Source organism: Thiorhodococcus minor (assembly GCF_010820565.1).
GTDB classification, from domain to species: domain Bacteria; phylum Pseudomonadota; class Gammaproteobacteria; order Chromatiales; family Chromatiaceae; genus Thiorhodococcus; species Thiorhodococcus minor.
Genome location: NZ_JAAIJQ010000023.1, coordinates 1 through 57671, shown reverse-complemented (window position 1 = coordinate 57671; position 57671 = coordinate 1). Strand labels below are relative to the sequence as shown.

Here is a 57671-nt window from a genome sequence, read left to right as displayed (position 1 = left end):
CCGCTGCCGTCGCCGAAGCTCCAGGCATAGCTGCTGATGCTGCCGTCAGGGTCGCGTGAGCCGGCGCTGCTGAAGGCGATGTCGGCGCCGGGCGCGCCGCTGTAGGGGCCATTGGCGTCGGCGATCGGCTGCTGGTTTTCGTCGCCGGGCGCCTTGGGCGCGCAGTCGGAGGGTGCCCTGTAGACGTCGCGCTCGGCGGTCTGGCCGTCCGACTGGAGGGCGCGCACGCGACAAGGGACAGGACGTGGCCTCTCTTCGCGGATGGACCAGGAGCCGTCTCTGCCTTCGGTCTCATCTGAGCCGAGACGCTGAGAGGCATCATAGGCGTTGACCAGGGTCACGCGCGATCGGGAGCTGCCTGATCCGCTGACCCGTAATCGTCGCTCCTCGCGATCCCAGGACGCGCGCTCGATGCTGAGTCGGGTGCTCGACCCTTCGTGCTCATCATCATCGTCGTCTGCACTGGCTGGGCATGGCGCCAGCATGACGGCCGTCGCCAGGGCGGCAAGGGCCAATGGGAGCCGCGCCCTGGGTCGGCTCGGTCGCGTGGGCGGTCCGCCTGGGATGCGGCGGTCTTCGGTTGCGGTCATCTCTGTCTCCTGTCGATCTCTCGATGCGCCGGGAGTCCCGTGCGCGTGCCGCGCTCGCGGCCGATCGCGGTTCGCGCGGCGATGGGCGAGCCGCTAGGGAGGGCGCGCCAGCTTGGGACGCTAACCCCTGCCGCCTTAAGAAAACCTTAAGGCGGCAGCTGAATTTGGAGTGAGACTGCCTCTTGGATGGAGGCCTTTCGCGCAGCGCGGGCACTGCCCGCCTCGGATCAGGCCAACCGTCGGAATCTGACTTCGACGAGCAATCCTGTAGCGCCTGTCTCGGCGCCCAGCAGCTCGATGTCGAGGCCATAGATGTCGCAGATGCGGCGGACGATGGACAGGCCGAGTCCAGCGCCAGGCGCGGTCTGTCCAGCCGCGCGATAGAAGCGGTCGAAGACCCGCGCGCGATCCTTGGCGGAGATGCCAGGGCCGGAGTCCTCGACGCTGAGGAAGGCATGCTCGCGCCTTGCCTTGATGCTGACCCTGACCTGTCCGCCGGGGGGCGTGAACTTGATGGCATTGTCCAGCAGGTTGGCGACGAGGACGGCGAGCGGCGCCGGTGGAAGCTCCACCAGGACGGGGTCGTCAGGCGGACACTTGGCGGCGAGCGTCACGCCTCGGGTGTCGGCCATGACCGACTTGTCTTCGATTGCCTCGCCGGCCACGGCGGCGAGCGAGCAGCTCTCCGCGCCGCCGTCACCGACAGAGTGGTGCAGGCGCGAGAGGACGAGCAGTTGAGAGATCAGGTGACTCGCGCGGTCGATCCCTTGAGTCAGGAGATCCAGCGCCTGGTCACGCTCTTGTGCCCGCTTGCTGCGCCGCGCGATCTGCGCGTGGGCGCGGATGATGGTGAAGGGTGTGCGCAGCTCATGGGAGGCATCGGCGGCGAAGTGGCGCTCCGCCGCCAAGGCGCGATCCAGACGCTTCATGAGTCCGTTCAGCGCCAAGGTCAGGGGGCGGATCTCGATGGGGCTGCGGCTCGGGTCGATGGGGTCGAGCTGCTCCGCCGAGCGATGCGACACCTGGCTCGTCAGGCGCCCGAGTGGGCGCAGTCCGTCAGTGACCGCGAGCCAGATCAGCAGGACGGCGAGCGGCATGGACCAGAGAATCGGACGCAGCGCGTGCACCGTGAGGTACTGGATCAGCTCATGGCGGATGGCGTAGCTCTGGCCGACGAAGACGATCTCGTCCGTGCGGCCGGTCGGCAGCCCGAAGACACGCCAGTGCGTGTCGGCAATCCGGTGATCGGAGAAGCCCGGCGCATGGGCGAGCGGCTCGGGTGGCGCCGCTCCGAAGGTACTGATCAGCTTGCCTTGCCGCCACAGCTGGAAGCTGATCATGGACTCATAGGGATGTCCGATGGGCGTCAGCGCCTGAGGCTGACTCGCCGCGTCCGGCAAGCTGCCTTCGCGGGTGAGCTGGAGCAGGACATGGGCGGTCTGGGCGAGCTGGGCGTCCATCAGCTCGCCGACCTCGTGCTCCGAGCGGTCAAGGGACACGGCGGCGACGGCGATCCAGATGGTCGCCCAGACGACGAACAGGGAGAGCAGTAGACGGTGCCGGATGGATCTCATTGGCTGGGCTCCGAGATCAGCTTGTAGCCGACGCCGCGCACGGTCAGGATGCGCGCCTTGCCGAGCTTGGCCCGCAAATTGTGGATGTGGACCTCCATCGCATTGCTCTCCAGGCCGTCTTCCCAACCATAGCTCGCGGCGAGCAGGCGCGTCCTGGGGACCACATGATCGGCCTGCGCGATCAGCGTCTCCAGCAGGCCGTACTCCTTGGGAGAGAGCTCCAGGACACTGCCCGCGAGCGTCACCCGGTGGTTGCGGGTGTCCAGCTCCAGGGCGCCGGCGCGCAAAATCGCGGCCGCATGACCGCAGCTGCGGCGTGACAGGGCGCGGATGCGGGCCGTCAGCTCGTCCAGATCGAAGGGCTTGGCGAGGTAGTCGTCCGCCCCGGCGTCGAGCCCTGCCACCTTGTCCGCGACCGTATCGCGTGCCGTGAGAATGAGGACGGGCAGCTCGAGGCCCTTGGCTCGAAGGTCTCGCAGCAGGGCAAGCCCGTCCCGGCCCGGCAGGCCCAGATCCAGGATGGCGACGTCGAAGTGCTCCACGCGCAGCGCATGCTCCGCGAGCGCCGCGGTGCCGACCCAGTCGGCGGCGTAGCCGTCCTGGGCGAGCCCGGTCTTGAGTGCCGGGCCGAGCAGGGGGTCGTCCTCGACGATCAGGATGCGCATGGTCTCGGCATGATGCCCCGAGTATCCGCGGATTGCTTGCTCCGATGCTCTGAGGCGATTTCCAAGGGGCTTCGCCGCAAAAAGCGAGCTTGACGGCGGAAGGCCGCAGACCCAGGCGGGGCGGGGAACGGATGAGGCGCGCCCCCGCAGACCTTGGCGGTCCGTTGGGATGCGACGACTCGCTGCCTGGGCAAGCATAGCGTGGGAGCGCCGCCCCGGTGGGACGAGGCCGGCTCCTACGCAGCGAGCGTCTCGCCCGCCGCGAGCGACTGAGATCCAAGCTGTGGAGCCCGCCAGCGATTTCGCTTTGCATTTCCCCAGCATTCGCGTATTGTGCATCCCAGATTCAGCGCCATCCGGTCGGCGCGCCCCGTCTCTCGGTTGATATCCCTCATACAGGCTCACCCGTTCAGATACTTCCCTCACTGCCTAGACCGGCCCAGCAAATCCTGGGTAGGCCGACCCAGGAGCATTTATGTCCTTTGCTGAGCTCGGCCTGTCGGCCGAACTGCTGCGCGCGGTCGATGCGCAGGGCTACACCCAGCCCACCCCCATTCAAGCCCAGGCGATTCCCGCCGTTCTCTCCGGCCGCGACGTGCTCGCCGGCGCCCAAACGGGTACTGGCAAGACGGCCGCCTTCACCCTTCCCATGCTGCAACATCTGACCCAGTCCAAGACACCTGGCCGCCTGCCGCGTGCATTGGTACTGACCCCGACGCGCGAGCTCGCCGCCCAGGTTGGCGAGAGCGTGCGCACCTATGGTCAGCACCTGCCGCTGCGCGCCTTGCAGATCTTCGGTGGTGTGGGCATGGGCCAGCAGACGACGCAGCTGCGCCGCGGCGTCGACATCTTGGTCGCGACTCCGGGCCGACTGCTGGATCACGTGGGTCAAGGCAATCTGGATCTCTCCAAGATCGAGCTGCTCGTCCTCGACGAAGCGGACCGCATGCTGGATATGGGCTTCATTCACGACATCCGCCGCGTGCTGCGGCTGCTGCCGGGCGAGCGCCAGAACCTGCTGTTCTCCGCGACCTATTCGCGTGAGATCGAGCAGCTCGCGACCGGTCTGCTGCGCAATCCGCAGCGCATCGAGGTGGCGCGCCGCAACACGGCCGCCGAGACGGTCTCGCAGCTGGCGTATCCCATTGCGCGCGAGCACAAGCGTGCCCTGCTCTCGCACCTGATTCGCACGGGCGGCTGGGACCAGGTCCTGGTGTTCACCCGCACCAAGCATGGCGCGAATCGGCTCGCGCAGCAGCTCGAGCGCGACGGCATCACTGCCGCCGCCATCCACGGCAACAAGAGCCAGGGTGCGCGCACCCGAGCCCTCGCCGACTTCAAGAGTGGCGCTGTGCGCACTCTGGTCGCGACCGACATTGCCGCTCGCGGGCTGGATATCGACCGTTTGCCCTATGTGGTGAACTTCGAGCTGCCCAATGTCGCCGAGGACTATGTGCACCGCATCGGCCGCACCGGTCGCGCGGGTGCGGAAGGAGCGGCCGTCTCCCTGGTCAGCCCGGATGAGCGTGGCTTGCTCGCCGGGATCGAGCGTCTACTCGGTCGGAGGGTCCAGAGCCAGCCGATCGTGGGCTTCTCGGATCTACCCGCGACCGCGGCCGGCGAGGCTAGTGAGGCCGAGCATGACCGCAGGCGGCAGGCACCGGCTGGACGAAAGCACCACCCACGCCCCCGCGTGGAAGGCCGCGACTCCGGCCGCGGCGACGCGAAGCCGCACGCCCGGCCGCGCGGACGCAAGGCCTCTGGTGGGCGATCCAGGCCTCGGGCGACGGTTTGACCGCTAATCGCGACCTGAGGTCAGTGCAAAGCCTGCCTCGGCATCGGCGCCCGATGCGCAGACATGCGTCTGTGCCGAGAGCCGCCGCTTGGCCGGCGGCGCCATATGACAGACTCCGCGGCTTGGCCTAGGCCGATCCGCAGCTCCTTCAGCCGACGCGCGCATCGGTTGGCTGCAGGCAACTACTTTTGATGCGCAGACCCTTGAGAGAATACGAGACTAATGAATATCTATGTTGGCAACCTGGCTTACGCCGTGACCCAGGACGATCTACGCGAAGCATTCGCCACTTATGGCCAGGTTGAGAGCGCCAATCTGATCACGGATAAGTTCACTGGCGACTCCAAAGGCTTTGGGTTCGTCGAGATGCCGAACAACTCCGAAGCCGATGCCGCCATCAAGGCCCTGAACGAGACCCCGCTGAAGGGTCGTCCGCTTCGCGTCAACCAGGCCAAGCCTCGCACCGAGCGCCCCTCGCGCGGTGGCGGCGGCTCGCGCTGGTAAGCTGGTCGCTGGCAGCGATCCGCTGCCGGCTTCCACACCGGGTCGCCTGATCCGGGAAAACGACGAGCGAAAGCGAGGCTCGCCAGCGGATGCTGGTGGGTTTCGCTTTCGCTCGTTGTCGTTTCCGCAAGCGCACTGGTTACGCCGACGCTCGATCGCCCGCTATTCCTGCGCGCCCTTGGGTGGCGGGGTCCAGCCGCGCTCCGTGCGATCATGCAATTGGAGTCTGTCCGTCTCCATGAGCGCCGCCAAGGTCTCCCGATGCTCGCGTGCCCGCGCGAGGAGGGCCCTGTTCTTGGCGACATCCGGGTGCTCGTCCCAAAGCTCGTAGAGCTGATCCAGTCCCGCCTCGTCGTGCCGCCGGAAGGCGCGCGCCATCTTCTCCACCTTGAAGGGGTGCATCCCCAACTGCTTGAGTGCTTCCGCGCCCAAGCGCAGCGAGGCGTCGAAGACCTCCCGTAGCGCGACATCCGCCCCCGCCTTGCGCAGCAGGTAGAGGTGATTCACGTCGAAGGCCCGCGCGAGCACCTTGACCGAGGGGTAGCGCCGCTTCACGTACTCGACCAGCTGCACCGCGCGGTCGCGGTCGTCGATAGCCACGATCAGCAGCTGCGCCTCCTCGATTCCCGCGGCCCGCAGTAGGTCCGGCCGGGTCGCGTCGCCGAAGAAGCTCTTGATGCCGAAGCGATGCTGTGTCTCGATCTGTGCCGCCTCATGGTCCAGCACCACGGTGCGGATTCCGCTGGCGATCAGCAGTCGGTTGACGATCTGACCGAAGCGTCCGATGCCGGCGATGATGACCGGCCCTTGCTCGTCGATCTCGTCCGCGTCCGTCGGCTCGACGCCTGATCTGTGTGGCTGGATCAAGCGGTCGTAGATGACGAAGAGGGCCGGTGTCAGCAGCATCGACAGGGCGACGACCAGTGAGAGGAGCTTGGCGTCCGCCGCGGCGATGACGCTGTTGCTCAGGCTGAAGTTGAGCAGCACGAAGCCGAACTCGCCGGCCTGCGCGAGTCCCAGCGTGAAGAGCCAGCGGTCCGTGGTCTTGAGGCGGAACAGCCGAGCCAGTCCGAAGAGGATGCAGCCCTTGAGAAAGATGACCCCAATGGTCAGCCCCAGCACCGTGGTGAAGTCGCCGAACAGGATCTCGAAGTCGATTCCTGCGCCCACGGTGATGAAGAAGAGTCCGAGCAGCAGGCCCTTGAAGGGCTCGATGTCGGATTCCAGCTCGTGGCGGAACTCGCTGTTGGCCAGGATGACCCCGGCGATGAAGGTGCCGAGCGCGGGCGAGAGGTCCACCAGTGTCATCAGCAGGGCGATGGCGACGACCAGCAGCAAGACCGCGGCGGTGAAGATCTCGCGCAGCCTGGACTCGGCGACGAAGCGCAGCAGGGGGCGCGAGAGAAAGTGTCCGCCGAGCAGGACGGACGCAATGGCGCCCAGCACCACGAGCCCGTGGGCCCAGCCGGGCAGTCCGGCCACCAGGCTCAGCTCGGCGGCGTGGACTAGGGTGTCGGCGTCCGTGGCCTCAGGCGCGTGTACCAGCGCCTCGGCGTCGATCAGCATCAGCTCAGGGCTGGCCAGGAGCGGCAGCACGGCGAGCAGGGGGACCAGGGCGATGTCCTGAAAGAGCAGGACGGAGAAGCTGGACCGCCCGCCCTGGGTGCTGGTCAGTCCCTTTTCGGTCAGGGTCTGCATGACGATGGCGGTGGAGGACAGGGAGAAGATGAGTCCCACGGCCAGTGCGAGTCGCCAGTCGGCGCCAAGGGTCAGGGCCGCGAGCGCAATGAGCGCGGCGGAGAGCGTGACCTGAAGTCCGCCCATCCCGAGCAGGCGCGTGCGCATGGCCCAGAGGGTGCTCGGGTCCAGCTCCAGGCCGATCAGGAAGAGCATCATGACGACGCCGAGCTCGGCGAAATGCTGGATCTCAGAGGTCTCGCTGCCGACCAGACCCAGGGCGGGGCCGATGACGATGCCGGCGATCAGATAGCCCAGGACGGATCCCAGCCCCAAGCGCTTGGCGATGGGCACGGCGATGACGGCCGCGCAGAGATAAACGAAGAGCTGGAAGAGCATGCCGTCCATGCGCTACTCCTTGCGGATCAGGTTGGCCAGCTCGCCGTTGAGCTTGGGGAGCTTCTGGGCACGGCTGATGTCGAGGCGGTCGTCGCGCAACGCCTTGAGGAGATCGCTCCATTCCTGGATGTGCCTGTCGAGCCGGCCCTCCTCCAGTGCGGTGCGGGCGCTGAAGAGCGCGAACGGCGGCAGGTAGACCATGCCACAGAGATGAGCGGTCTGCTCGAGCGGGTTGAGCAGCTCGCGGATGCTGAAGTGGTGAAAGCCCTCGGCGCGGTAGGCCAGCTCGGGTCCGCCCGCCGTCAGGGCACTGAAGAAGAGCTTGCCGTGCAGCGCGGTCCCCTCGGTGCCATAGGCGAAGCCATGCTCCAGCACCAGATCTTGCCACTCCTTGAGGATGGCCGGCGTCGAGTACCAGTAGAGGGGGTGCAGAAAGATGATGACCTCGTGCTCGAGCAGCCGCGCCTGCTCGCGATCGACATCGATGCCATAGTCCGGGTACTCGCCGTAGAGGTCCAGCAGGGTGACGCCTGGGGTCCGCCCCGCGGCTTCGGCGAGGTGGCGGTTGACCTCGGAGCGGTCTGGCGAGGGGTGGGCATAGAGCACGAGAATGGGGCGTATCCAGTCGTGCTGGCGTGGGGTGTCGGTTCTCTGGGGCTCGAGTGACAAGGTCTTTCTCCAAGACCGGCTAACGCCGGATCAGGGCGCATGGCTGGGGAAAACCCTGGCGCGGAAGGCGCTGACGCTTGGGCAGTGGGAAACGACCCTTCCATGGGGTGCGTCCAAACCGCAATAGATTGTGGCGATTCGGCTCGAAAAACAGGGTCCAGATAGGCTCTGACAGGGCTCGTCGGCCAGCTCCCGATCCCGGATGCTCTCAGTGCCTGCTCGCCGGGGTCAATCGGCGCCGGTGCAGGGTGGGGCCGGGGAGCAAGGGGACGGGGTCGCCCGCCACCCAGGCCTCGTAGTCTCCGCGCCGCATCGAGGTGAAGGGATGCGGGCTCGGTCCGCCAGGCAGCTGCAAGATGCCCTCCGACTCCGCGCCTGGTGCGACGACCAGCCGCTGCGAGGCACCGAAGGTGGGCGTCGCAACGCGCGGCACATAGGCATCGCCGGGAACCTCGCGCGGCGGCAGATCGATGTAGCGCCCGAGCCAGCGCGGCAGCGCCTGGGACAACGGGTGGCCGATCGCCGTGGTGTTGCGCTCGCCCCAGGTGCGAGCCGCCCACTGGCCGGGCTCGCCCCAGGCGGCCAAGGTGCGCTGGAGGCAGGCGCGCTCGAGCCCCGCCCAGCTTTCGTATCCAGGCGGCACCCAGGGCGGTCTGGCCTCGAGGATCGCCCAGACGGCGACCTCTGTGCGGGGCAGCTGGGTGATGGCGAGCGGGTCGGAGAGCCCTGGAACTGCGGCCCCGAGTGCGCTCAATAGGGTGAGCCTGACCTCGGCGCGCCAGTCGTGCACCAGGCGGTAGGCGACGGAGTGGGTGGCGGCCTCGCCTGTCCAGTCCGCGAGCAGGCCTTGGAGTCTGTCACGCTCGGGGATGCGCGGCTCGGTCTCGATGAGCGCCCGCAGCCGCGCGTACCACAAGGCCATGAGCTGGGAGCTGGTATCGAGCTGGATCGCGAATAGGGTCTGCTCGTCATGCCTGTCCTGCGCGTTGAGCAGATCGCGAATGCGGCGTGCACGGACCCCGAGTGCATAGCCGCCGTCGCCGATCAAGCCCTGCTCGGCGAGATCGACGACGCGCGCATTGGCCGTCCACAGCCGTGTCTCTCGGCCGGGGGCGATCCTTGGGACGGCGTCGGCGTCGAGCCAGCCGTGCCAGCCAGCTTCGCCATTCGCCCAGCTGCGGTGTCTGGGTCCGTTCAAGCCGATGCGGCGTGGGATGCGCCCCATGAGGGTCCAGCCGATCGCGCCGTCGGTGTCGGCGACGATCAGATTCTGGGCGGGGACGCCAATCTGCGGCGCGAGGTCCAGTGCCTGCCCGACATCGGTTGCCTCGGCCAGATCCGTTAGACGCAGGTTCAAGGCCTCCGGATCCTGGGCGACCCAACGCAGGGCGATCGGCCGGCCTCTGTGGTCGTGGCCCACGACGGGGCCCCAGATGGACTCCGTGATCGCGAAGGGGACGGAAGGGTTTCCGGCGACCGCGATGGTTGCTTGCCTGTGTATCAGCCGTTTCCAGCCGTTTGGGGTGCGGTAGCGCTCCGGATCGCTCGGGTCGAGCTCCAGCACCAGGTGATCCAGCCAGTCGCCATAGCTGTTGGTGAGGCCCCAGGCGATGTGGCCGTTGCTCCCGACGACCAGCGCCGGTGCCCCTGGAAGCGAGACGCCGACGGCGTCCAGCGGCCGCTCGCCGCCGCGAATCATGCGGATGGGGTACCAGGTGGTCGGCACGCGCAGCCCGAGATGCATGTCGTTGGCCAGGATCGCCCTGCCATCGGACGTCAGGCCGCCGGCGACCGCGAAGGCGTTGCTGCCGACCTGGGCCGCGTCGTCCTGAGCTGGGCCGCTCTGAATGGCGGCCTGCGTTTGGTCTTGGCTGGCCTGACGCACGGGTCCGCGCGCGGAGATGTGCGCCAGCGGCCAATCACCGGCCTCGCCTTCGACCGGCGCCTCCCAAGGGCCTGGCGAGGCCGTGAGCAGTGCGAAGACCTCGGGCGTCAGACTGCGAGACGCCGTGTCGAGAACGCGCTCGCGCATGTTGCGCTCGTCCTGGAGGTCGCGAAACATCGCCAGCCCGACGGCATAGGTGTCGACAGGGCGCCATGGCTCTGGCCTCTGGCGCAGGAGGATGTATTCCCAGGGTCTTGCGCGGAGGCTCGCGAGCCCCGCATTCACGCCCGTTGAGTAGGCGCTCAGGATGCGCCGCTCGAGGGCTGTTGTCTGCTCCAAAGCGGCCCGGGCCGTCCCCGCCAGTTGGTGTCGGAGCGCGCCCTCATCGACCGGCACGCCGCTCGGGCCGATGAGCGCAGCCAGGTTGCCCATCCCGACACGCCTGAGCAGGTCCATCTGAAAGAAACGATCCTGCCCGTGCGCATAGCCGATTCCATAGGCGATGTCGGTCTTGGATCCGCCTCTCACCGTCACCCGGCCCTCCGCGTCGCGCTCCAGGACGGTCTCGGCAATGAGACCTTCGACAGCCTCCTCTCCGTCGAGCGGGGGCAGGCTGGCGCCGATCCAGAGTAGAAGGCCGGCGAGGGTCAAGCTGGCGAGCAGTGCGACGCCAAGCAGGGCGCGCAGGGCGTTGCGACGCCATGAGCGGCGAGTCCGGGCTGCCGCTGTGGCCGACTCTGGATCTCTGCTGTCTCGCATGGGCGGCTTCTATCCAACGTGGCGGTAGGGTTATCTTGCGCCCTTGAGGGGGAATTCGCAGGCCGCGACGCCCGAAACGCGACGACTCGACGACCGCGGCCAAGCACTCATCCTAGATTCGGCAATTTGAACCGCAAAGGCGCGAAGGACAGGAAGAAAAACAGAGGCTTGCATCGCTGCGTCGCTTCACCCTCTGAGTGAGCATCGCTTCGCAGGCAAGGTGTTGAAATCCTTTGCGCTCTCTGTGCCCTTTGCGGTTCAACTGCTCTTCTTAGGCTTATGGCTCGGGACGCAATGGACCATCGTACAAAGGCAGACCTCATGGCGCAGCTCGCGTCCCTGGACCATGCCGGCATGCCGCCGGAGCAGGCCTTTCGCACCCTTGCCGAAGGCGCGTCACCCAGCCAGCGCAAGCCGCTGGCGACGGCCGCTGCCCTGGCCGGCCGTGGCCGCAGCCTGGGCGTCATCGGTCGGCAAACCGGCCTCTTCGATCGGGTCGATACCGAGATCCTTCAGGCGGCCTCGGTCGCCGGTAGGATGGAGCAGGCCTATCGGCGTCTCGCCGAGCGCCATGACAAGGCGGATCTCAGGCGCCGCAAGGTCCGCGGAAAGCTGATGCTGCCGGCGTTCGTCTTGATCGTGGCGGCCTTCGTGCGCCCGGTTCAGGGCTTGATTCTGGGCGAGCTTGGTCCTTTCGACTACCTGGGAGCCGTGCTCGCCCCGCTTCTGGTGGTCGCCATGGTGATCTTCTTGGCCCCGCGTCTGTTGGGGGTGGCCAAGTCGGCCGGGGGGAGGCGCTCGTTGGATGCGCTTGCGCTGCGCCTTCCCCTGCTCGGTCGTCTGGAGATCCTTCGCAATCGCTCGCGCTATCTCGACGCGCTGGCCCTGCTGATCGAGTCCGGCGTGCCGGCGCTGAAGGCGCTTAGCATCGCGGCGGGAACCGTCCCGAGCCAGAAGGCGCGTGTCGCGCTGGACGGTCTGCGTCTGGCTGTGGAGTCGGGACATCCCCTGCACCGCGCATTCGCGGACTGTCCGTTGATCGACGCCCGCTCGACCCGGCTGCTCGCTGCGGGCGAGGCCTCCGGCTCGCTCGGCGACATGCTGACCCGCATCGCGGCCATGACAAGGACTGACCTCGAGGGACTCGAGGATGCCCTGGCGACCTGGGTGCCGAGGATCGCCTATCTGGGCGTCGCCGCCTGGATCCTGAGTGGGGTCAGTCCGACGGCCTTTGCGCCCAGTGTGCCTGGCGATCTCTAAGCCGGGCGCGGCCGCTGTGCCGACGCCGAGCCGCGTCATCAGCTCGCGCGCGAGCGACTGCGCCCATTCAAGCCCCCGCGCGCTGGGGCTGCGCGGTCATTTCGATGCGCCTTGACACTGGCTTGGCCCCTGCCTAGCCTGCCGATTCGAGGCTGCCTTGGCCGTCGTCTGGCGGGTGCAGGGACAGTTGGATTTTCCATCCCTCATCCGTGCTCGATACCGCCGCACGGTCAGGACTTGCTGTGGTGACTCGCGAATGAACGGTCTCAGCGCGCTTTTCAAACAGAGCTTCGCCCATGGTGTGCATCCGGCCGAGAACAAGGAGCGCACCGAGGGGCTGCCGATCCAGCGCATGCCCTTCGTCGACCGCTATGTGATCCCCCTGCATCAGAATCTCGGCGTGCCGGCCAAGGCGATCGTCACCGAGGGACAGCGGGTGCAGCGCGGGGAGCGCATCGCCGAGCCCGGAGGCTTCGTCTCCACGGCCTTGCACAGCCCAGTGACCGGCTGGGTGCGGAGCATGGGTCCGCATCGCTTCGTCGACGGGCGCTTCGCGCAGGCCATCGAGATTGCCGCCGACCCCTATGCGACCCAGCGTCTGGCGCCCAAGCCGCCGATCGACTGGGCGGCTCTATCGATGGAGGCATTCATCGGCGAGGTCCAGCAGGCGGGCATCGTCGGTCTTGGCGGCGCCGCCTTTCCTGCCCACGTCAAGCTGTCCATGCCAGACGGGCAGCGCATTCGGCACCTGCTGATCAATGGGGCTGAATGCGAGCCCTTTCTGACCAACGATCATCGCCTCATGCTGGAGCGGCCGGAGACCCTGATCCGGGGCATCGAGCTGATGCGCCGGAAGCTGGGTGCGGACGATGCGACCATCGGTGTCGAGCTGAACAAGGCGGACGCCATCGAGGTCCTGCGCCAGCACTTGAGCGACGATCTGCCGATCCGGGTCGTCCCCCTGCAGGTCAAGTATCCCCAGGGCGCCGAGAAGATGCTCATCAAGGCCATCTACGACAGGGAGGTGCCCTCGGGACTCCTGCCGCGGGACCTGGAGATCCTGGTCAACAACGTCGGCACCGTCGTGGCGATCGCCGACTACTTCGAGCTGGGACAGCCGCTCATCGAGCGCCTGGTGACCGTCTCGGGTCCCGGCGTCGCCTATCCGGCCAATCTCATCGTGCCGCTCGGCACACCTGTGCGCGAGGTGCTGCGCTTCTGCGGCGGTCTCAAGGAGGAGACGCGCGAGGTGCTCATGGGCGGTCCCATGATGGGTGCGCCCATCGCCAGCCTGGATGCCCCCATGCTTAAGGGCAGCTCCGGGCTGCTGGCCTTCACCGCAGAGGAGACGGCCCGCCCCAAGGAGTATCCCTGCATCCGCTGCGGCCGCTGTGTCGAGGCCTGCCCCTACTTCCTGAATCCGTCGCGCCTGGCCCGCCTCGCCAAGGCCCGGCTCTACGAGGAGATGAAGGCCTATCAGGTGATGGAGTGCGTGGAGTGCGGCTCCTGTACCTTCTCATGCCCCTCGGGGATTCCCATCGTTCAGCTTATCCGCAGCGCGAAGGGCGACATTCGGCACGGCAAGATCAAGGCGCATTGAGGCCATCGGCTGCGGTTGCTGGTCCAGTCGCTGAGGCTCAGCCAGGCATTGATTCGCGGCCTGAGAGTAGGGCGTTGGACGAGGACATGAAGTCCATCCTTGCCTGATGGTCTTGCGTCTCCGGCGATCGCGATGCCGGGCGCAATTCGGCTCGGATGCGCTACTGGTCATCGAAGTCGCGGTGCTGTTTTCTGGATGAGGTCCCCAAGGTCTCTTCCTCGCTTGCCTTCGGAGCTCGGCTCCCCGGGGTTTCTCACGTGGCGCGCGAGCCAACTTGACAATAATTATTTTGTTAAATATTTTGGCAAAATATTCATTGCCAGTGTGCTCTTGCAGTCATGTCCACATTTCCTCGTCCCAACCTCGAAAACGCTTTCTGGAGAGATCTGAAGTCCGGCAGCCATTTGCTGATCCCTGGGCCACGGCGTATCGGTAAGACCACGCTGCTCAAGCAGGCGCTGGCTGAGCCTGTGGTCGGCTTCTTCCCAGTCTATGTCTTTGTCGAGTCGGTCGACTCTGTCGATGAGCTGTACCGAAAGCTCTTATCTGCGCTCTTGGATCAGGAGTTCGTGAGTCGACTCAGTCGGGCCTCCCAACGCTTCTCAGGCTGGGTCAAGCAGATTCGAATCGAGGAGATCGGCTCCAAAGTCCGTTTTGGCGCCTCCGGGCCGGTGGATCACTTCGGCGAGTTTGTCCAGTTCTGCCGAAGTCTGGAACTTGATGGACGTATCGTCTTGATGGTCGACGAGCTTCCGCAAGCAGTGGAAAACACGCTGGGAGAAAGATCTGAACAGGAGCGGCGCGAAGCGATACGCATGCTCCAGACCCTCCGCGACTGCCGGCATGATCCCGCTCTCACGGAGCGCGTCCAGTTCGTCTTTGCCGGCTCCATCGGACTGGAGAATGTCGCGGCTTCTCTCGGCGCAAGCAAGCACATCAATGATCTCAAGAGCCTGCGCATCCCTCCGCTCACTCCAAGCGAGGCACGTGCTTTCTTGGGCCAGGAGTTAACGCGGCTTGGCCTTGAGGATCTGCCTCAAGAGGCTCAGGAGCATTTGCTCGGGCGTGTCGGCTGGGACTGGTTGATACCCATCTTTATCAGACGCCTCGCGGAGGAGCTGTCACCCGCTTCTGTCACTCCCGATGCAGTCGAGCAGGCCTTCACTGCACTGCTAACTCACCAAAATCTATTCGAGCACTGGTATAGCCGCTTACGAATGACTCTGGACTCCAGAGAGCTTCAGTTCGTCAAGGCCGTGCTCGGCTACGCGGCAGACCCGCGGAACAACGGTATCCACAGTCGTTCCTTGAGCAACCTCGCCGTGGAGCATGGCGTCTTGGAGCGCCAGGTCGACCTTGTCGGCATCCTCAAGCACGACGGCTACCTCAACAACCAGGAGGATCCCGCATGCTACCGCTTCAACTCTCCGGTGATTCGCGAATGGTGGTGGCGCAACGTCGCCAATTAGGGGTGGAGAAGCGATGGGGGAGACACTGAGTGGAATCTACAATCCGCAGGCGATACCGGAGTCGGAGTTCCTCGCGCGCTATTCGGTCCGTTTGGAGCTAACCGACAAGCTCCTGCGCATGATCCTTGGCAGTGGACCGGAAGACGAGCCAGCGCACGCGATCATTCAGGGGCAAAGGGGGCAGGGCAAGACCAGCCTACTGCGCCGCATCCAGATCTCGCTCCGGGACAATCAGGAGACGCGCGATTGGCTGGTCCCGCTGCTCTTCAAAGAAGAGCTTTACGGTGTCACCAGCCTTTGCCGGCTGTGGGAGGAAGCGGCCAGCCACCTGAGCGACAGACCGGGATTCGAAGGACTACCAGATGCCATGGAGGCAGCATGGGAAACACCACATTACGAGAAGGACTGCCACCTCATTCTGGATCAAGCCCTGGCGAGCCAAGGCCTGCGACTGGTATTGCTCATCGATAATGTCGGCGACCTGTTCGGCAAGCTGAAGCGCCAAGAGCAACAGCGTCTGCGAGAGATTCTGCATACCACCAAACGCATCCAGATCATCGGGGCATCCACCCTGATGCTGGAGCAGCACTATGATCACGGTGCCCCCTTCTACCAGTTTTTTCGGGAATTCAATCTCAATGGGCTTTCCTCTGACGAGACCCTAACCCTATTGAGACACCTGGGCACACCGGAGCAGCAGGCGCGACTAGAAGAGATCATTGCACAGGCTCCAGGTCGCATCGAGACGCTGCGACGCCTCATCGCCGGTGTTCCGCGGACGCTGGTATTGCTCTTTGAGATCTTGCTCGACCGAGACGGAAGCGCGTTCCGCGACCTGGAGCAGTTGCTCGACCGAGTAACGCCGCTCTACAAGCACCGAATGGACGATCTGCCCCCGCAGCAGCAGGCCATTGTGGATGCGGTTGCTCTTGGGTGGGATGCCCTTTCCACCGGGGAAATCGCCCGCGCGACTCGCCTTCCCAGTAAACAGGTTGCTGCACAGCTCAAGCAGTTAGAGCGCGCCAACGTCATTCACCGCGAGCCTACTAGCACCAAAAACAATCTCTATCGGCTCGCGGAGCGCTTCTTCAACATCTGGTACCTGATGCGGCATGGTCGGCGCGGCGACCGGCGCCGAGCGCTTTGGCTGGTGCGGTTTCTGGAGATCTGGTGCACGCCGGAAGATTTACGGGAACGTGCGTTCGGCCACCTCGGCATGCTTGTCGACGGTTGCCTCACTCCCGAGCAGGCCTGGCTCATGACCGAGGCTTTGCGCGGTGCCGGCTTGGACCTAGCTACAGAAGATCGGCTGGCAAAGGCCACTCGGGACTACCTACCGGAAGGCCAACGAGATCAAGTCGTGGCATCCGTCACTGAGTTGGTCGAGCAAATCGAGAAAGATGTCCCCGCGGATTTTGGCCCGTTCTTCGACAGAGAACGAATGGCGAAAATGAGCAATTCCGATGCACTCGACTACGTTACGCGAGGGGTGGCAATTCTTGGTGGGCTCTTGTCGCTGCAAGAAGAGGGGGCCACCGATCAGATTCTCGATCACATTTCGTGCGAGGAGCTTGGCGCAGCCTCGGCTCGCCTGAGCCTGTTCGATAATGGTGCGCCACCCGAGGGGCTCGATCGTTATCCTGCGCTTGTCGAGCTGTGGCGGCGCATGAGGCTACAAGCGACAAGACTGCGCGACTTTGTAGAAGATATGCGTCTGATCAAAACAAAAGCGCCAGGGAGGGACTTGGGGCTTTTGCTAGCTATAGTGCAAGTCTATACAGAGGCGTTTCCCAACGCCTTCAAGACCCTTGAAGCCGTACTCCCAAGCCTAGATCTCGACCGAGAGACACCCAACGTCGCGCTTCTTCTAGTCCTCTTGCTTGCGGCCGAGCAAACCTCCTACGTCCGGCGGTTGTTCGAAGACGAAGCTTTCGGCAAGTACCGATTCAAAGATCGATTCAAACCGCATTACTTCGCGCTTCTCTCGGAACTGGGCGAATCCAGAGCTGACGACCTCAAGCGGATGGGGCCTGAGCTTGCTCAGACCGTCGAGGAGATACGTGCAAAGATCCTCGAGGAGCGCGAGTCCCTCGACGGACATCGAGAGCTGGATCAATCACACGGTCTTGGGAGCTCCCCTGAAGGAGCACAGAATAGCTCGAGTTAGCGCGCATCCAGAACGCCTGTTTCCGATCTCCTGACACGGCTCGATATAGCCCGATAGCCTCCCGTCCGAGAATTGTCCCGATCAGTCGTCCGACTGTGATGTCGGCCAAATCTTCCCGGGCGGCGCCAATCGTCTTGTGTCGGCACTGCGACATAAGCTTCGATGGGCGTATTCAGTGCAGAAAGTCGGTTGGTAGGCAAGGAGCGCGCCATCCGAGGCGGGCAACCTTTCGGCGGATTGAGCAGCTCGGGAATCTGACGAGGATACCCAAACGTTGGGTCAGAGAGCGCCGAGATTTCCTGACGCGATCTTACTCGCGCCGTCATCTGACGTTTGGCAATGCCGCGCACCTCCGCAGCCGCATCCGGATTCGATATGTCTGCCGTCCGGGTCGGCGCGCTTGAGCCAGCGTTGGAAGACGACCCAGGTGCCGCAGAGTGCGGCGAGTCCGAGGATGGCGATGAGGTGCGTCAGCATGGCTCAGGCCGCGCTGAAGAGTCCGGCGAAGCCCATGAAGGCCATGGAGAGGATGCCGGCGATGATGAGGTTGATGGCGGTGCCGCGCAGCAGGCGCGGCACGGGTGCGAGCTCGGCCTCCTCGCGCAGCCCGGCCATGAGCACCAGGGCCAGGGTGAAGCCCAGGCCCGCGCCCAGGGCGTAGATCATGCCTTCCGCCAGCCCGTAGCCCTTGTTGGTCGCGAAGATGGCCAGACCCAGGATGGCGCAGTTGGTGGTGATGAGCGGCAGGAAGATGCCGAGCGCGCGGAAGAGCCCTGGGCTGACGCGCTTGATGACCATCTCGATGAACTGCACCGTGCTGGCGATGACGACGATGAAGCTGATGAGGCGCAGATAGGGCGCGTAGATGAGCACATAGGTGTTCAGCAGCCAGGCGCAGAAGGCCGTGATCAGCATGACGAAGAGGGTCGCCAGCCCCAGCCGGAAGGCGGTGTCCAGGCGCCCCGAGACCCCGAGGAAGGGACAGAGGCCGAGGAAGTAGGCCAGCACGAAGTTGTTGACCAGCAGGGCGCTGATGAAGATCCAGACCAGCTCGTTCACGACCCCTCGACCTCCATCTCGGCGAGGCGCTCGGCCAGCTTTTGGCGGCGCTCGGCCAGCCAGCTGAAGAAGAGCAGCAGCAGGCCGAGGGTCAGAAAGCCGCCGGGTGGCAGGATCATGATGACCCAGGGCTCGAAGTTGGGGCCGAAGAGGTCGACGCCGAAGAGGGCGCCCTCGCCGAGGATCTCGCGCACGCTGCCGAGCGCGACCAGGGCGAAGAGGAAGCCGGTCGCCATCCCCAGGGCATCCATGAGCGCCAGCCGCGCCGGCTGACGCGAGGCGAAGGCCTCCTGGCGGCCGAGGATCAGACAGTTCGCCACGATCAGCGGAATGAAGGCGCCCAGCTCCTTGTGAATGGCCGGGACCAGCGCCTGCAGGCTGTAGTCGGTCACGGTCACGAAGGTCGCGATGATGATGATGAAGCTCGAGATGCGGACCTGCCGCGGGATCCAGCGCTTGAGCAAGGCGACCAGCAGGCTGGACGCCACAAGCACGAAGAAGGTGGCGAGCCCCATGGCCATGCCGTTCACGGCCGAGTTGGTGACGGCCAGCATGGGGCACATGCCAAGCACCTGGGCGAAGACCGGGTTTTCGCGCCAGAGGCCTTTGAAGAATTCTTGGTAGGCGTCGGGTTGCGTCTTGGGCATGGGGTCAGCCTCCAGCTTCCAGCGGCCAGCTTCCAGCCGGTTGCTGCGGGTCGGTATTCGGGGCAGCGCTCGGCGCTGCTGCTTCGTGCGGGGTCGTCGCACTGACTTCGGGCTCCGGAACGGCACGGCGCTTGGCTGGAGGCTGGCCGCTGGCGGCTGGCAGCTTAGAAAGCCACCGCCGGTTGCCCTCGTTGAGGATCCGCACCACCGCCTTGGACGAGATGGTCGCGCCCGTGATGGCGTCGACCTCGTTCGGCGCGGTCGAGGTGCCCTTCTTGACGGCGAGGATCTCCGGGTCGATCGCCAGGCGCTCGAATTCGCCGACGAACTCCAGATCCTTGTAGATCTTGTCGCCCAGGCCGGGCGTCTCGCGGCTCTCCAGGATCTCCATCCCCGTCACCAGGCGCTCGCTCGGCACATAGCCATAGAGCAGGCGAATGGTGTCCTGAAAGCCGGGGCCGGCACTCGGGATGGCGTAGCCGACCAGCTCGCCTGCTGCGTCATAGCCGCCGAAGACCGCCTCTTCCTCGGGGTCCTCCGTGTCCTTCGGCGTTAGCCCGCCGTCCACATAGACCAGGCGCTGGATGTGGTCGATCTCGGGCAGCACCTTGAAGACGGCCTCGCGCAGCACCTTGGCCTGATAGGCCGTGATGGTCGGCAGGGTCGCCTCGTAGACCGAGACGATGATGAGCCCGGAGAGCAGGCCGGCGATGCTCAGGGTCGCGACCAGGCGGGTCGAGCTGGGCTCGGAGTTGGCGCAGCCCGGCGTCTTCAGGGCTTTCTCCGATCCGCCGCTCATTCCTGTCCACCCTGGGGCGATTTGAGTCCCTTGCCGAAGACGCGGGGCTGGGTATAGCGGTCGATCAAAGGGGTTGCAGCATTCATGAGCAGGATGGCGTACATCACACCCTCGGGGAAGCCGCCGAAGACCCGGATCAGCACCACCAATAGGCCGATGCCGATGCCGAAGATCCAGGCGCCCCTGGGCGTCAGTGGCGAGCTGACCGGGTCGGTCGCCATGTAGAAGGCGCCGATGAGTAGACCGCCGGAGAAGATGGAGAAGAGCGGCCCCGGATAGCGCTCGGCGTCGATCAGGAAGAGCAGGCTGGAGAAGGCCGCGACGGCCGCCAGGATGGACACCGGGATGCGCCAATCGAGGTCGCGCCGGAAGGCGAGGAAGAGCCCGCCCAGGATCAACAGCAGTCCGCTGGTCTCGCCGATGCAGCCGGAGGTCTTGCCGATCATCAGATCCCAGAGCGCGGTCGATTCTTGCTGGAACTTCATGAGGCCCAGGGGCGTTGCCGAGGTGACGCCGTCATAGTCGACGTGCATCAAGGGCGCGGCCAGATTGGACGCCGGGACCTGAAAGAAGTCCGCCGAGCCGGTCTGCGCGCTCCAGGTCGTCATGGCGACCGGGAAGGCCGCGAGCAGGAAGGCGCGGCCGACCAGGGCCGGATTGAAGAGGTTGTAGCCCAGCCCGCCCCAGATGATCTTGCCCAGCCCGATGCTGACGACGCCGCCGAGGAAGGCCATCCAGAGCGGCAGCGCGGGCGGCAGCGTCAGCCCGAGCAGGAGCCCGGTGACCAGGGCGCTGCCGTTGCCCAGCTGATCGCGGCGCTCGTCCGCCGGCAGGAAGGCCCATTCGGTCAGGACCGCGCCGCCGATGCAGGCGAGCAGTACCAGCAGGGCGCCGAGTCCGAACATCCAGATGCCGGCAAGGGTTGCCGGGGCGAGCGCGATGAGCACGTCGCGCATCGCCATGGACGTCGTGAGCGGCTGCTTCAGCAGCGGCCCAGGCTGGACGAGGAGCTTGGGGTCGCGGTGTTTCAAGTCGGGGGTACCATCGGGTGTCGGGTGTCAGGTGTCAGGTGTCAGTGGTCAGTGGTCAGTGGTCAGTGGTCAGTGGTCAGTGGTCAGGTCCGGGCTGGCACTCTCCATGCCTTGCTTGCTCAGTCAGGAGCTTGCCCGGCGGCGATTCATGGCCATGGCGCTGATCTCGCTGACGCTGCGGTCTGTCCACAGGCGGCGCTGCCACTCCGTGTAGTCTAAAGGCTCGCGTGTCACGAGCGTGATGAATCGTTCCGCGTCCACCTCTCCAAGAGCGGCGATCAACGCCTCGATACCCTGAAGCCGTAGCTCTGTGTCAGTCGTTGTGCTCATTGATCACCTCGATCATGCCAAGCGGGGTTGCGGCTTTGATTTCTGTTCGAAGCGCTAGCTTTCTTAGGAGCCGATCGTCGCTAGTGACGAAATAGTCCGCGCTGCCTTCAACTGCCGAAGCAACGTGCAAGGCGTCTTTTGTCTTGATGCCGTGAGCAACAAGATCGTTCGCCAGCGCGAGTAGCCTGGGTGTTTCAGACACGTCGACCACTGCGCGCTTTCTCCACATCGCGATAGCAGTGCGCCTTTCTGGAAATGGATTCCGATCGTTTTCGAGGTCGATGATGTATGACCAAACCAGCTCGATCCTCCAGCCGCGATCTCTGCTTGGAGATGCAGTTTTGCCTCGGCTTCGAGCCGGATTCTGATCTGACTCTGAACGTCGAAGGGCCGATTGAAGGCGCAGACGTCGAGGTAGATACGCATGGCAGTCCTAGTCGCGATAGGCGTCTTGACCGCCAAGACCGCGATGATATCCGGCCAGCGTCATGAGTCGCGCGTGGATGTCTTCGCGCAGCTCTTGCTGGAAGGCTGCGCGCAGCTCGGCGATCTGCTGCTCGTAGCGGGCCGCTTGCTCGGCCAGCTCGGCCTGGTGCGCGGCGGCGACGGATGCCTCGGCGGCCTCCTGCACGCGCGCCGTGAAGGGCGTGACCAGGCCCGACAGCTCCTGCAGCACGCGCCAGGACGCCTTGCGCTCCTCGCAGATTCGGGCCAGCTCGGGCGCGACGGCGTAGCGGACCGGGTCCCGTTCCGGGCGCTCGATAGTGACGAACGGGGTCTGTCCCTGACGCTGGCCGGGCTGGAGGGCCAGATAGGCCGGCAGCCGGATGGGCTTGGGCGCATCTTCGGTGAGCGGCGCTAGGTAACCGGCGAAGCGTGACTCGGTCGCTGCCCAATCGGCGGGTGTGATCGGGCCGCCCGCGGTGCTGGGCCAGGTCGCCTGGGGGGCTGGATTGCCGTCCAGGTCGAGCCGCGAGCCGAAGACGCCTTCGGCCTGCGGGTCGTAGATGAAGAGCGGCAGGGTGCGGGTCTCTAGGGCTAGGCGCGCTTGCTCCAGTGTCCGGTCCGTGGCGAAGCCGTGTCGATTCGGGCTGGGTGCGTGCAGATGGATCAGGGCGGGGCCGGGCGAGGCCAAGGCGCCTTTTAGACTGCGCAGCAGATGCTCGGGCGCCCCGATCGAGGTTTGGGCGATGAAGGCATGGCGCTGGCTCAGCGCAAGCTGCGCGAGCTGGATGGCGGGGTCCGGGAGCGCTCTGGGCAGCGCGTCGATTCCAGCGCGGTCGGCGAGCCCCAGGTCCAGCTCGGAGAGCACCAGCACCTTGACGGGCAGTCCGCTGCCGAGCAGCCAGACCAGCTGGGAGAGGCCGCGCCCGGCGAGCATGCGGCTGCTGCCCACAAGCAGCAGGGCCGGGCAGCTCGCGCGCTCCTCCTCGCCGAGGTCGCTCCAGCTCAGTGCGTCCAGCTCCGGCCAGAGGCGTCTGGCGTCGGCCGGCTTGCTCAGCTCCAGGCCCGCCTTGCGCAGCAGGGCCACGCTTTCGGTCGCCTGGCGCAGCTGCGCCTCCAAGAGGCCGGCGGCGAGCTGCGGGCCGTCACCTGTCGGGTCGACGCTGACCGGGATGCGATAGGCGTTCTGCGGAAAGGCTCCGGCGAGGCCGTCGGCGTCCTCGGGCGAGAGCACCAAGCTGACGGCGGCGCGTCCGAGTCCCTGACGGCCCTGGGTGAGGCGCTCCTCGAAGTCCGCGAGCTGGCGCGCCAGCTCGACGAGGCGCTTGAGGCGCTCCGCGTCCAGGGCGCTCCCCATCCGATCCTGGGCCTGGCCGATGAAGGTGCCGAGGTCGGTCTGGCGCGTCTCGATGCCGGCGAGTCCGCGCGCGAGGCCGTCGAGGTCGTTGGCCGGCAGTGCGTCGGCGAGCGTGTCGCGGATGAGCGCGGCGATGCGCTCGCGTGTCTCCGCGACCTGGGCGATGAGCCTTGCGTGGGCGGGGGCCTTATCCGCCTCTGCGACGGCGAGGGCGAGCCTCAGTGCCAGGCGTGCGCCCGAGCCGGACTCCACGCCGTCTCCGCCGATCATGCTGCCGGCCGTGCGCCGGCTCAAGAGACTTGCGGCCAGGGCGCCCATGTCCGCGTCGGCCGCGAGCGCGATGGTCTCGGCATCAGTGTCCGGGATCTGCTCCCAGGCGCGGCGGATGGTCCTGGCGTGCGCGACATCCTCCCGGCGCTGATGGCCCATGCTGAGGGCACCGGGCTCGCAGACGCGGGCGCAGATGCCGCAGCCCTTGCAGGCGGCGGGCTCTACGGAGAGGAAGAGCAGCCGCCCGCTGCCGCGCGTCCGGGATTCGGGGCCGCGGAGCAAGGCGTCGGTCACGGCGACGGGCAGGCTGCCGATGGCCTCCCTCAGGCGTGCGGCGGCGTCAGTCACGGCCTGCTTGCGCTCGGCCGGCAGCGGCATCTTGGCCTCGAGCCACGACAGTGCGTCGTCCAGAAGCCCGCCGAGCGAGCCGGTGGACGCGTCCTCCGCGGCGCAGTTTTGCGCGATGCGCTCGGCCAGCTTGCCGGCGAGCGGCTGCAGGGCGGTCGCCTTGGTCGCCCCAATCAGGGTGTCCAGCAGGCGGCGAGGTGTTGCGGCCAGGGCGCCGATGGCATTGTCCGGGCAGCTCGTCCAGCACTGGCCGCAGCCGGTGCAGAGGGTCGCATCCAGGGTCGGGATGACGCTGCGCTGCACACCGAGGTCGCGGAAGGCCGAGCTCAGTGGGGGGATGGCGCCGAGGGCGAAATAGGGATCCGGCGTCAGCTCATGGGGGCGGCCGGTGCGGTAGAGCACGCCGACCTGGTCCCAGAAGCGCGGCAGGCTGTCGTAGGCGTCGTCACTGTGTCCGAGCGCCCGGGCCACGGCGGGTGCCTGGTCGTCGACCGGCGCCGAAGGCTGCGCCGCGTCCGGGAGCTGGCGATAGTCGACGCGGCGCACGCCATTCAGGCCGGCGGCGAACTCGGCCGCCTTGGTGTCTGGCTTGGTGTCTGGGGACTCCGCCTGCTGCGCGTCCCAGATCGCTTGAAGGCGGCGCGTCGAGCTATCCAGCCAGCCGCGGTCGAGGAGGACGCCGCAGATGGCGCCGAGGAGCGCGGCATCCAGGTCGCCCGATGGTGGCGTCAGGGTGTAGAGGGCGGTCTTGTGCTGCCGCAGCGCCTGCTGCAGCGCGGGATCCAGGCTCGGCCAGAGGATGCCGTCCTCGGCCGCGCCGAGGATGAGCAGGGCGCCTTCCGGGCTAATGTCGAGTAGCGGGTCAGAGCCCTGTGCGGCGGCGTCGAGCGTGAGCACCGAGAGGTCGACCGGCGGCACGCCGCCTGGATCGCGCAGCGCATCGGGTCCAGTCGTGAGGCGGTCGATGCAGTAAGAGCCCCAAGGCTGGGCCGCGAGCGCGGGTCGGCTGCGCAGGCGCCCGCCGAAGAGGGCGAAAAGGAGCGCGCCGGCCTCGGCGGCCAGGCCTTCCCCTCGCTGGCCGGAGCGGCGGTGGATGGCCAGCGTGAGTGCGCGCGAGGGGCGCAGGTCTGGCTCGGCCTGGGTGGCGCGCAGACCGAGCTGCGCCAGGCCCGGGTGATCCCGTTTCACGCGGTCGAGCAGGATCTGACGTTTCGGATAGGGGCTCGATGCGGGGGCGAAGTCGAGGCCGAGATAGCGCGGGATCGGCTGGTCGCGCTTGGCGGCCAGGCAGAGTGCGACCAGGTCGGCGCCACGCAGCGGCAGGCCGCCAAGCCCGTAGATGACGGCATCGGCGCGGAGCAGGCGCAGGTCTGAAAGCTCACGCGTTGGCGCGCCGGCCGCGCGGTGCAAGGCGGCACGCAGCTCGCGCAGCAAGGGCGGATCCTGGTCGAGCGGGCCATCGAGCCGTTCGAGCACCAGGACGCGCTGACCTGGCTTGAGATGGCCGAGCAGTGCATCCGCCGGGAAGGGGCTCAGCCGGCGAATGCCCAGTACGCCGACCTTGACGCGCTCGTGCTGGCGCACCCAGTCGGCGGCGGCCTCCGCCGTTTCGATGGCGCCGCCGAGCGCCAGGAGCACCAGGCTTGCGTCCTCGATGCGGTGGGCGGAGACGCCGGCATGGCGGCGTCCGGTCTCTCGGCCGAGATCCGCCATCGCTTGCTCGATGGCGTCCGCGATCTCGGTCGCGAAGACGGCCTTGGACGCCGCGGACAGGCCCCAGATCTCCGGTGCCTGCGGCGAGCCGAGCAGCACGGGGCGCTCCGGGTCTTGGCGGCGCGGCAGGCGTCTGCGCTGCTCGCCGAAGACCAGGCGCTGCACGGCGTTGGGTGATGCGATGGCATCGCCGGGCTTGCCGACGAAGCGGGCGATCATCTCAGGCGCGGCGAGCCGCACGTCCTGCATCGCGAGCGCGGTCTGCTCGGCGTCCATCGCGACGATGCCAGGGACCAAGGTCTGTTCGGATACCTGGCGCGCGATGAGGCTGAAGTCGACCGCCTCCTGCGCATTGGCGGCGACCAGCACGAAGCAGCCCGTGCCGCAGGCCAGGTGCAGGGCCTCGTGCCCGCTTCCCCTGACCTGGGCGGGGCCGGGCAGGGCGCGATTGGCCAGATGCAGGACCAGAGGGGCGCCGAATCCGGCGGCGGACCGCAGCTGGTCGAGGGCTGCGGCGAGATCGGCGGAGGATAGGAAGACCGTCGCCCGCGCCCCGCCCAGGGCCGCGCCGAGCGCGCTCGCGACGGCGCCCCGCGCCCCTTCCGCGCCCAATGTTCCCAGCGCGCTGCCGAGCTGGTTGCGGCAATGGCGGCGCTGCTCGCCACGCCAGGCGAAGTCGGCCGTGTCGGCCGGAAAGGAGGCGCCCAGACCGGCGACCTCGCTGATGGCGGCCTCCGTGACCGCGACCGCGGTGTTGCCGTCGAGGGCCGTCGGCTCCCCGGCATAGGGGCCAGAGACGCGGGCAGGGGCGCCGAGCACGCGGCTCAGCAGGCGCAAGGCGCTGTTCGAGAAGCTGGCCATCAGAAGGCTTCTCCTACCGGGCTCGACAATCTGCTCGTCGCACTGAACCGATCCATGAGCGCTACAGCAATCACACGCAGGTCAGCAATCACACGCAGGTCTTCAATTCGGGCTCTGAACATTACCATTCTCTTGCACGGCATGGCGCCTGCACCAGCGCCATCTGGATGTCATCGAGTCAGCTGCCCTGCGAGGCGCGGCCAGTCGACTCTTGGAACTGCTTGCCGACGATCCACTGAATCGCGCCGGTCGGACAGCGGAAGGTGGCGTCCGGACGCGCGGGTGCGCCGGATGCGTAATCGATGCTCGGCCGATTGTCCTCCATCCGGATCAGGCCTGGCGCGGCATCCGCGGCGCAGCGGCCGCAGGCGTCGCAGGCCGCCGTGCAGAGGGACAAGGCCATGTCGCCGGCCAGCGGCGTGCTGCATTGGACGAAGAGGTGATGCGTCTCCGAGACCAGCTCGAAGAGGTCACGGGGACAGGCGTCGACACAGTCGCCGCAGGCCGTGCAGGTGACCGGGTCCACCACCGGCAGGCCGTTCGCGCTCATCTCGATGGCGTCGAAATCGCACGAGCGCATGCAATCCGCCAGCCCGAGACAGCCCCAGGAGCAGCCCTTGCCGCCGCCGGAGACGACCGAGGCCGCCCGGCAGCTCTCGAACCCCTGATACTCGGCGATCTGGTGGGCCTGCGCCTTGCCGCCGGCACAGTGGAGTCGCGCGACGCGGCGCTCGCGGGCGCCCGGATCGACGTCCAGCAGCGCGGCGACCGCGTCGATGATGTCGGGGCTCGCGACCGTGCACTGGCCCGGCGAGCTCTGCCCGTCCACCAGCTTCTCCGCGAAGGCGCGGCAGCCCGGCTCGCCGCAGGCGCCGCAGTTGGAGCCGGGCAGCAAGACCTCAGTCGCGTCGATGCGAGGGTCCTCCGCGACCTTCAGATAGCGGTAGGCAATCGCGAGGACGAGCGCGAAGGAAAAGCCGAGCCCGGTCATGATGGCTGGGGCGATGATGTAGTTGTTCATGCTGGAGTGCTTCGGCTCAGACTCGGTCGTCGGGCCCCAGGTTGGTGCGAACGGCTAGCCCCTGTGACCTGGCGTCTGGAGCTTTGCAGCTTATGCGATTGCGGTATCTCGGTTTCTGATCCAGGCAGCTAGGCCGTTGCCTGAAGCTTGATCGAGTCGAGGTAGAGGGTGTCCGGGCAGATATCCTGCTCGTGCGGCCAGGCGACGGTGCCGTCTGCCACCCTGGCTTGTTGGAAGTAGTGGCGGTCACGCAGCTCGCTGAAGACGCCGAAGCCCAATAGATGCGTGCAATCGTAAACCCCCTGCTCCCCATTGGTGAACTGGATGTGCAGCTTGTAATCGGGGCAGGCAGAGACCGCCTTCACTCTCGGGTTCATAAACCATTACCTCAGTGGCTCGATCTTGTAAGGCTGTTGTCCGGATGCAGCCAACTGCCAGTTTGCGACGAACTCATCGCGATGAATCTCTATCCACGCCTGCAGAAGTTTCATCTTGGATGCGGGGATGCCTCCGTCGAGTACGTCCCCCTCAGGGATGGCGACGATCACCTCGTCATCCTGGTACTTGACGTGGATGTGCGGTTTCTTGTGCTGCCGGTTGTCCATGAAATACATGTAGACGATCAGTCCGTAGAACATTGATATCGCAGGCATCGGTCAACGTCTCGTCAGGGCTCGGCTGCAAGCGGTGCTGTCGACTCAGCCAGCCGGGACATACGACAAGAGATCGCTCAAGCGCACTACGAGCTGCCCGAAGCCGCGGTCGACGTAGATGCCGATCTGAGCGATACAGGAGTAGGCGATCGCGAACTGCGCGACGGCGTAGCCGGCCAGGGTGAACTGGCTGAGGCTGAAGAGGCCGATCCCGAACTGGGAGATGTTGATGATCCCGGCGCCGAACTGGCCGATCGAGATGAAGCCCACCGCGGGCACGGGCACCTTGTTCGGGCGGAACTTGAAGGAGATGTGCAGCAGCGGCAGGCCCAGGACCCTCGCCTCGGACTTGTACTCGAAGCCCCAGCCGTCCCATTTGGCGCGCGCCGGATAGGGCGCGCCGCAGGATGGGCAGCTGAAGGCGTTCTCGCTGACCTCGTGCTGGCACTCTCGGCAGGGTTTCATCTTGGTCTCAACCCTCGAGATAGACCGCGGAGGTGTCAAATGCCTCCTCCGGTGTTCCAAACCAGGTGCCGTTGTCGAAGAAGCTCGGCTCGTACTTGTCTTGGCTATAGGTATAGAAGGCCATGCTCCAACGACCCTCTTCGCCGAAGTGGCGCAAGCGGCACAGATGTACCGGAGTGTTGCGCAGTCGCTCTCGGTATTCCTCCGCAGTTATACCGAGGGCCTCGGAATCGAAGTCGGGGGCGACGAAAGGCTCGACGTAGGCGTCGATATAGCAGAAGCAGCCGCGAAAGCGGACGTCGATTCGGTTGAATTTACCGCTGTAGTGCTTATCCGCGTGCTCGACGATCCGCTGGCGGATCTCGGGCTGGAGCGCCGGAGGGATCTTAACGCCTCCGGATTGTGGGTCGAAGGTCCAGACCTGTCTTGGCATCATCGTTCCTAGCAGTCTTTGGAGGGACGCCGCATGATCAATGGGCGTGCAGCGGGGTCACCCGTTCAATACGTGCCAGCTGAATCTCCTACAGCCTTTATCATAAGCGCAGCGGAACGGACGGGCGAGAGTGGCGTCGATCGGTTAGGGGCCGTCGGCGTCGAGACTGCCGGTTAGCTTTACAGCCGCACATTCACCGGCACCGTGTGGAAGTCCAGCTTCATGTCCTCCGGGCTCATGCCGCAGGCGAGCCCGACCAGCTCCGGGAGGTAGAGCACGGGGAGCTGGAAGGGCTTGCCGGCGGCGGCGAGCGCCTTGGGCTGGACGCCGTCCAAGTTCTTGAAGCACAGGGGGCAGGAGGTCACCATGAGGTCGACTTCCTGCTTTTGGGCGCCCTCGAGGACGACGCCAGTCATGGTCTTGGAGAGGTCCGGGTTGGGCCAGGCGACATGGTAGCCGCAGCAGTTGTTGCGGCTCTCGTAGTCGAGGCACTCGGCGCCCAGGACCTGCAGGATGTCTTCCAGCGAGGTGGGATTGTGCGACGACTCGTACTCCTGGATGTCGGCCGGGTTGCGGGTGTGGCAGCCGTAGAAGGAGGCGACGCGCAGTCCATGTAAGGGATGCGTGACGCGCTCGCCGAGCTTGGTGAGGCCGACGTCGTGGGCGAGGATGTAGAGCGTGTGGGTCAGCTCGACCTCGCCGCTGTACTGGATGCCGTCCTCGGCCAGGATGGCGTTGACCTGGTCGAAGAGCCGGGCGTCTTCGGCAAGCCGTTTCTTGCAGTTGGCGATGACGTTGAAGCAGGTCGAGCAGGGCGTGAAGAAGGGCAGCCCCATGCGCTCGGCGCAGGCCATGTTGCGGGCGTTGATGGCCAGGGATGCCAGCTCCGAGCGTTCCTCGATGACGCCGGCGCCGCAGCAGACGGCGTCCGCGATCAGCTCCAGGGAGACGTCGACCTTGTCGAAGACCTGCTGCAGGATGTCGAAGAAGCGGGCGTCGGCGCCCTGGAAGCAGCAGCCGGAGTAGAAGGCGTAGCGCCGGCGGCCATTCTCGTTGTCTGGGGGCTGGGTCATTGCTTGTCCTCTTCCTCCTCGATCTGGCGCACGCGCTCGAAGATCTTCGCCGCCCCGTCCTGGCCGGGCAGGGTGCAGACGCGCCGGGTCGGCTCGATGCCGTGCTTGGTCAGGGCGGCCTCGGCGGACTCGATGGCGTCCCAGCCCTTGGTGCCGAAGACGACCACGGGCAGCATCGGCTTGTTCACCTGACCGAAGCGCTCGATGTCCGCGACATAGGCCTTGGCGCGGCGCGAGCCGGGCGTGTCGCGGATGCCGTCTTCCATGGTGAGCTTGCGGGCACGGCGGACGGTGTCGGCGGGGCGGGTGTCCTTGGGGCAGACCTTGATGCAGCGCCGGCATTGGACGCAGGACCAGAGCCCCTGGTCGATGGCGGCCTGATCGCGGATGCCGCGGAAGTCGTCGCGGACGTCGATGGAGAAGCGGTAGGCCTTGGCGATGGTGACCGGGCCGGCGTAGCTGGCGTCGGCCTTGAGCGAGGAGCAGGCCGAATAACAGGCGCCGCAGAGGATGCAGTCGGTCAGGTGGTCGAAGCGGTTCAGCTCGTCCTGCGACATGAGGGATTCCTGCTCGAGCGCCTCCGGGATGCGCTCCGGATTCTCGATCAGGTAGGGATGCATCTTGGCGAGCTTGTCGATGATGGGGTCGATGTCCACCACCAGGTCGCGCAGCACGGGGAGATTCGCCATGGGCGTGATGGTGACCGAGCCCTTGCCGAAGTCCTTGAGGATGGGCAGGAGCTGGGTGCTGCAGGCGAGGACCGAATTGCCGTTGACCCGCACCGTGCAGGAGCCGCAGATGGCGGAGCGGCAGAAGGCGCGAAAGGTCAGCGTGCTGTCCTGCTCGTCCTTGATCTTGCGCAAGGCCGCGAGCACCGTCATGCCGGTCTCGACATTGAGCTTGAAGTTGTCGAAATAGGGCGAGGCGTCCTGGCCCGGCATGAACCGCTGGACCCGGATGTTGGCGAGCAGGCGCTCGCGCTTGGGAGTGATCTTTCCTGGAGTCATGCGTATTGCCCCTTGACTGATATCAGCCACTCGGCGGAGTGCATCGGCCAGTTCGTGAGTGTGTCCGGAGTGTCGCCGTGCTCGTGATACATTTTGGGATATCCCAGTCCAAAAATGACTGCGCTCGGCGACAGCCTTTTCGCCCCGATTCGCCCTGCGTCCGTGGCGCTACGTCGACCTCTCGCACGCTCGAGGCCGGCTTCGCACCACTCCCTCAAATGGCTTGACGGCGTGTCGGATGCGCTTGCATATGGCCTACGCGGCTCCGGGATCTCGTGGACCTGTGGTCTACGGCGACCCCTTCGCCACTTCGGCCATACGCCCGCGCCGACGCCTATCGGCGACTACGCGCCTTCGCTTCGCTCTCCCTGACGCGCAACGAGTGTCAGGGCAGTCGCATCAGGTTTTTCTAATATTCGAGGCCTTGGAGGCTGTCTTTTGTGGCCTGATTTTCGGCGCCTCGAGCAGCAGCTTGGTGAGCTAGCGCTGGTCCCAGCCGGCTTTCAGTCGCTTGCTCTGGATGCCGAGCTGGGTGCCGTCGTGCTGCACGCGTGTCAGGGCGATGCGCCGAATCAGCGCGAGATTCTCGCGCGCATCGGGATCGCGCACCCGCGAGGCGTCCTCGTTGAAGGAGACATCCAGGCTCCAATGCAGCTGATTCTCCACGCCCTAGTGTCCACGCACCGCCCGCGCGAAGGTTTCGACATCGGTGCCGATGCTGCCGATATAGAAGCGCGTCTCGCGCGTGGTCTTGCCATTGATCGTGCGCTCGGACTCCACCATCCCGATCATGCTCATGGCCTCCCACAGGGCGCTGCGCGGCACGCCCGAGAGGTCGCCGAGGGTGCGGTAGCGACGGATCTCACGCCGTCCATGCCCCTGCTCGGTGGTCTCCAGAAACTGGGACTCGACATCCGCATACTCACGCGCATCGGCCTCGATGAAGGCCTCCTCGACCTCGGCGGCCAAGGTGCTCTGGTTGCCCTTGAGTGCCAAGACATCGTCACCTCCCTGCGCCACAATCTGCGCGGCGATCGCACTCTGACAGCCCATGGCATCGATGGTGACAATGCACCCGCTCAGGTGCAGCAGCTCCAGCACCTGCGGGATGGCCGTGATCCCATTGGACTTCGCATCCGTCGCCACTTGTCCGAGCACCACCCGATTGGCCGTCGCTCAGGCGCTGACCAGATGCAGCGCCGCCAATCCCTGGCCGCGTGCATGCGAGCGGCGCAGCGTCTTGCCATCGATGGCAATGATCTCACCCGGAATGACCTCCCGGATCGCCTCGACCCAGTCGCGAAAGCACGCCTCGAACGCCTCGGGCTGCAGCAGACTGAACACCCGTCCAAAGGTATCGTGGGCGGGGATCCCGTCCGGCAGCTCCAGAAACTGGCTCAGCCAGGCCCGTCTCGCGCGCCCAAGCTCGGCGATTTGCACCCAGCCATCGGCCCCGCAGAGGGTGCCGGCGATGGTAATCACGATCATGTCGAGCAGCTTGTGACGCCGCTTGAGCGCGCAGCGCGGATCCTCCAGCGGGGCAAAATGCGTCATCAGCGAGCGGTCCAGGGTCATCTCAGGCATCGGCGGCAGCACATCATCAGCAAATACGGGCGACGAAACTTACCGACCCTATCGATATTATCCAGTAGTAATCGCTAATATTTTGATGCGATTGCCCCTGTGTGTGTAGTGTATACTCCCGCCTGGAAATGCAATAATCAAGATTGCAACAGATGGTGCCGTCTTTATCCCTTGAATCACAGAAGGCTCGGTTGAGGTTGGCCGATCGCTCCGTGCCGACCCCGACCCCGACCCCGACCCCGACCCCGACCGCCGACCTTGCCCCCACATTCGCGTGCTTGCCCTCCAAGGGCGCCCGCGGGCCACGGCGCGCGGAGCCCGCGGAACTGCGCCTGACGAGTGGGGCTCGACTGTCGGAAGTCGCTCCTGTCCTTCTCCTATGGCTGCTGTTTGCCGGAATGTCGGCCCAAGCGCTCGGCGCCGGTGCGCGCATGGAGCCCATCCTTCCGATTCCCGAGCCGCCGACCCTCGACACGCGCTTGGTCGACCTTGGTGCGCGGCTGTTCGCGGATGCCCGATTGTCTCGGGATGGGTCGCTGAGCTGCGCCTCCTGCCACGACTTGTCGCATTATGGCGCCGATGGTCTGGCGCATCCGATCGGCGTCGACGCGGCCCAGGGGAGCCTGAAGACGCCCACGGTCTACAATAGCGGGCTGAGCTTCGTGCAAGGCTGGGGCGGGCTGGCGTCCACGCTGGATTCCATGGTGGCGCTGGCGATCGAGAGCCCCGCCTCGTTGGGGGGGGGCGCTGGCCAGAGCTGCTGGCGCGCTTGGGATCCGACGAGCGGCTGGTGGCGGATTTCGACGAGGTGAGCGAGCAAGGTATCACGCCGGCAATGGTCTCGGGCGCGATCGCGGCCTTCTTGCGCACCCTCGCCACGCCAGGCTCGCGTTTCGACCGTTGGCTCGAGGGGGACGACGCCGCCTTGACGGAAGCCGAGCTGGAGGGCTACCGCCTGTTCAAGTCATATGGCTGCGTCAGCTGCCACCAAGGGGCCAATGTGGGTGGCAACATGTACGGCCGAATGGGGCTGATGGGCGCCTATTTCGCCGATCGTGGCGGCGAGGTCACTCAAGCCGATCTCGGGCGTTTCGGCGTGACCGGCCTTGCCGAGGATCGCCACTTGTTCAAGGTTCCCAGTCTCCGTCTGGCCGTCCACAACGCGCCCTATTTCCATGATGGAAGCGCGGAAACGCTCGCCGATGCGATCCGGCTGATGGCGCGCTATCAGCTCGGGCGCTCCATTTCGCGCGCGCATGTCAGGGCCATCGAGGCGTTTCTCGCGACCCTCGTCGGCGAGCGTCCGAGGCCGGGTCGATGAAGCGGTTCGGCCGCTCGCTCTCAGTTTTGCCGCTGGCTCTGGCGATTCTGATCGTGCTCATGCTGTTCGCGGGCACCCAAGTGCTCGACGAGGACGCGCACTCCGGCTGGACGCGGGACCTGCTCGCCGTCAAGGAGCTGGAGGCCCGGCTCGATCGGGATACCCTGCGCGTCGCGGCCTTCCTGTTGGCGCAATACGACCCATTGACCGAGGTCGACGACAAGCTGGCGTCTTTGGAGCACGACTTCCGGGATCCCGGTGCGGGACGCTACGGCACCACCACCGATCTGATCGACGAGGCCATCGATGCTTACTGGCGCAGCCTGGATCGCAAGCGGGCGCTCATCGAGCGCATCAAGCTGCAGGCCGCGCTGCTGCGCAACGGCCTGAGCTATCTCCCCTTGGCGGTCGAGGAGCTCGCGGCCAGCGGCGCCGAGATCGCCGGGTCGGCCTCCAGGCTCCTGAATCGGCTGTACCTGCTCAATCTCTTCCCGACTCAAGGCGATGAGCGGGCGATTCGCGAGGACCTCTCGGATCTGGAGGATAGGCTCGTCGAGCGGGGGCCAGACGCGGCCATGCTGCGAAACATCGTGACGCACATGCGCGCCAATCTCGCCGGGCTCCTCGAGCTGCGGCGTCTCCGCGACGCCTTCCTCGCCGTGCCGAGCGGCGAGCGTTTCGAGCGACTGCAGACGCTCTACACGCGGTATCAGTTGGGTGTAACCCATGGCGGGGAGCAATTCAGCATCGTCCTAGCCGGGTTGACGCTGACGTTGCTGCTGGGCTTGGCGCTGGTGCTGCGCCATCTGGAGCGGGCACGCATCCAGTCGGTGTGCGAGCGCAATCGCCTCCGGGATGCCGTGGAGAGCCTGGGCGAGGCCTTCGCGCTCTTCGACGCGGAAGGGCGGCTGCTGCTGAGCAACCGGCGCTTCGCCGCTTTCTACCCGTGGCTGGCAGACGCCCTCCAGCCTCGCGCCGCCCATGCGCAACTGGAGCGCGAGACCCGCGAGCGCATTCGACGATTGCCCGCGGCTGGTGCCACGGACGCTTCCGCGACCAGCCAGACCTACCTCGAGCATCTCGACGATGGTCGCTGGTACTTGGCGAGCGACTCGATGACTGCGGAGGGCGGCATGGCGTGCGTGCGCTTCGACATCACCGAATCCAAGTGTCGCGAGATGGAGCTGCGCAAGCTGTCCTTGGCGCTCGAGCAGAGCCCTGCCTCGGTGATCATCACCGATACCCTGGGCCGCATCGAGTATGTCAATCCGCGATTCGAGGAGGTGACGGGCTACTGCTCCGCAGAAGTCCTCGGACGCAATCCCGGCTTCCTGAAATCGGGGGACAAGTCTCCCGACGACTACCGCGCGCTGTGGGAGACCCTTCGCGCCGGCCGCGAATGGCGCGGCCAGTTTCACAATCGGCGCAAGGACGGCCAGATCTTCTGGGAGTCGGCGACCATCTCGCCCTTGCGCGACGAGACCGGGTGCGTGACGCACTTCGTCGCCGTTAAGGAAGACATCACCGCGCGCAAGCGGGCCGAGGAGCAGCTGCGCACGAATGCCACTGTGTTCGAGACGACCGCGGAGGGGATCATGGTCACGGACGCGGACAAACGCATCAAGACGGTGAACCCGGCCTTCTCGCAGATCACCGGCTACGCGCCCGAGGAAGTGCTGGGGAAAGACCCGAGGATTCTCAGCTCGGGCCGGCACGACGCGCGCTTCTACCAGGCTTTGGCAGCGGCTGCTGTCTCGTGGCGACTGGTCGGGCGAGATCTGGGACCGACGCAAGGACGGCAGTGTCTTTCCCGCCTGGCTATCGATCGTGGCCATCAAGGACGACCGCGGACAGCTGATGGAGCTCGTCGCCATCTTCTCGGACATGACGCAGCGCATGAACGACGAGCAGCAGATCCGCTACCAGGCGCACCACGACGCCTTGACCGGCCTGCCGAACCGCGCGCTGCTGCAGGACCGCTTGGAGCTGGCCATTGCGACCGCGCAGCGCGAGCGGCGCTCCCTGGCCGTGCTCTTCATCGGCCTCGATCGCTTTAAGTCGGTCAACGAGAACCTTGGGCACGTGAGCGGTGATCTCTTGTTGCAGAAGGCGGCCGGACGGCTCGATGCCTGCACCCGGCAGGCCGACACCTTGGCGCGTTTCGGCGGGGACACCTTCGTGATCCTGCTTCCCGAGGTGGCGGGCGGCGAGGAGGTTGCCGCGGTCGCCGACAAGATCATCGATCAGGTCGGTCGGCCTTTCCATTTGGCAGATCGAGAGGTCTTCGTGGGCGCCAGCATTGGTATCGCCCTCTATCCGGCGGATGCCGAGAGTGCCGATGCCATGCTGCTGCATGCCGACATGGCGTTGACGGGCGCCAAGGAGGCGGGGCGCAGACGTTACCAGTTCTTCACCGTGGGGATGCAGCGCTCGATCCGTGCGAAGGCCGAGCTCGAGCAGGAGCTGCGGCGCGCCCTCGAGCGGCAAGAGCTGATCCTCGAATACCAGCCGGTGGCCGATGTCCTGACCCGCCGCCCGGTCGCCTATGAGGCGCTGGTCCGGTGGTGCCATCCTCGGCACGGCATGGTGTCACCCGCGCGCTTCATCCCGTTGGCCGAGGAAACAGGTCTGATCGAGCCGCTCGGCCGCTGGGTGCTCGAGACCGCCTGCCGCCAGCTGCGGGTCTGGCAGGGGATGGGCTGTTCGGATTTGTGCGTGGCGGTCAATGTCTCGGCGCGTCAGCTCGAGCTCGGGCTCTGCGCGGCGGATGTTGAATCCATCCTCGTGGCCAGTGGCGTCCGCCCGGCCAGTCTCATACTGGAGATCACCGAGGGGCTGATGCTCGACGGCCGCGCCGAATCCTGCGGGCGGCTCCAAGCGCTCCGGGATTTGGGCGTGCGGCTCGCCGTCGACGATTTTGGCACGGGCTACTCCTCCCTCGGCTACCTCAAACGCTTTCCCGTGGACGAGCTGAAGATCGATCGCTCATTCGTGCAGGGCTTGCCCGACAGCAGTGACGACGTGTCGCTGGTCGAGGCGATCATCGGGATCGCCCGCAGCCTGAATCTGGCTCTGGTTGCCGAGGGCGTCGAGAACCAGCGTCAGCTTGCGTTTCTGCGCGATCGCGGTTGCGGCTTGGTGCAAGGCTACTTTCTGGGGCGGCCGGCGTCGGGCGAGGCGGTATCCGCGTGGTTGGCGTGCCCGTCGGAATCTGCGAGCCCCCGCCAGGAATCTGCGGCCCATGCTTAGTCTCGTTTTGGGTTTTCGCCGCTCTCGGGTCCGAGCGCCCTGGGTCGACGCATCGAATCGGCCACCCCGCTAGGTGTGCGGAGGGGGCGGGCGTCATCTTGGTCCGATCGGCGGTGTCGCTCTCTTGGTGGGCGCGCCCTGCAAGCAGGTGTGGTCCGGGCGCTTGCTCGCGGTCGGTTTCTTCGTCCTGATCGCTCTTCTGCTCATGGCGCTGGCGCTCGCCCTGTCTCAGATGCAGGGCTTTCTAGGATCAACGACTCGCTCGGACACGAGACTGGCGACCTGATGCTCGGGGAGATCGGCAAGCGGCTCGGGCATCGCCTGTGCGGCGCGGACATGGCGGCGGGTTTCGGCGGCGATGAGCTGATTGCCGTCCTCGGCGCGCTCGAGCGCATCGCGGATGTCGAGATTGTCGCTCGCGACCTGATCGAGGTCATCGCGGCACCCTTGGTCATGGGCGATTAGGACGTAGCGCGTGGGCCTCAGCATCGGGATCGCGATCTTCTCCGATGACGCCGAAGATCTGGACGGGCTCATTCGGCGAGCCGTGCGCGGCGGCCCGCGGCCTCAATGATCTAGCGAGGCTTCGCCTCAAGCCGACGAGCCATGAGGATTGCCGCGGCACAACAACCTGACTCATCTGCAAGGGTTTCGGCCCCTCAAGGAATCTAGTAGGTTCTGGCCTCCGGCTGGAACCGGGTAATGCTCACCGGCTCGAAGCTCAGCGTCGAGTGATCGCCCGGGCCCTGCACGGCGACCGTGTGCTTTAGCCAATGCTCGTCGTCGCGCGTGGCGTGATCCTCGCGATAGTGGGCGCCGCGGGATTCGTTGCGGGCGAGGGCGCCCAGCGTGACGGTCTCGGCGAGCGTCAGCATGTTGCGCAGCTCGAGCGCGGCGAGCATCTCGGTGTTGAAGACGGCGCTGCGGTCTCCGACCATGAGCTTGCGGTAGCGGTCCTTGAGCATCTCCAGGTCGGCGAGGGCGGCGTCCAGGCCTGAGGCGTGACGGTAGATGCCGGCCTTCTCGGACATGACTCGGCCGAGCTCGCGGCGGATGCCGGCGACCGTCTCTTTGCCGTCTCCCTCCATCAGCTCTTTGAGGCAGGTCTCGGCCTCCTCAAAGGCACCCCGGGGCATGGCGCCCAGCTTGGTGCGGCGGGCGTACTCGACCGCGTGGCGGCCGGCGCGGCGCCCGAAGACGAGGATGTCCAGCAGCGAGTTGCCGCCCAGGCGGTTGGCGCCGTGGACGGAAACGCAGGCGGTCTCGCCGGCGGCATAGACCCCATCGATCGGGGTGCAGCCGTTGATGTCCGTGTGCACGCCGCCCATGGAGTAGTGCGCCGTGGGCTTGATCGGGATGGGCTCTTCGATCGGGTCGACGCCCTCGAAATCGATGCAGAGCTGACGGATCTGGGGCAGGCGCTCCAGGATGCGCTCGCGCCCGAGGTGTGTCAGGTCCAGGAAGGCCTCGTCGTCCGGGCCGCCGCGGCCCTCGCGGACCTCGGTCTCGATGGCGCGCGAGACCAGGTCGCGCGGTCCCAGCTCCATCTTGTCCGGGGCATAGCGCTCCATGAAGCGCTCGCCGAGTCCGTTGAGCAGATGACCGCCTTCGCCGCGCGCGCCCTCGGTGACCAGGATGCCGCTGCGGCGCAGGCCAGTGGGGTGGAATTGGATGAACTCCATGTCCTTGAGCGGCAGGCCGGCCCGATAGGCGATGGCCGAGCCGTCTCCCGTGTTGCCGTAGGCGTTGGAGGTGCGCGTCCAGTAGATGCGCCCGTGCCCGCCGGTCGCAAGGATGACCGCCTTGGCCTGGATGGTGTGCAGCCGGCCGGTGCGTAGGCTGTAGGCGTTCACGCCCATGCAGCGCTGACCGTCGTGGATCAGATCGAGCGTGACCCACTCGTTGAAGTAGTCGACGCCGTGCCGCAGCCCCTGCTCGTAGAGGGTGTGCAGCATGATGTGGCCGACCTTGTCCGCGGCATAGCAGGCGCGCGGCTTGGAGGCCCCGCCGAAGGGGCGTTGGGCGATGCGCCCGTCCGTGGTGCGATAGAAGGCGGCGCCCCAGTGCTCCAGCTCGCGGACCACGTCCGGTGCCTCGCGGCACATGAGCTCGGCGGCGTCCTGGTCGGCGAGATAGTCCGACCCCTTGACGGTGTCGAACCAGTGCTCCTCCCAGGTGTCGCTCGGGTCGCGGTTGCCGAGCGCGGCATTGACGCCGCCCTGGGCCGCACCCGTATGCGAGCGGGTCGGATAGACCTTGGTGAGGACGGCGACGTGCAGGTCCTCTTCGAGCCGGGATTCCAGGGCCGCGTAGAGCCCCGCACCTCCGGATCCGACGATCAGGATGTCATAGGTCAGCATGGCTTGGCTGCAGCGGTCGCGGCGCGTGGGGAGCCCAGCGCAGGGTTGATCGGATTGTCCTCTCGAGCCGCCTGCCATCTGTCGCGGCGGTCGGCTTCGGGCGTGCGGCGCTTCTCTGAGCGCCTTGGGGCGCTTATACTTCCCTAAAAGAAATCAATATTCAATATAGCCAATGACGCGATTGGAGCCCCAGGCCCTCATTTGCCCGATCGGCAACGCTCGGGCATGAGCTAGGTCAAGAGGAGGATTTTCCTGGCGCTCGAGGGGGTTGCGCGAGGCGCGGCGTCTGGGATAGAGAAAGGGGCTGACAATTCCATGATCGAGCGGGGGCTGGCCATGTGGGCTCGAATCCGATGTCCTTCGCCAGGCTCGCGGACGCCGCCTCGGGGTGTCTATTGACGCTGTCGATCCTGTTCGCGCGCCGCGGTTGCGGCGGGCCTGCCTGCTTCGGAGCCATCCATCACAGGTCTTTCCTCGACCCCTGCCCGACGGCGGCGCCGTTGGGACGGTGGTCGTAACCTCTAGCGACTCCGGCTTGGCCGGGGCAGGAAGTTTCGAGTGAGCACAGCCACATCAGAGGCCGCTGTGTCCAAGGCGCATGCCAGCGCAGGGCGCGAGGCCAAGATCCTCAAAGAGCACATCGTCGAGATCGTCAGCGATTCGGGCGAGGGTGCGCAGAAGTGCGGCCAGACCTTCGGGACCGTCGGCGCCAAGATGGGCAACGGCGTCTGGACGGTCGAGATCATCCCCGCCGAGATCCAGCCGCCGGCGCGCTCGCCGGCCGGTGCCAGCGGCATCCGCATTCGCTTCGCTTCGCACACCGTCACCAACATGGGCGACGAGGCCGACCTGGTCGTCGCCTTCAACGAGCAGGTGCTCTATTCGCGCATCGCCAACGGCGCCTATCACAGGGGCACGCGGGTCCTGCTGGAGGACAAGTGGCGCGACGACCCGGTGCCCGAGATCCGAGAGCAGTACGCCAAGGCCGTCGCGGAGTTCCGCGAGAACGGGCTGGACGTCCATGAGCTGCCGATCGAGAAGGCCTGTCTCGCCATTACCGAGAATCCCAGGCGCGGCAAGAATATGTTCGTGCTCGGCATGCTCTGCTATCTCTACTCGCGCGACCTGGATCGCGCCAAGGGCGAGATCGCCATCGCCTTCAAGCGTAAAGGCGCCGAGGTCATCGGCCTGAATCATCGCTTGTTCGAGGCCGGCCATGCCTTTGCCGCCGAGCAGCTCGATTTCCGCTACGCCGTGCCGCCGCAGCCGGAGGAGGCGCTGGCCGGGAAGCGCTTCATCGTGACCAATGGCAATCAGGCGGTCGCGCTGGGCGTCATGGCCTCGGGGATGGAGCTGGTCTCCATGTATCCCATCACCCCGGCGACCTCGGCCTCGCATTATCTGGCGGACGTCTACCATCAGGTCGGCGGCTTCGTGCACCAGGCGGAGGATGAGATCGCGGCCATTGGCTTCGCCATCGGCGCCTCCTACGCGGGCAAGACGGCTTGCACCATCACCTCGGGTCCGGGGCTGGCCCTCAAAACCGAGATGCTGGCGCTCGCCGTCATGGCCGAGGTGCCCCTGGTCCTGGTCGACGTCCAGCGTGGCGGGCCGTCCACGGGGCTGCCGACCAAGGTCGAGCAGGGCGATCTGCTCGCCGTGCTCTACGGCGAGCCTGGCGACGCACCCAAGGTGGTGCTGGCCGCGGCGACCATCGAGGAGTGTCTGCACTTCGTCATCATGGCACGACGCCTCGCGGAGACCTTCCGCACACCCGTGGTGCTGCTGACGGATGCCAACCTGGCGACAGGTGTGCAGCCCTATCCCCGCCCCGAGCCCAGCGCGGAGTGGCTGGCGCCGCCGGTCGACCAGTCCGAGTGGAGCGAGGACGTGCCGCCCTACGACTGGGACGCACGCACCGGGCTCTCGCCGCGGCCGATCCCAGGCATGCCGGGCGGTCAGTACATCCTGACCGGCCTGGCGCACACTACGCACAGCAGGGTCGCCTACGATTCGGACTCCAATCAGCTCAGCTCAGAGATGCGCAGCCGCAAGCTGTCGGCGCTGGCGAGCACGCTCAACCCGCCGACGGTGCATGGCGACGAAGACGGCGATCTGCTGCTGGTCGGCTGGGGCTCGACGCTGGGGGCGATCGAGGAGGCCGTCGACCGGGCACGGGCGGAGGGGCTGGCGGTGTCCTGCGTGCACCTGCGCTTCCTTGCGCCGCTGGAGCCCGGTCTCAAGGAGATCTTCGCGCGCTTCCGTCGCGTCATGACCGTCGAGATCAACTATAGCGACGACCTCAAGGCGCCGCTCATCACCGACGAGACCCGCCGCTATGCCCAGCTCGCCATGCTGCTGCGCGGGCAGACCCTGGTCGACGTCGACTGCTGGTCCGTGGTCTATGGACATCCGCTCCAGCCGGGGATGATCCATGGGGTGATCCGCGAGCGGCTGGCCGCCATCCAAGACGGAGGAGACGCTTGATGTTTGGACTCAAGGCCGATTGGTCAACCGAGGTCTTCGACCGTTACTTCACCATCGGCGACTATGCCGGCGGCGAGGCCCGCTGGTGTCCGGGCTGTGGCGACCATGCCGTGCTCAGCGCCGCCCACCGCGTGCTGCGCGACGAGCAGCAGAAGCCGGAGCTGTCCGTCTGCGTCTCTGGCATCGGCTGCTCCAGCCGCATGCCGCACTACATGGGCACCTATGGTTTTCACGGTCTGCACGGACGCGCGCTGCCGGTCGCCTGTGGCGTCAAGTCGCGGCGTCCCGATCTGGACGTCTGGGTGGCGACGGGTGACGGTGACTGCTTCTCGATCGGCGCCGGTCACTGGCTCCACGCGCTCCGCTACAACATGAACATGGTCGTGATGGTCTTCGACAACGCCATCTATGGCCTGACCAAGGCGCAGACCTCGCCAACCACGCCGGTGGGCTTCAAGACCAACACCCATCCGACCGGCGCCATCATCGCCCCGCACAATCCCCTGACCGTCACGCTGGGGATCACCAATGTTTCCTTCGTCGCCCAGGTCGTGGACTGGAATCCGCCGCTGCTGTTCGAGACGCTGAAGGCGGCCTATCGGCACCGCGGTACCAGCTTCGTGCGCATCATCCAGCGCTGCCCGGTCTATTCGGACAAGGTGGTGAAGGAGCTGCAGAGCGACCCCTCGCGCTTCCTGCTGCTACAGCACGAGAAGGGCCTCGCGGTGGACGACAGCGCGCTGCGGCAGTTCCCGGAGCGGACGGAGCATGATCCCTCGGATCTCGGGCGGGCCTTCCAGGTCGCCCTGGACGAGAGCCGCATCCCGCTCGGGCTGCTCTATCACAACCCGGCTGCGCCCTGTTACGAGGATATGTCGAGCCAGGGGACGGACTTTACGCCGGAGCAACGGCTGGCGGGGCTGGAGACTGTGCTGGATCGGTTGACGATTTAGACTTTGCGTCAGTGGTCAGTGGTCAGTGGTCAGTGGTCAGTGGGCGTTTGAGCGGGTGGCGTTGCGCATTTGCACCGCGCCCAATACTGGAGGTGCGTGATGGGGTTTGGCTCGTGAGTCTGACCGACTCGAAGCCGACCAGGCTCAGGGCTCCCGGCGCCGACGGCTATGCAGTTGTGGGGCCGTTGAAGTTGCGCGAGCCGATTGACATCCCTGGTCTCTAAGGGAAATGCCTGGGCCTGTTAGGGCTGTTCGGAGATCGACGCCTCTAGCGTCGTTTCCAGATGCGGCCGAAATCGAAGGGGATGATGCACTTGGACAGCGCGAAGGCGTGGGTCTCGCCCTGGAAGTCGCCGACCTTGCGATAGGCGCCGTCGACGAGCCGGTAGACCTTGGCCTTCTTGAGCTCAGGGTAGACCAAGACGTAGTGAGCGACGCCTTCCTCGGCATAGAGTTGAAGCTTGGTGTGCTCGTCGCGTCTGGCTGTCTTCCTCGAGATGACCTCGACGATCAGCTCGGGTGCCTGAGTTAGGCGCGCTCCTTCCGGCGAATCGCAAGTGATGAGGATGTCCGGGCGAACGACGGTGTCCTCCGCAAGCTCGACATCGATCTCGTAAAGGGGCTCGCATTCTGGGCAGTTGTCGAGGAGCTGGCTCAGTTGTGCGTAGATCGCGCCACTGGCGCGTTGATGCTCGATTCCCGGTGATGGCGTCATGGCAAGCGGCATCCCATGAATCAATTCCCAGTCGCCCTCCCAGATCTCATAGTCGGCGACGCTGTAATGCTCGATCAGTCGTTGCGAGGACATGTTCATCTCCGGCCGATCCACGAATGTGCTGAGCATAGCCTCAGCGCGGTGCGCGTCACGCTTTCATTGTAACCTAGCCCCTCGTTTGGTCGGCTGGCGCGCCGTGACCGCGCACGTCGCTTCACAAGACCTCAGGTCCATCGCTCCAGATGCCTTAGAACTATGACCACGGAAAAGAACTACGAATCCCAGTTTCCCGCTGCAGAAGGGGAGCGAGTGCCCGCTTTGCCGATTGCCGTCAAGGACGCCAAGGCGACGCGCGAACTGATGTTCACCTTGCGGCACTTTCACCTCGGCGACCCTGGTGGGCGCGCGGCGCTCGAGCCGCTCGGAGATGACTGGCTGCCCGCCTTGCTGGATCCCTTCCGGGACGCAAATCGGCTGCGCTACGACTATCCGCTCATTCTGTTCCCACCCGCCGAGGGCGATGGCTCGCAGCCGGCCTCGGAGCTGGCGCAGAGCCTCGCGCAATGGTTGAGCGAGACCGTCCAGGGCTTCGGACCCGAGGCGCAGTCGGCCCGCATTCTCAGGGATCACCTGCCCTGGCTCGAGCACCATTTGCGCACCACGCTGAGGGATCACGAAGGCCCCTTGCTCGCCGTGCCTGTGCTCAATGCCGCGGGTCTCGCGCTGCAGCAGCACCTGGGGCTCGACCAGACGCATCGTGACGCGCTCGCCCAGAACCTGGAGCGGCTGGCCGCGGCGGCTGGCGAGGCCGAGGTGATGGGCTATGGGCGCTATCCCGCGCTGCATCTGCTCATCCATGCGATCCGCAGCCGCGTGGTCCCGCGCCGGGCAGGCTTCCAGGCACGGGTCGACGCCTGCATTCGTGGATTGAAATCCCTGTTCGAGGTGGAGTGGGGCAAGTCGGTCGAGTCGATCGAGCCCAGGCGCGCGCGCGATAGCGTGGGGCCCGGCGGCGGCCGCTTCGATCCGGATGCCCTCTCAGAGGTCATGGACTATGGGCGCGGGACGCGCAAGATGTCGCCCGAGCGCCGCGCCCGCATCGAGCAGGCCTTGGAGGTGCTGGAGAGCTGGCGGCCGGATCCCGTTCTCGTGCGTTTCGTCCACCTCGGTGCCATCGATGCGGACTGGATGCGCGCGAGCGAGGATGTGCGTGATCTGGTCGACCCGGATCCCAGCGGGCGCGCGACCGCACTCTTCGACGAAGAGGCCGCCAAGCTCGCCCAGGTCTTCGCCGCGGTGCGCATCGCCGAGCTGGAGATCGGGTCGATCTATGATCCGACCATCCACGACCCCTGGTTCGCGACCTTCGGCTGGGAGGCCTTTTCCCACGAGGAGCTCTTGCTCGTTCCCTGCGTCATTGCCCTGGAAGATGCCAGTCGAGTCGCGGGCGAGGGCCTGCGCTCGCTGTCCCGGCTACTGAGCTCCGGCAGGCCGGCGCAGATCCTGGTGCGCATCCAGCCGAGCAACAACCCTGGCGCCTTGCCGGACGAGGATCCCTTCCAGTCCTATCGAACGGAGCTCGGCTATCTCGGGATCGCCCACCGGCAGGCCGTGGTCAACCAATCCTCCGCGGCCCGTCACCAGAACTTGATTCAAGGCTATCTGGAGGCCTTGGACGCGACCCACACCAGTCTGCACCTCATCAACACAGGGATGCGGCCCGACAGCAATCTGCTGCAGCTCAACGCCTGGCTGGTCGCCGGGGCGGGGATCGAGGGCCGCGCCCATCCCTTCTTCCGCGTCAATCCGGCCGCCGGGGACTTCGCGGCCAATCGGGTCTCCTTCGACGGCAATCCCCAAGAGGACAGCGATTGGCCGGTCCACCCCTTCAGCTTTCGCGACGAGAACGGCACGGAGGCGACGCTCGACCTGGCCTTCACCTTTGCCGACTACGCCATGCTGGTCCCGCGGCTGAGGGAGCACTTCCGCCTCATCCCGCCGGGCTGCGACTCGGATTCGCTCGTCCCTGTCTCCGACTACCTCTCGCTTCCGCTCGACGAGGCCAATCAGCGGCTGCCCTATCTCTGGGCCGTCGACGGCAACGCCATCCTGCACCGGGTCCTGGTCTCGCGCGAGCTCATCGTCGCCTGTCGCGACCGGCTCAATTTCTGGCACAGCCTGCAAGAGCTGGCAGGGGTGAGGAACCGCTACGTCGAGCTGGCCATCGAGCGCACCCAGGCCGAAGAGCGCCAACGGGCGGCCGAGGAGCGCACGCAGCTGGAGGCCGAGCATGCCGCCGAGGTCGAGCGGGTGCGCGAGCGCGCGGCCGGGGAGGCCATGCAGCGGCTGACCGACACCCTGATGGGGCTGGACTTCAACGCGGCGGTCGGAAACATCCTTCCCGGCGGGCGTCGCGCGGAGCCGGTCGCTGCGATCGAGACCGTCGATGCGACCGTCGCGAGCCAGCCCGAAGAGAGCCAGTCGGAGCAGCCGGCCGAAGACGCCGCGCCAGACCTCGGCTTCGACGAGCCCTGGATCGACACGCCGCTCTGCACCAGCTGCAACGACTGTCCGAGGATCAATTCACAGCTATTCGTTTACAACGAGGATAAGCAAGCGCTCTTGGGCGACCTCAACAAGGGGACCTACGCCCAACTGGTCGAGGCCGCCGAGATCTGCCCCGCCAAGTGCATCCACCCAGGCAAGCCCTGGGACCCGGAGGAGCCTGGCCTGGATGCCCTGGTCGAGCGGGCCGCGGCCTTCGCTTGAGCCTTCGTTCGGTGACTTGAACCGCAAAGGCGCGAAGGATGCGTCTGTAGGGTGGACGAGCCAGGGAGACTGTGAAGAAATTCTGCGCAGGTTGGGCTGAGGTACGAAGCCCAACATGGCGGCTAGCCTAACGCTTTGATTGTTGGCCCCCTGCGTCGGCCCAACCTACACCAATCTGCGATCTTCGCGGTGCGCTTGGATTACTCTCACAGTCTCCAGAGCGAAGTCCACCGAGCCTTGCTCCGGTGCTGGCGGACTGCGCTGCGCTTGTCCGCCCGACGTCTCCCGTGCGCCGATTCCTCTGGCTCCCACGCCCCAGCGTGGGAGCACCTCGGCGACGCTCCAGCGTCGCGTGGCGATGGACTCAGAACGCGACCGACGCCCGCGCCCAGACCGTGCGGCCCGGCTCATTGACCTGCACCGCCTGCGGGTTGAAGGGGTCGACGTTGGCGCGGTTGACGTGGTAGGCGTAGGTGCGGTCGAAGACGTTGTCGACGCCCAGCCGTAGCTCGCCCTGTCTGCCGAGCTTGACCTGTCCATAGAGATCCAGCACCCACCAGCCCGCGGTCTCGCCGACGTCCAGGCCGCTGCCGGTCATGGGGTCGTCGTCGACACGATCCTGGGTGTTCGCCCAGGTGACCTGGGCGCCGGCCGCCCAGAGGTCCTGCCGATAGTCCAGCTTGAGGATGCCGCTCAGGGGCGGGATCTGGGCGATGGCGCGCCCGTCGGTGCGGTTCTGGGCATAGACGTACGCCAGTGACGCGCCCGCCTGCCAATGCTGGGCGAATTCGATCTCGCCGCTCCATTCGCCACCCGTCAGCTCGGCATCGACGTTGCGATAGATGGTCGCGTTGTCGCTCCGCAGGATGCCGGACTGCCCATGGGCGCGGTCGCGGAGGATGTAGTCGGTCACGCGGTCGTAGAAGAGGGCGAGGTCCGTCCGCCAGGCCGCGCCTGTCTTCGCCAGCGTCAGGTCGAGCTGGTGGTGCTGCTCGGGATCGAGATCCGGGTTGCCGACCCAGCGCATGGAGGCCGGATTGCCGTTGGACGCCAGGTAGCGCTCGGTCGCATCCGCCGTGCGCAGGGTCCGGCTGACGCCGGCGGTCAGCTCCAGGTCGTTGCCCAGGTCATGTCCGTAGCTGAGGAAGCCGCCGAGGTTGTCCTCGGTCGCGTCCTTGGCGGTCTTGCCATAGTAGGTCCGGTAAAGCTGATTGGCCGACATCACCCAGGCGGGACCGGTCGGCGCCTTGTTGGCCCGCACGTCCGAGACGCTGGACTCGACATGGTCATAGCGCAGCCCGCCCTTGATCCGGCCATGTGCCCCAATCCCCTGCTCCGCCTCCGCAAAGAGCCCGAGATCGCCCTGCTCGACGTCCGGCCACATGTAGGATTGCGGGACGTTCACGCTGGAGGACTTGTAGCTCCAGTAGCGTGTCGCATCCCGAGTGACGTTCAGATAGTCCAGCCCGAGGGTCCAATCGGTCCCGCGCGTGCTCAGGTCCGCGACGATGCGCCCACCCGCCGAGTTGGACTCCGTCGGCACCCGCATCTTGAACATGGCCGTGAGCGGGCGCAGCGAATAGTTGTCCATGAGGTGGTCGACGTTGACGCTGTAGAGCTCGCCGCTGAGACGCTGCAGCGCGCCCATCGCGACCTCTTGGTCCAGCTTCAGGCGCCACTGATTGGTGTTGCTATAGGGCGAGTCCATGCCGGCCCCGGCGAAGAGCAGGTCCCAGTCGTGGGTGGCGTCGTAGCTCAGCTCGACCCGCGTGGCGTCGCTCGGGGTGTAGCCCAGGATGATGCCGGCCGACTCGGTGTTGTAGGCGCTGCGGACGGTGTTGCCGCTGCCGTCCTCATAGTCGTCGGCGCTGCGGTAGCTGCCAAGGGCGCGTGCGAAGCCGAGCGGATTGCCGATGGCGATGTCGGCGCTGGCCGACTGGGTATCGGCGTTGCTGGTCAGGCCGCCTGTGAAGCGCGCGCGCGCCGACTCGGCCTCGGCAAAGCGCGGCGTCTTGCGCTCGAAGATAACGGTCCCGCCGCTGCCGCCCGCGCCATAGCGGACGGTCTGTGCGCCCTTGATGACGGTCAGGCTGTCATAGCTGTCCAGATCCAGCAGGGTCGTCGGCGGGTCCATGCGATTCGGGCAGCCGCCGAAGGCATAGGCACCGTCCATGAGGATGTTGAGCTGACGATGCTTCTGGCCGCGGATGATGGGGTCGATGCCGTGACCTCCCATGCGCGAGCCGTCGATCCCTGGCAGGCGGCGCAGCAGATCCCCTGCGTCGGCCGGCGTGCTGATATCCAGGGCGTCGAGCGAGGCTGAAAAGGTCAAGGGTGATTCGACCTCAAGCGGCTCGCGAACGACCTCGATCTCCGGCAGCAGGGTTGTCGCCTCTTCGGCATAGGCAGCCAGGGATCCGGCGCCCCATACCAGACCCGTCAAAAGAACGGACTTCGACATCTCATCAAACCTCTCGCAGCTTCTGTGATCGAAACAGCGGGGAGGCTATTGGAAAAAGGACGGGAGGGATGCCTTTGTGCAGCTTTCCTGACTCAAGGCAGAAATATTTGGGGTAAAACACGGATTCACCGGGGCATTTCACGCGAGTACGGCAAGCGTCCGCATGAGGGCAGGACGCAGGCCGCGCGTCTGCTTCGCTGCAGTCGAGTTTTGAAAGGACTACGCTTCTCACTCGCTTTCGGCTTGCACGCTCAGCCGTTTCGGTCGGACATTGGTGGCCCATGCGCCCTGTCCGGCGATCCATACCTCTGGCTGTCTTGTCACGCGCCCAGCGGATTTCCCATGTGTGCGCCGATGCTGCCGACGCGACTGCTCTGCGTTGAGCCTGCGCATACTGTTCACCTGGATTGATTCGCCAGACGGCATCACCATCTGCGAGAGGCCAGCGTCTCGCCTTTCTCTCACCAGTCAGCAACGGGTAGATCAATGGTGCGCAAACAGAAGCAGGGAAGATCGCCGCTCGGCGGCTCGGTCGCGCTGCTGTTGGCGTTGGGTCTCGGATCCGCTTCCGCCGCGGGAGATCCGGCGGACGTCGACGCCCCCGCCTCGGAGCCGACGGCCCAAGCCCTGGCCCTTGCCGACTACCGCGCCATGGCCGCCCGCCAGGCGAGCAATTACGATTCCACCCAGGATATCTCTCCCGAGCAGATGCTCCTGCTGCTGGAGGTGTCCGAGCGGACCGGCGCGAGCCTAGGGCAGGCGTTGGCGACCGGGGAGTTCGAGAGCGCCAAGACCTGGAACGATTTCGTCCGCCCCACGCTTGGTAATGGCAGCTTGGGCTCGGCAACCGGCGTCTGGCAGTTCATTCCCTCGACCTTTCACCTGATCATCAGGAAGTACGGCGCAGACCTGCTGGCGGCGAGCTCGGCAGACGAGGGCTCGGGGAGGGCGGCACTGGATCTCGGCGCCGGGCCGTTCAGCGATGCGCGGGTGCGCGCGATCATTCGGGAGACCGTCGACGGGGTGCGCGACCGTGACGATGTAGAGCTTCAACTGCTGCGGCACAACTTCACGGTTCTGGCCTTCGCCAAGCACTATCTGAGCGTCGAGTCGGGCGCCAAGACACCCGAGGAGGACTACCTGTTCCACTTTCTCGGTGCCAGGCGCGGCAGGGAGATCCTGGCGCTGGCCCGCGGCGAGGCCCGGCATACCTTGTGCGTGAAGCAGTCTCTGCCATCGGCTCCCGCGGGGTCTAAGCGGCCGGCGATCGCGGCGACGGCCGACGAGCGTCGCGCAGTTTTGCGTGCGCGCCGTATCTTGCGCTCCGCGTCGATCGCAGCGGCGGATTCCTCCGCCACCGCCGGAGGTTTCGCCACGCTGCCGCGAATCTCGGCCAGGTACGGCCTCAGCTCGGAGCTGCAGCGGCATGGCCTGGTTGGCAAGGCCCCCAGCTTGGACGCGTCGGCCGTCTATCGTCCGTCCTCGCGTCCACCGACAGGCTCGGCGGTCTGGTCGAGTCCCGACGTGGTGACCTCGCCTCGGGTCTCGTCCCAGTGGGGCCTTCCCGCCGACTCGCCTGTGGTTACCGGAAATGCGGGAATGTTCTACCGCGACGGCAGTGCCAAGACGGATCCCTACACCTGGGCCGAGTTCATGAGTGCGCTCACCAAGCGGGTTCAGGCCAAGCGGCAGCCGGCCATGGTGCGCGCGAAGTATGGCGTGGGCTTCGCGCTGAAGGGCGGCGACATGCCTGGCTGGACGCTCGACGGCGACAAGCGCGTGGAGACCGCCGAGCTGCGCCATGAGATCAGTGGCAGTCTGCTGGTGCCGGAGAAGCTGATTACTGGGCCGCTCGATGCCATGGAGACGCGGACCTACAAGGAGCGTCTTGCCGAGCTGATTCGCCAGGGCGAGGATCTGCCCTTGGCGACCTTACCGCCATCCGTTGTGTCGGCCCTAAGGCACTTGGGGCTCTTGTCGTCCGATGTCGCGGACTTCGACACGGATCGTCCAGAGGTCCGCGAGGCCTTGCACGCCTTCCGCGAGCTGGTCGGTAAGGACGACCCCGATGCCCCGGCGCTCGTCGATCGGCTGATGCCGGCCGAGCGCGTCGCGCTCGAGATGTATGACTGGCGCGTCGCCCGCTATGCGGCCCTTCAGCGCAGCCAAGAGGCGGCGATGGCCGATGCCTTGGACCTCATGGGGATCAAGCGGCTGTTGAAGTCGCATCGCCGCGCCTCGAAGCCACACATCGCCGCCCTGCAGGAGGCCCTGGCCGAGGAGGGGCTGCAGACCCAAACGCGCGGGAGACGGCCGAGCAAGCGCCTGCACTTCGATGGCATCGCCGGCAAGCTGACCCGCGGGGCGCTCGACCGCTTCCAGCTGCGCAGCGGCTTGCGCCAGACCCATGGTCTCTTGGACCCGGTGACCTTGGCCATGCTTGGGCTTCCGCCAATGGGACGGGATATCTTTCTGGCTCCCTCCGGGCCGCAGTGTCTGGTCCAGCCTGAGCTCGAGACTGCGCCAAGCTGTGAAACGCCGCGAGCGACGGGGCGCATCGTTTTCTACAGCCTCATCCCGCGCGGCGAGGATTCACTGCCCGCCTGGTCGGACCTCCTGCTGGCGGAGGCCGAGATTCCGGAGCCGCCCAGCGAGCCTGAGGTCTCTGCGCGCCAGCCCGGGGTCCTGGGCGACTGATCGCTCCGGGCCGCCGCCGGCTCGGCGCACCTTCCATCCGTATCGCCCGCCGCCGCTGCTCGTAAGGGCGAGGAGTGCTTGCTTTCCGGCAGTCTCGCGCTGACCCGCAAGCGCCGCCTCTCCCTTGGTTCGTCCTGCCGCCTCTGCTAGTGTTGCCGGCTATCTCAAGCTCCGGAGCCGACTGAGGATGGACGCGCTGCTACGTCTCTCGGATTTCATCGATACGCTCAATCGCCGCATCGGTCAGGCGGCGATGTGGCTGGTCCTGGGAAGCGTGCTGCTGAGCGCGCTCACCGCCACCCTGCGCTACACGCTCGACTGGGGCTCCAACGCCATGATCGAGGGCCAGTGGTTCATGTTCGGGCTGGTCTTCCTGTTCTGCGCGCCCTGGACGCTGCTGGAGCGTGGCCACGTTCGGGTGGACATCCTCCACAATCGTTTGCCGCCGCGCGTGCGCGTCGGGATCGACATCCTCGGCGGCCTGCTCTTTCTGCTTCCCGTCTGCGTGCTCGTCATCGTCGACGCCTGGGACTACTTTCTCATCTCCTTCCACCAGAACGAGGCCTCCTACAATCCGGGGGGGCTGATCTGGTGGCCGATGAAGCTCGCCATTCCGGTCGGATTCACCCTGCTCGCGCTGCAGGGCCTGTCCGAGGTCATCAAGGGCTTCGGCGCGCTGACCGGTCGGCGGCCGCTGCCGGCCGCTCAGGGAGGACACTGAAGTGGAGGCCTGGCTGATCGCCAACATGGCGCCCGTGATGTTCACGGCGCTGGTGCTCTTCCTGCTGCTGGGCTACCCGGTCGCCTTCTCGCTCGCCGCCGTGGGCATGCTGTTCGGCTGGATCGGCATCGAGCTGGGCATGCTGACGCCGTCACTGCTGCAGGCGCTGCCGGACCGTGTCTTCGGCATCATGCGCAACGAGATCCTGCTTGCGGTGCCCTTCTTCACCTTCATGGGCCTCATCCTCGAGCGCAGCGGCATGGCCGAGGAGCTGCTGGACACGGTCGGGCAGATCTTCGGCGGCGTGCGCGGCGGTCTGGCCTATGCGGTGGTCTTCGTCGGCGCGCTGCTGGCGGCGACGACCGGCGTGGTCGCGGCCTCGGTCATCGCCATGGGGCTGATCTCGCTGCCGATCATGCTGCGCTACGGCTATCACCCCAGGCTGGCGACCGGCGTCATCGCCGCGAGCGGCACCCTGGCGCAGATCGTCCCGCCCTCGTTGGTGCTCATCGTCATGGCCGACGTGCTGGGCCGCTCGGTCGGCGATATGTACAAAGGGGCGCTCATTCCCGGTCTGCTCCTCACCGGCTTCTACGCGCTCTTCGTCTTCGGCACGACCATCTTGAAGCCGGACAGCGCCCCTGCGCTGCCGCCGGAAGCGCGTACGCTCCATGGCCGGAAGCTGCTGTGGCGCGTCGTCATCGCGCTCATTCCGCCGCTGGCGCTCATCTTTCTGGTGCTCGGGACCATCTTCATCGGCTGGGCGACCCCGACCGAGGGCGGCGCCATGGGCGCGGTGGGCGCCCTGCTGCTGGCGGCCATGAAGAAGCGGCTCAATCTGGACATGCTGCGGGAGTCCATGACCTCGACGGCGCGCATCACCAGCTTTGTGATCTTCATCCTGATCGGCTCCAGCGTCTTCAGCCTGACCTTCAGGGGTGTCGATGGAGATCTCTGGGTCGAGCACCTGCTGACCGGACTCCCCGGCGGCGTGATCGGCTTTCTCATCTTCGTCAACCTGCTGGTCTTCTTCCTGGCCTTCTTCCTGGATTTCTTCGAGATCTCCTTCATCATCCTGCCGCTCCTGGCCCCGGTCGCGGCCAAGCTCGGCATCGATCTGGTCTGGTTCGGGGTGCTCATGGGCGTGAACATGCAGACCAGCTTCATGCACCCGCCCTTCGGCTTCGCGCTCTTCTATCTCCGCTCGGTGGCGCCGGCCAAGGTGCGTACAGTGGATATCTACTGGGGCGCGGTGCCCTTCCTCGGCATCCAGCTGGTCATGGTCTTCCTCATCATCGCCTTCCCAGAGCTGGTGAGCTGGGGGCTGGACGGACCGACGATCAACGAGACGCCGACCGAGATCAGTGTGCCTGAGCCTCAGGGCGGCTCGAGCCTGCTGGATAGCTCGGAGTTCGATGGGCTCCTTGGCCCGCCGCCTGCGGATTTCGGTCAGTAGGTCTGATTGCTCGGGTGATGGACCGCCGGGCGAGGGCCGTTTGCGCGCAGACTCCCTATCCTGAATCCGGGACTCAGCTCACAACCTCGGGCAAAAGCGCGGCGATGAAGGTGACAATGGCGTGGAGGAGGGTCGAGAATCGGGCCGCGCAAGCGCGTAGCGGTAAGGCGGAGTCGTGCGCAGCCCGATCCTGAGCCCTCCGTCCCGTTGAGCATTCGCATCCGACTCTGTGCCTGCCTCGGCTCGGCTGGGCGCCGGAAGCGTGCCGGCACAGCACTGGATTCCATGAGGGACGTGAGGCATGTCGACAATGACCCTAGACGCGGACGACCAGGAAATCATCGAGATCTTCGTCGAAGAGGCCGAAGAGGTCCTGCAAGAGATCGATCAGAACCTGAAGGCCCTGAAGGCCAACCCCAAGGACAAGGCCGCACTCGGAGAAGTGCGCCGCGGTTTCCATACGCTCAAGGGCAGCGGCCGCATGGCCAAGGCCCTGGATCTCGGCGAGCTCGCCTGGAAGATCGAGAGCATGCTGAACCGCGCGATCGAGGGCAAGATCCCGGTCAGCGAGCCCATGATTGCGCTGATCCAGCGATGCCATGGGGCCATGCCCAAGCTGGTCGATGCCTTCAAACGACAGCGCCCGTCCGGCCTGGAGTCCGAGATGCAGACCATGATGGGTCAAGCCGACGCCCTGGCCAGCGGCGAGACCCAAGTTGCCAAGCCGCGTCCGGCGGCAGCCCCGCCCGCGGATACCTCCGGCCTCCAGGCCAAGCTCGGCGAGCTGCAGCGTCTGCTGGATCAAACCGCGAAACGCGCGGACGAGGCGCTTCAGCGCGCCGAGATGGGCTTGCAGCAGTCGCGTAAGCTGGCAGGTCACTTGGACGCGGTCGGCAAGGAGCTGCAGAGAAAGGGCGCGGGCGCCGATCTCAAACCGCTCGCCGAGCGCGTCAACACCTTAGCGAGAGACGTCCTCGAGCTGCGGGAGCTATCACGGGGTGCGCCGCAGACGGGCGCAGCTCCCGACACCCGCGAGGTCCAGCATCTCATCGATCAGCGTGTGCGCGAGCGCAGCCATGCTGGCGAGCGATTGCGCCAAGAAACGGACAAACGGCTGGAGATCATGGCCGAGGCCGTCGTCTCGGCACGTCGGATCGCCATCTGGGGGCTGACCATCGGAATCCTGCTGATGATCGGTGCGGTCGGAACCGCCGCTTACTTCCTGCTCTGACGCTCCAAGATGTCTTGGTGGCCGACCGCTCTCGCGGTCTGCCACCGGCCACTCCCCGAGCTGGCTTCCCGGCAAGCGGGGATTCTTGCTCGGTGACGCTGCCTCAATGGCCGCGTAGCGCCTCGATCAGCTCGTCCTTGGTCATGGTCGAGCGACCCTGGATCCCGATCTCTTGCGCCTTGTCTTGGGGCGCTTCCTCGGTCCATTCCTCGCAAGGCGGCGCCTTGCCGCCTTTCCGCCCGGCCTGCCTGCTATCGGCATTGGCGATCCGGGCCGCCTTCTCCTGACGCATCCCTTGGCCTCTGAGCGCCTCGTACTGCGCGTCCTTCTTGATCTGAGGACCCTGATCTTCGTGCTTCGCCATCGTCGTCTCCCCTGAGCGGCTCCCTTGTCAGTGCCTTGCGGCAAAGCAGGCGCCAGGATGTCTTCGGCTCACAACCTGAAAATCTGTTTGCGGTGTCTCGCGCCGAGTGGGGCCTATCGCCGATGGAATGGTGGCTTTGAGCCGGCGCAAAAAAGCCCTGGCGTGCGGTGCAGGCCAGGGCTCGGTTGCTTTGGGACCGACGTCGGCGCCTACTTCATGCGTCTAACCGCCTGACGGAAGTTCGACATCGATGACTCGGCGACGCCCCACCACACGTCCGAGCTCTTCTGGAAGTCGGTCATGGAGTCGTAGAGCTTCTTGAAGGTCGGGTTCTTGCCGGCTTCTTCCGCATAGACCTCTTGGGCGACCTGGTAGGCCTTCAAGAGCACGTCGTCCGGGAAGCGGCGCAGCTCGGCGCCCGCCGCCATGAGGCGCTGCAGTGCGGGCGGGTTCTTGGCGTCATAGGCCGCCAGCATCTCCAGATGCGCGTCGTTGGCCGCAATCGCGAAGGCCGCTTGATAGGACGGGGGCAGCGACTCCCACTGCTCCTTGTTGACGTAGAAAACCAGATGGGTGCCCGGCTCCCACCAGCCCGGGTAGTAGTAATACTTGGCGACCTTGTAGAAGCCGAGCTTCTCGTCGTCGTAGGGGACGGTCCACTCCGCGGCGTCGATGGCGCCGCGCTCCAGGGAGGGGTAGATCTCGCCGCCCGGCAGTGACTGCGGCACGGCACCGAGGCGCGAGAAGATCTCGGCGCCGAAGCCGGGGATGCGGATCTTGAGGCCCTGGAGGTCGTCGAGCGACTTGATCTCCTTGCGGAACCAGCCGCCCATCTGCGCGCCTGTGCTGCCGCCGGGGAAATTGAGGATGCCGTACTCGGCGAACATCTCGCGCAGCATCTCCATGCCGCCGCCTTGCAGCACCCAGGCGGTGAGCTGGCGGGTGTTGAGGCCGAAGGGGAAGGTGGTTTCCAGGGCCAGCGCCTTGTTCTTGCCGAAGTAGTAGTAGGAGGCGGTGTGGCCGCACTCCACGGTGCTCTGCTGCACGGCGTCCAAGACACCGAAGGGCGGGACGATCTCGCCGCCGGCGAAGACGCGGATCTCGAAACGCCCGTCGGTCAGCTCGGCGACGCGCTTGGCCAGGGTCTCGGCGCCGCCATAGATGGTGTCGAGGCTCTTCGGGAAGCTGGAGGCCATGCGCCATTTGATGGCGGGGCCTTGCGCCTTCGCCGGAAGGGAGAGGCCGGCGGCGACCGCGCCGACACCTGCGGTTCTCAGGAAGTCACGTCTCTGCATGCTGTCCTCCAGATGCACTGATGCATTGTTTGGCATTTCCGTGGATGTCGCCTCAGGCAGGTGTGCGCTGTCGATGCTCGGCTCCACCGCCGGCGCATTGTATCCAAAGCACTCCTCGGATTGCGCGCGTCGGCTATTCTCGGAGAGGATGGCGCTGCCTGCTTTGCCGGGTCGTCCTCGACAGCTTCGCTGTCGCGCCTCGGAAACATGCTGCCAGAGGTGCGCGAGCGCTATGACCGTCGGCGCAGGATCTGGCCGCATTGTTGTCAGGCGCATGGTTTTGTTTTGATTGGCGCACAAGAACGGCGCGCTTGAGCCACTATGCTAAGACCGGTGAGCGAGCGTCTGAAGCGACGACAAGACCGCGGGCCGATGTCGTCCGCGATGGCGCGTCTATCCCTATCCAATCATTCGTATCCGCGCCCCGGCATCGGGATTCCGTGCCGAGGCCATGCGCAGGATCCCCGCTGGCTCTGCTGGAGCGAGTTATTTGACGAAGTCATCATCCCATCGACACGGCGTGACGGACGAGCATCCAGTGGTCGAGACGGCCGAGGACGCGAGGGTGTATCTGTTCGTCTGCGCGCAGTGGATCAAGGAGGTGCATGCCGCGCTCGAGGGAGCCCCCAGTCTGCGGCACCTCGAGCTCCATGGCTTCCAGGCCTGCTGCGGTGAGCCGGCGGTTTCTTGCGAAGAGGTTCGTCGGCGGACTGCGGCCATCCCCGGCGATGCCCCCGCGGTTTGGCTCGGGGGTGACTGTCTCGCTGCGCTCGGCGACGCGCGCAGCGAGGTCGAGGCGGTGGCGGGCGAGCTGGATCGGCACGTCGAGATCGCGCACATGCGCGAGTGCGTCCACATGCTCGAGGACCCGAGCTGGGTAGAGGCGCAGCTCAAGCGTGGTGTCCATCTCTGCACGCCGAGCTGGCTGGACCATTGGCAGGCGCTGCCACCCGAGTGCGATCCTCGAAATCCTGGCGTGAATGGCGAGCGCTTGGCCGATGCCAAGACCGAGCTTGTCCTGCTCGACACCGGGCGTGATGCCCATGCGGAGATCAAGCTCGACGCCCTTGCGGAGCGTCTCGAGCGGCCGGTCGCGACCTAGTCGATCGGGCTGGGCTATCTGCGGTTGAATCTGGAGCGGATTGCCGACAGAGCCCAGCTGCGTGCCCAGCAGCGTGCCTCCGCCGCCTTGATCGCGCTATCGCAGCGGCAGGCGCGGGCAACCGCGATGGCGATGGACCTCCTGAGCCGCATTTCGATGGCGGCGAGCGAGCAGGCGGCCGTCGGCAAGATCCTGGAGATCTTCAGGGCGCTCTTCGCCCCGGGTCGTCTCTTCTACTTGCCCGTCGATGCCGAAGGAATTCCCAGCGAGCCGGTTGCCTCGAGCGAGCCATCCGCGGCATCGCTTAGTCCCTTATCGACAAAATCTTTGACAAAACGATGAGAATTCTAAAGGGCCTCCAGCACGAGACTCGGCTGCACAA

General features: G+C 66.1%; 46 protein-coding genes and 1 pseudogene (1 of these 47 running past the window's edge). 19 read left to right on the top strand and 28 right to left on the bottom strand.

Features of this window, described 5'->3' with window-relative positions:
* The 3 genes from G3446_RS09840 to G3446_RS09830 form a co-directional block, all read right to left on the bottom strand.
* Nucleotides 1-590 carry the 5' portion of a PKD domain-containing protein gene (locus G3446_RS09840; RefSeq protein WP_164452658.1) on the bottom strand. It extends 2050 nt beyond the left edge of the window, so the window shows 590 of its 2640 coding nt (coding positions 1-590); the start codon lies at nucleotides 588-590; the stop codon falls past the left edge of the window.
* A gap of 227 nt (nucleotides 591-817) precedes the next feature.
* Nucleotides 818-2164: an ATP-binding protein gene (locus G3446_RS09835; protein ID WP_164452657.1), complete on the bottom strand. Its 1347-nt coding sequence runs from the start codon at nucleotides 2162-2164 to the stop codon at nucleotides 818-820.
* Nucleotides 2161-2829, bottom strand: a complete 669-nt coding sequence (locus G3446_RS09830; RefSeq protein WP_164452656.1) for a response regulator — start codon at nucleotides 2827-2829, stop codon at nucleotides 2161-2163. Before G3446_RS09830 ends, G3446_RS09835 begins: the two co-directional genes overlap by 4 nt.
* A 475-nt stretch (nucleotides 2830-3304) precedes the next feature.
* Here G3446_RS09830 and G3446_RS09825 point away from each other — a divergent pair, with 475 nt between their 5' ends.
* Together G3446_RS09825 and G3446_RS09820 are read left to right on the top strand one after the other, a co-directional pair.
* On the top strand, nucleotides 3305-4624 hold the full coding sequence (locus tag G3446_RS09825) for a DEAD/DEAH box helicase (RefSeq protein WP_164452655.1): 1320 nt from the start codon (nucleotides 3305-3307) through the stop codon (nucleotides 4622-4624).
* Nucleotides 4625-4846: 222 nt separating this feature from the next.
* Nucleotides 4847-5128, top strand: coding sequence for an RNA recognition motif domain-containing protein (locus tag G3446_RS09820; RefSeq protein WP_164452654.1), 282 nt, complete (start codon nucleotides 4847-4849; stop codon nucleotides 5126-5128).
* 162 nt (nucleotides 5129-5290) lie between these two features.
* Here G3446_RS09820 and G3446_RS09815 read toward each other — a convergent pair whose 3' ends face one another.
* The 3 genes from G3446_RS09815 to G3446_RS09805 all read right to left on the bottom strand — a co-directional run bounded on the left by G3446_RS09815 (nucleotide 5291) and on the right by G3446_RS09805 (nucleotide 10517).
* On the bottom strand, nucleotides 5291-7213 hold the full coding sequence (locus tag G3446_RS09815; RefSeq protein WP_164452653.1) for a monovalent cation:proton antiporter-2 (CPA2) family protein: 1923 nt from the start codon (nucleotides 7211-7213) through the stop codon (nucleotides 5291-5293).
* Nucleotides 7214-7216: 3 nt separating this feature from the next.
* The gene (locus G3446_RS09810) at nucleotides 7217-7873 is read right to left on the bottom strand and encodes an NAD(P)H-dependent oxidoreductase (RefSeq protein ID WP_209262334.1); all 657 of its coding nucleotides are present in this window, start codon (nucleotides 7871-7873) and stop codon (nucleotides 7217-7219) included.
* Nucleotides 7874-8081: 208 nt separating this feature from the next.
* On the bottom strand, nucleotides 8082-10517 hold the full coding sequence (locus G3446_RS09805) for a penicillin acylase family protein (RefSeq protein ID WP_164452652.1): 2436 nt from the start codon (nucleotides 10515-10517) through the stop codon (nucleotides 8082-8084).
* Nucleotides 10518-10811: 294 nt separating this feature from the next.
* Here G3446_RS09805 and G3446_RS09800 point away from each other — a divergent pair, with 294 nt between their 5' ends.
* From G3446_RS09800 to G3446_RS09785, 4 genes are all read left to right on the top strand, one after another.
* Complete coding sequence (locus G3446_RS09800; protein ID WP_164452651.1) at nucleotides 10812-11777, top strand: type II secretion system F family protein; 966 nt, start codon at nucleotides 10812-10814, stop codon at nucleotides 11775-11777.
* Between the two features lie 256 nt (nucleotides 11778-12033).
* Entirely contained in the window at nucleotides 12034-13377 is a 1344-nt protein-coding gene (gene rsxC, locus G3446_RS09795) for an electron transport complex subunit RsxC (protein WP_164452650.1), read from the top strand.
* Between the two features lie 338 nt (nucleotides 13378-13715).
* Entirely contained in the window at nucleotides 13716-14846 is a 1131-nt protein-coding gene (locus G3446_RS09790; RefSeq protein ID WP_342450082.1) for an AAA family ATPase, read from the top strand.
* A 13-nt stretch (nucleotides 14847-14859) separates the two neighbouring features.
* Nucleotides 14860-17013, top strand: a complete 2154-nt coding sequence (locus G3446_RS09785; protein ID WP_164452648.1) for a replication protein — start codon at nucleotides 14860-14862, stop codon at nucleotides 17011-17013.
* Nucleotides 17014-17292: 279 nt separating this feature from the next.
* On the opposite strand, the gene G3446_RS09780 is transcribed toward G3446_RS09785, so the two are convergent.
* The 17 genes and pseudogenes from G3446_RS09780 to G3446_RS28010 all read right to left on the bottom strand — a co-directional run bounded on the left by G3446_RS09780 (nucleotide 17293) and on the right by G3446_RS28010 (nucleotide 32078).
* Complete coding sequence (locus G3446_RS09780) at nucleotides 17293-17490, bottom strand: hypothetical protein (protein ID WP_164452647.1); 198 nt, start codon at nucleotides 17488-17490, stop codon at nucleotides 17293-17295.
* A gap of 3 nt (nucleotides 17491-17493) precedes the next feature.
* The gene (locus G3446_RS09775; protein ID WP_164452646.1) at nucleotides 17494-18072 is read right to left on the bottom strand and encodes an RnfABCDGE type electron transport complex subunit A; all 579 of its coding nucleotides are present in this window, start codon (nucleotides 18070-18072) and stop codon (nucleotides 17494-17496) included.
* A complete protein-coding gene (gene rsxE, locus G3446_RS09770) occupies nucleotides 18069-18719 on the bottom strand; it encodes an electron transport complex subunit RsxE (protein WP_164452645.1) in 651 nt (216 codons plus the stop codon). The genes G3446_RS09775 and rsxE overlap by 4 nt, the downstream gene beginning before the upstream one ends.
* 4 nt (nucleotides 18720-18723) lie before the next feature.
* On the bottom strand, nucleotides 18724-19518 hold the full coding sequence (locus G3446_RS09765) for an RnfABCDGE type electron transport complex subunit G (RefSeq protein WP_164452644.1): 795 nt from the start codon (nucleotides 19516-19518) through the stop codon (nucleotides 18724-18726).
* Nucleotides 19515-20549 carry an RnfABCDGE type electron transport complex subunit D gene (locus G3446_RS09760; protein WP_209262333.1) on the bottom strand — a complete coding sequence of 345 codons (1035 nt, stop codon included), beginning with the start codon at nucleotides 20547-20549 and terminating at the stop codon, nucleotides 19515-19517. Before G3446_RS09760 ends, G3446_RS09765 begins: the two co-directional genes overlap by 4 nt.
* A 123-nt stretch (nucleotides 20550-20672) precedes the next feature.
* On the bottom strand, nucleotides 20673-20879 hold the full coding sequence (locus G3446_RS09755; protein WP_164452643.1) for a hypothetical protein: 207 nt from the start codon (nucleotides 20877-20879) through the stop codon (nucleotides 20673-20675).
* Nucleotides 20863-21090 (bottom strand): PIN domain-containing protein, encoded by a 228-nt coding sequence (locus tag G3446_RS27615; RefSeq protein WP_209262332.1) that lies wholly within the window; start codon nucleotides 21088-21090, stop codon nucleotides 20863-20865. The genes G3446_RS09755 and G3446_RS27615 overlap by 17 nt, the downstream gene beginning before the upstream one ends.
* Before the next feature lie 222 nt (nucleotides 21091-21312).
* Nucleotides 21313-25872 (bottom strand): 4Fe-4S binding protein, encoded by a 4560-nt coding sequence (locus G3446_RS09745; RefSeq protein ID WP_164452642.1) that lies wholly within the window; start codon nucleotides 25870-25872, stop codon nucleotides 21313-21315.
* 178 nt (nucleotides 25873-26050) lie between these two features.
* Entirely contained in the window at nucleotides 26051-26893 is an 843-nt protein-coding gene (locus G3446_RS09740) for an RnfABCDGE type electron transport complex subunit B (protein WP_245232410.1), read from the bottom strand.
* A gap of 128 nt (nucleotides 26894-27021) precedes the next feature.
* The gene (locus G3446_RS09735) at nucleotides 27022-27270 is read right to left on the bottom strand and encodes a DUF2442 domain-containing protein (protein ID WP_164452641.1); all 249 of its coding nucleotides are present in this window, start codon (nucleotides 27268-27270) and stop codon (nucleotides 27022-27024) included.
* A gap of 6 nt (nucleotides 27271-27276) precedes the next feature.
* Nucleotides 27277-27546 carry a DUF4160 domain-containing protein gene (locus tag G3446_RS09730; RefSeq protein WP_164452640.1) on the bottom strand — a complete coding sequence of 90 codons (270 nt, stop codon included), beginning with the start codon at nucleotides 27544-27546 and terminating at the stop codon, nucleotides 27277-27279.
* 45 nt (nucleotides 27547-27591) lie between these two features.
* The gene (locus G3446_RS09725; RefSeq protein ID WP_164452639.1) at nucleotides 27592-28011 is read right to left on the bottom strand and encodes a zinc ribbon domain-containing protein; all 420 of its coding nucleotides are present in this window, start codon (nucleotides 28009-28011) and stop codon (nucleotides 27592-27594) included.
* Between the two features lie 7 nt (nucleotides 28012-28018).
* Complete coding sequence (locus G3446_RS09720) at nucleotides 28019-28447, bottom strand: hypothetical protein (RefSeq protein WP_164452638.1); 429 nt, start codon at nucleotides 28445-28447, stop codon at nucleotides 28019-28021.
* Nucleotides 28448-28623: 176 nt separating this feature from the next.
* Nucleotides 28624-29517 carry a CoB--CoM heterodisulfide reductase iron-sulfur subunit B family protein gene (locus G3446_RS09715; protein WP_164452637.1) on the bottom strand — a complete coding sequence of 298 codons (894 nt, stop codon included), beginning with the start codon at nucleotides 29515-29517 and terminating at the stop codon, nucleotides 28624-28626.
* On the bottom strand, nucleotides 29514-30524 hold the full coding sequence (locus G3446_RS09710) for a succinate dehydrogenase/fumarate reductase iron-sulfur subunit (RefSeq protein WP_164452636.1): 1011 nt from the start codon (nucleotides 30522-30524) through the stop codon (nucleotides 29514-29516). Before G3446_RS09710 ends, G3446_RS09715 begins: the two co-directional genes overlap by 4 nt.
* A 480-nt stretch (nucleotides 30525-31004) precedes the next feature.
* The gene (locus G3446_RS27610; RefSeq protein WP_209262331.1) at nucleotides 31005-31190 is read right to left on the bottom strand and encodes a hypothetical protein; all 186 of its coding nucleotides are present in this window, start codon (nucleotides 31188-31190) and stop codon (nucleotides 31005-31007) included.
* Between the two features lie 3 nt (nucleotides 31191-31193).
* Nucleotides 31194-32078, bottom strand: a pseudogene (locus G3446_RS28010) (ISAs1 family transposase).
* A 428-nt stretch (nucleotides 32079-32506) separates the two neighbouring features.
* Between G3446_RS28010 and G3446_RS28670 the strand changes: the two are divergent.
* The 5 genes from G3446_RS28670 (at nucleotide 32507) to G3446_RS28660 (ending at nucleotide 37143) form a co-directional block, all read left to right on the top strand.
* Entirely contained in the window at nucleotides 32507-32920 is a 414-nt protein-coding gene (locus G3446_RS28670) for a cytochrome-c peroxidase (protein ID WP_164452635.1), read from the top strand.
* Nucleotides 32899-33429 (top strand): cytochrome-c peroxidase, encoded by a 531-nt coding sequence (locus G3446_RS28665; protein WP_342450081.1) that lies wholly within the window; start codon nucleotides 32899-32901, stop codon nucleotides 33427-33429. The genes G3446_RS28670 and G3446_RS28665 overlap by 22 nt, the downstream gene beginning before the upstream one ends.
* The gene (locus G3446_RS28000; protein ID WP_164452633.1) at nucleotides 33426-35486 is read left to right on the top strand and encodes a PAS domain S-box protein; all 2061 of its coding nucleotides are present in this window, start codon (nucleotides 33426-33428) and stop codon (nucleotides 35484-35486) included. The genes G3446_RS28665 and G3446_RS28000 overlap by 4 nt, the downstream gene beginning before the upstream one ends.
* A complete protein-coding gene (locus G3446_RS09685; protein WP_245232411.1) occupies nucleotides 35371-36678 on the top strand; it encodes a putative bifunctional diguanylate cyclase/phosphodiesterase in 1308 nt (435 codons plus the stop codon). Before G3446_RS28000 ends, G3446_RS09685 begins: the two co-directional genes overlap by 116 nt.
* A 75-nt stretch (nucleotides 36679-36753) precedes the next feature.
* Nucleotides 36754-37143 carry a diguanylate cyclase gene (locus G3446_RS28660; protein WP_342450080.1) on the top strand — a complete coding sequence of 130 codons (390 nt, stop codon included), beginning with the start codon at nucleotides 36754-36756 and terminating at the stop codon, nucleotides 37141-37143.
* A gap of 203 nt (nucleotides 37144-37346) precedes the next feature.
* On the opposite strand, the gene G3446_RS09675 is transcribed toward G3446_RS28660, so the two are convergent.
* Nucleotides 37347-39038 carry an FAD-binding protein gene (locus tag G3446_RS09675; RefSeq protein ID WP_164452630.1) on the bottom strand — a complete coding sequence of 564 codons (1692 nt, stop codon included), beginning with the start codon at nucleotides 39036-39038 and terminating at the stop codon, nucleotides 37347-37349.
* A gap of 558 nt (nucleotides 39039-39596) precedes the next feature.
* Between G3446_RS09675 and G3446_RS09670 the strand changes: the two genes are divergently transcribed.
* Both G3446_RS09670 and G3446_RS09665 read left to right on the top strand, forming a co-directional pair.
* Nucleotides 39597-41525: a 2-oxoacid:acceptor oxidoreductase subunit alpha gene (locus G3446_RS09670; protein WP_164452629.1), complete on the top strand. Its 1929-nt coding sequence runs from the start codon at nucleotides 39597-39599 to the stop codon at nucleotides 41523-41525.
* Nucleotides 41525-42478, top strand: a complete 954-nt coding sequence (locus tag G3446_RS09665; RefSeq protein ID WP_164452628.1) for a thiamine pyrophosphate-dependent enzyme — start codon at nucleotides 41525-41527, stop codon at nucleotides 42476-42478. The genes G3446_RS09670 and G3446_RS09665 overlap by 1 nt, the downstream gene beginning before the upstream one ends.
* Before the next feature lie 268 nt (nucleotides 42479-42746).
* Here G3446_RS09665 and G3446_RS09660 read toward each other — a convergent pair whose 3' ends face one another.
* Nucleotides 42747-43286 (bottom strand): Uma2 family endonuclease, encoded by a 540-nt coding sequence (locus tag G3446_RS09660; protein WP_164452627.1) that lies wholly within the window; start codon nucleotides 43284-43286, stop codon nucleotides 42747-42749.
* Nucleotides 43287-43448: 162 nt separating this feature from the next.
* Here G3446_RS09660 and G3446_RS09655 point away from each other — a divergent pair, with 162 nt between their 5' ends.
* Entirely contained in the window at nucleotides 43449-45962 is a 2514-nt protein-coding gene (locus G3446_RS09655) for a ferredoxin (RefSeq protein ID WP_164452626.1), read from the top strand.
* A gap of 364 nt (nucleotides 45963-46326) precedes the next feature.
* Here G3446_RS09655 and G3446_RS09650 read toward each other — a convergent pair whose 3' ends face one another.
* Nucleotides 46327-48423 (bottom strand): TonB-dependent copper receptor, encoded by a 2097-nt coding sequence (locus G3446_RS09650; RefSeq protein WP_164452625.1) that lies wholly within the window; start codon nucleotides 48421-48423, stop codon nucleotides 46327-46329.
* A 486-nt stretch (nucleotides 48424-48909) separates the two neighbouring features.
* Between G3446_RS09650 and G3446_RS09645 the strand changes: the two genes are divergently transcribed.
* The 4 genes from G3446_RS09645 to G3446_RS09630 all read left to right on the top strand — a co-directional run bounded on the left by G3446_RS09645 (nucleotide 48910) and on the right by G3446_RS09630 (nucleotide 54528).
* Complete coding sequence (locus tag G3446_RS09645; RefSeq protein WP_164452624.1) at nucleotides 48910-51120, top strand: peptidoglycan-binding domain-containing protein; 2211 nt, start codon at nucleotides 48910-48912, stop codon at nucleotides 51118-51120.
* Between the two features lie 187 nt (nucleotides 51121-51307).
* The gene (locus G3446_RS09640) at nucleotides 51308-51841 is read left to right on the top strand and encodes a TRAP transporter small permease subunit (RefSeq protein ID WP_164452623.1); all 534 of its coding nucleotides are present in this window, start codon (nucleotides 51308-51310) and stop codon (nucleotides 51839-51841) included.
* 1 nt (nucleotide 51842) lies between these two features.
* Nucleotides 51843-53297, top strand: a complete 1455-nt coding sequence (locus tag G3446_RS09635) for a TRAP transporter large permease (RefSeq protein WP_342450079.1) — start codon at nucleotides 51843-51845, stop codon at nucleotides 53295-53297.
* A gap of 301 nt (nucleotides 53298-53598) precedes the next feature.
* The gene (locus tag G3446_RS09630; protein ID WP_164452622.1) at nucleotides 53599-54528 is read left to right on the top strand and encodes an Hpt domain-containing protein; all 930 of its coding nucleotides are present in this window, start codon (nucleotides 53599-53601) and stop codon (nucleotides 54526-54528) included.
* A 103-nt stretch (nucleotides 54529-54631) separates the two neighbouring features.
* Here the strand turns inward: G3446_RS09630 and G3446_RS09625 are convergent, their stop codons facing one another.
* Nucleotides 54632-54892, bottom strand: coding sequence for a DUF7218 family protein (locus G3446_RS09625; protein ID WP_164452621.1), 261 nt, complete (start codon nucleotides 54890-54892; stop codon nucleotides 54632-54634).
* 209 nt (nucleotides 54893-55101) lie between these two features.
* The gene (locus G3446_RS09620) at nucleotides 55102-56187 is read right to left on the bottom strand and encodes a TRAP transporter substrate-binding protein (protein ID WP_164452620.1); all 1086 of its coding nucleotides are present in this window, start codon (nucleotides 56185-56187) and stop codon (nucleotides 55102-55104) included.
* A 490-nt stretch (nucleotides 56188-56677) separates the two neighbouring features.
* Here G3446_RS09620 and G3446_RS09615 point away from each other — a divergent pair, with 490 nt between their 5' ends.
* The gene (locus tag G3446_RS09615; RefSeq protein WP_164452619.1) at nucleotides 56678-57289 is read left to right on the top strand and encodes a hypothetical protein; all 612 of its coding nucleotides are present in this window, start codon (nucleotides 56678-56680) and stop codon (nucleotides 57287-57289) included.
* The last annotated feature ends 382 nt before the right edge of the window (nucleotides 57290-57671 follow it).

Excerpts from the sequence above, each read along its gene's own strand:
- G3446_RS09745 (WP_164452642.1), bottom strand. The coding sequence starts at position 25,872 with ATGGCCAGCTTCTCGAACAGCGCCTTGCGCCTGCTGAGCCGCGTGCTC.
- G3446_RS09785 (WP_164452648.1), top strand. The coding sequence starts at position 14,860 with ATGGGGGAGACACTGAGTGGAATCTACAATCCGCAGGCGATACCGGAG.
- G3446_RS09620 (WP_164452620.1), bottom strand. The coding sequence starts at position 56,187 with ATGCAGAGACGTGACTTCCTGAGAACCGCAGGTGTCGGCGCGGTCGCC.
- G3446_RS09710 (WP_164452636.1), bottom strand. The coding sequence starts at position 30,524 with ATGACTCCAGGAAAGATCACTCCCAAGCGCGAGCGCCTGCTCGCCAAC.
- G3446_RS09625 (WP_164452621.1), bottom strand. The coding sequence starts at position 54,892 with ATGGCGAAGCACGAAGATCAGGGTCCTCAGATCAAGAAGGACGCGCAG.
- G3446_RS09765 (WP_164452644.1), bottom strand. The coding sequence starts at position 19,518 with ATGAGCGGCGGATCGGAGAAAGCCCTGAAGACGCCGGGCTGCGCCAAC.
- G3446_RS09800 (WP_164452651.1), top strand. The coding sequence starts at position 10,812 with ATGGACCATCGTACAAAGGCAGACCTCATGGCGCAGCTCGCGTCCCTG.
- G3446_RS09650 (WP_164452625.1), bottom strand. The coding sequence starts at position 48,423 with ATGTCGAAGTCCGTTCTTTTGACGGGTCTGGTATGGGGCGCCGGATCC.
- G3446_RS09655 (WP_164452626.1), top strand. The coding sequence starts at position 43,449 with ATGACCACGGAAAAGAACTACGAATCCCAGTTTCCCGCTGCAGAAGGG.
- G3446_RS09820 (WP_164452654.1), top strand. The coding sequence starts at position 4,847 with ATGAATATCTATGTTGGCAACCTGGCTTACGCCGTGACCCAGGACGAT.
- G3446_RS09640 (WP_164452623.1), top strand. The coding sequence starts at position 51,308 with ATGGACGCGCTGCTACGTCTCTCGGATTTCATCGATACGCTCAATCGC.
- G3446_RS09630 (WP_164452622.1), top strand. The coding sequence starts at position 53,599 with ATGTCGACAATGACCCTAGACGCGGACGACCAGGAAATCATCGAGATC.
- G3446_RS09660 (WP_164452627.1), bottom strand. The coding sequence starts at position 43,286 with ATGTCCTCGCAACGACTGATCGAGCATTACAGCGTCGCCGACTATGAG.
- G3446_RS09740 (WP_245232410.1), bottom strand. The coding sequence starts at position 26,893 with ATGAACAACTACATCATCGCCCCAGCCATCATGACCGGGCTCGGCTTT.
- G3446_RS09665 (WP_164452628.1), top strand. The coding sequence starts at position 41,525 with ATGTTTGGACTCAAGGCCGATTGGTCAACCGAGGTCTTCGACCGTTAC.
- G3446_RS09790 (WP_342450082.1), top strand. The coding sequence starts at position 13,716 with ATGTCCACATTTCCTCGTCCCAACCTCGAAAACGCTTTCTGGAGAGAT.
- G3446_RS09730 (WP_164452640.1), bottom strand. The coding sequence starts at position 27,546 with ATGCCTGCGATATCAATGTTCTACGGACTGATCGTCTACATGTATTTC.
- G3446_RS09825 (WP_164452655.1), top strand. The coding sequence starts at position 3,305 with ATGTCCTTTGCTGAGCTCGGCCTGTCGGCCGAACTGCTGCGCGCGGTC.
- G3446_RS09725 (WP_164452639.1), bottom strand. The coding sequence starts at position 28,011 with ATGAAACCCTGCCGAGAGTGCCAGCACGAGGTCAGCGAGAACGCCTTC.
- G3446_RS09755 (WP_164452643.1), bottom strand. The coding sequence starts at position 20,879 with ATGAGCACAACGACTGACACAGAGCTACGGCTTCAGGGTATCGAGGCG.
- G3446_RS09735 (WP_164452641.1), bottom strand. The coding sequence starts at position 27,270 with ATGAACCCGAGAGTGAAGGCGGTCTCTGCCTGCCCCGATTACAAGCTG.
- G3446_RS09645 (WP_164452624.1), top strand. The coding sequence starts at position 48,910 with ATGGTGCGCAAACAGAAGCAGGGAAGATCGCCGCTCGGCGGCTCGGTC.
- G3446_RS09830 (WP_164452656.1), bottom strand. The coding sequence starts at position 2,829 with ATGCGCATCCTGATCGTCGAGGACGACCCCCTGCTCGGCCCGGCACTC.
- rsxE (WP_164452645.1), bottom strand. The coding sequence starts at position 18,719 with ATGCCCAAGACGCAACCCGACGCCTACCAAGAATTCTTCAAAGGCCTC.
- G3446_RS28670 (WP_164452635.1), top strand. The coding sequence starts at position 32,507 with ATGTCGGCCCAAGCGCTCGGCGCCGGTGCGCGCATGGAGCCCATCCTT.
- G3446_RS09780 (WP_164452647.1), bottom strand. The coding sequence starts at position 17,490 with ATGCTGACGCACCTCATCGCCATCCTCGGACTCGCCGCACTCTGCGGC.
- G3446_RS09805 (WP_164452652.1), bottom strand. The coding sequence starts at position 10,517 with ATGCGAGACAGCAGAGATCCAGAGTCGGCCACAGCGGCAGCCCGGACT.
- G3446_RS09675 (WP_164452630.1), bottom strand. The coding sequence starts at position 39,038 with ATGCTGACCTATGACATCCTGATCGTCGGATCCGGAGGTGCGGGGCTC.
- G3446_RS09835 (WP_164452657.1), bottom strand. The coding sequence starts at position 2,164 with ATGAGATCCATCCGGCACCGTCTACTGCTCTCCCTGTTCGTCGTCTGG.
- G3446_RS09720 (WP_164452638.1), bottom strand. The coding sequence starts at position 28,447 with ATGATGCCAAGACAGGTCTGGACCTTCGACCCACAATCCGGAGGCGTT.
- G3446_RS09715 (WP_164452637.1), bottom strand. The coding sequence starts at position 29,517 with ATGACCCAGCCCCCAGACAACGAGAATGGCCGCCGGCGCTACGCCTTC.
- rsxC (WP_164452650.1), top strand. The coding sequence starts at position 12,034 with ATGAACGGTCTCAGCGCGCTTTTCAAACAGAGCTTCGCCCATGGTGTG.
- G3446_RS28000 (WP_164452633.1), top strand. The coding sequence starts at position 33,426 with ATGAAGCGGTTCGGCCGCTCGCTCTCAGTTTTGCCGCTGGCTCTGGCG.
- G3446_RS09815 (WP_164452653.1), bottom strand. The coding sequence starts at position 7,213 with ATGGACGGCATGCTCTTCCAGCTCTTCGTTTATCTCTGCGCGGCCGTC.